This is a genomic window from Arthrobacter sp. 24S4-2 (assembly GCF_005280255.1).
Lineage (GTDB): Bacteria > Actinomycetota > Actinomycetes > Actinomycetales > Micrococcaceae > Arthrobacter.
The window spans coordinates 4236899-4292936 of the sequence record NZ_CP040018.1; the positions used below are offsets into that span (position 1 = coordinate 4236899).

General features: G+C 65.6%; 53 protein-coding genes and 1 pseudogene (2 of these 54 cut by a window edge). 19 read left to right on the forward strand and 35 right to left on the reverse strand.

Annotation, left to right across the window (positions count from 1 at the left end; all coding sequences use genetic code 11):
- The 6 genes from cobA to FCN77_RS19690 form a co-directional block, all read right to left on the reverse strand.
- On the reverse strand, positions 1 to 8 hold the 5' end (the start) of the coding sequence (cobA, locus tag FCN77_RS19665; RefSeq protein WP_137323616.1) for a uroporphyrinogen-III C-methyltransferase. Its footprint begins 1285 nt before the window's first position; the window shows 8 of its 1293 coding nt (coding positions 1-8); the start codon lies at positions 6 to 8; its stop codon lies off the left edge, out of view.
- Positions 9 to 163: 155 nt separating this feature from the next.
- The gene (locus tag FCN77_RS19670) at positions 164 to 460 is read right to left on the reverse strand and encodes a putative quinol monooxygenase (RefSeq protein ID WP_175417319.1); all 297 of its coding nucleotides are present in this window, start codon (positions 458 to 460) and stop codon (positions 164 to 166) included.
- Positions 461 to 513: 53 nt separating this feature from the next.
- Positions 514 to 978, reverse strand: a complete 465-nt coding sequence (locus FCN77_RS19675) for an SRPBCC family protein (RefSeq protein ID WP_137323617.1) — start codon at positions 976 to 978, stop codon at positions 514 to 516.
- A 110-nt stretch (positions 979 to 1088) separates the two neighbouring features.
- Positions 1089 to 2072 (reverse strand): ABC transporter permease, encoded by a 984-nt coding sequence (locus tag FCN77_RS19680; protein WP_137323618.1) that lies wholly within the window; start codon positions 2070 to 2072, stop codon positions 1089 to 1091.
- A complete protein-coding gene (locus FCN77_RS19685; protein WP_043483399.1) occupies positions 2062 to 2787 on the reverse strand; it encodes an ABC transporter ATP-binding protein in 726 nt (241 codons plus the stop codon). The genes FCN77_RS19680 and FCN77_RS19685 overlap by 11 nt, the downstream gene beginning before the upstream one ends.
- A gap of 55 nt (positions 2788 to 2842) precedes the next feature.
- Positions 2843 to 4000 (reverse strand): ABC transporter substrate-binding protein, encoded by a 1158-nt coding sequence (locus FCN77_RS19690; protein WP_254678648.1) that lies wholly within the window; start codon positions 3998 to 4000, stop codon positions 2843 to 2845.
- A gap of 201 nt (positions 4001 to 4201) precedes the next feature.
- On the opposite strand from FCN77_RS19690, the gene FCN77_RS19695 reads away from it, so the two are divergent.
- The gene (locus FCN77_RS19695; protein ID WP_137323619.1) at positions 4202 to 4528 is read left to right on the forward strand and encodes a GYD domain-containing protein; all 327 of its coding nucleotides are present in this window, start codon (positions 4202 to 4204) and stop codon (positions 4526 to 4528) included.
- 111 nt (positions 4529 to 4639) lie between these two features.
- On the opposite strand, the gene FCN77_RS19700 is transcribed toward FCN77_RS19695, so the two are convergent.
- The 7 genes and pseudogenes from FCN77_RS19700 to FCN77_RS19725 form a co-directional block, all read right to left on the reverse strand.
- Entirely contained in the window at positions 4640 to 5647 is a 1008-nt protein-coding gene (locus FCN77_RS19700; protein ID WP_175417320.1) for a GTP pyrophosphokinase family protein, read from the reverse strand.
- A gap of 165 nt (positions 5648 to 5812) precedes the next feature.
- Positions 5813 to 7244: pseudogene (locus tag FCN77_RS19705) on the reverse strand (sulfate adenylyltransferase subunit 1).
- Positions 7244 to 8266, reverse strand: a complete 1023-nt coding sequence (gene cysD, locus FCN77_RS19710; protein WP_254678649.1) for a sulfate adenylyltransferase subunit CysD — start codon at positions 8264 to 8266, stop codon at positions 7244 to 7246. Before cysD ends, FCN77_RS19705 begins: the two are co-directional and overlap by 1 nt.
- The gene (locus FCN77_RS19715; protein ID WP_137324872.1) at positions 8263 to 8991 is read right to left on the reverse strand and encodes a phosphoadenylyl-sulfate reductase; all 729 of its coding nucleotides are present in this window, start codon (positions 8989 to 8991) and stop codon (positions 8263 to 8265) included. Before FCN77_RS19715 ends, cysD begins: the two co-directional genes overlap by 4 nt.
- 38 nt (positions 8992 to 9029) lie before the next feature.
- Positions 9030 to 10775, reverse strand: a complete 1746-nt coding sequence (locus FCN77_RS19720) for a nitrite/sulfite reductase (RefSeq protein WP_137323621.1) — start codon at positions 10773 to 10775, stop codon at positions 9030 to 9032.
- A 144-nt stretch (positions 10776 to 10919) separates the two neighbouring features.
- Positions 10920 to 11096 carry a hypothetical protein gene (locus tag FCN77_RS27795; protein WP_368074291.1) on the reverse strand — a complete coding sequence of 59 codons (177 nt, stop codon included), beginning with the start codon at positions 11094 to 11096 and terminating at the stop codon, positions 10920 to 10922.
- The gene (locus FCN77_RS19725; RefSeq protein ID WP_368074292.1) at positions 11093 to 11644 is read right to left on the reverse strand and encodes a sirohydrochlorin chelatase; all 552 of its coding nucleotides are present in this window, start codon (positions 11642 to 11644) and stop codon (positions 11093 to 11095) included. The genes FCN77_RS27795 and FCN77_RS19725 overlap by 4 nt, the downstream gene beginning before the upstream one ends.
- Before the next feature lie 60 nt (positions 11645 to 11704).
- Between FCN77_RS19725 and FCN77_RS19730 the strand changes: the two genes are divergently transcribed.
- Positions 11705 to 12376: a trimeric intracellular cation channel family protein gene (locus tag FCN77_RS19730; RefSeq protein ID WP_137323622.1), complete on the forward strand. Its 672-nt coding sequence runs from the start codon at positions 11705 to 11707 to the stop codon at positions 12374 to 12376.
- Positions 12377 to 12390: 14 nt separating this feature from the next.
- Positions 12391 to 12816 carry a hypothetical protein gene (locus tag FCN77_RS19735; protein WP_137323623.1) on the forward strand — a complete coding sequence of 142 codons (426 nt, stop codon included), beginning with the start codon at positions 12391 to 12393 and terminating at the stop codon, positions 12814 to 12816.
- 129 nt (positions 12817 to 12945) lie between these two features.
- Here the strand turns inward: FCN77_RS19735 and FCN77_RS19740 are convergent, their stop codons facing one another.
- The 4 genes from FCN77_RS19740 to FCN77_RS19755 form a co-directional block, all read right to left on the reverse strand.
- Positions 12946 to 13785 (reverse strand): type IV toxin-antitoxin system AbiEi family antitoxin domain-containing protein, encoded by an 840-nt coding sequence (locus FCN77_RS19740; RefSeq protein ID WP_137323624.1) that lies wholly within the window; start codon positions 13783 to 13785, stop codon positions 12946 to 12948.
- A gap of 435 nt (positions 13786 to 14220) precedes the next feature.
- A complete protein-coding gene (locus FCN77_RS19745; protein ID WP_137323625.1) occupies positions 14221 to 15324 on the reverse strand; it encodes a polyprenyl synthetase family protein in 1104 nt (367 codons plus the stop codon).
- Between the two features lie 9 nt (positions 15325 to 15333).
- On the reverse strand, positions 15334 to 16668 hold the full coding sequence (locus tag FCN77_RS19750) for a geranylgeranyl reductase family protein (protein WP_137323626.1): 1335 nt from the start codon (positions 16666 to 16668) through the stop codon (positions 15334 to 15336).
- Between the two features lie 11 nt (positions 16669 to 16679).
- Entirely contained in the window at positions 16680 to 17465 is a 786-nt protein-coding gene (locus FCN77_RS19755) for a demethylmenaquinone methyltransferase (RefSeq protein ID WP_254679045.1), read from the reverse strand.
- A 148-nt stretch (positions 17466 to 17613) separates the two neighbouring features.
- On the opposite strand from FCN77_RS19755, the gene FCN77_RS19760 reads away from it, so the two are divergent.
- The 4 genes from FCN77_RS19760 (at position 17614) to FCN77_RS19775 (ending at position 21925) form a co-directional block, all read left to right on the forward strand.
- On the forward strand, positions 17614 to 19014 hold the full coding sequence (locus FCN77_RS19760; protein WP_137323628.1) for an isochorismate synthase MenF: 1401 nt from the start codon (positions 17614 to 17616) through the stop codon (positions 19012 to 19014).
- A 183-nt stretch (positions 19015 to 19197) separates the two neighbouring features.
- The gene (locus FCN77_RS19765; protein WP_137323629.1) at positions 19198 to 20145 is read left to right on the forward strand and encodes an ABC transporter substrate-binding protein; all 948 of its coding nucleotides are present in this window, start codon (positions 19198 to 19200) and stop codon (positions 20143 to 20145) included.
- Positions 20146 to 20180: 35 nt separating this feature from the next.
- Positions 20181 to 21152, forward strand: a complete 972-nt coding sequence (locus tag FCN77_RS19770; protein WP_137323630.1) for an amino acid ABC transporter permease — start codon at positions 20181 to 20183, stop codon at positions 21150 to 21152.
- Positions 21149 to 21925, forward strand: coding sequence for an amino acid ABC transporter ATP-binding protein (locus tag FCN77_RS19775; protein ID WP_137323631.1), 777 nt, complete (start codon positions 21149 to 21151; stop codon positions 21923 to 21925). Before FCN77_RS19770 ends, FCN77_RS19775 begins: the two co-directional genes overlap by 4 nt.
- Before the next feature lie 109 nt (positions 21926 to 22034).
- On the opposite strand, the gene menD is transcribed toward FCN77_RS19775, so the two are convergent.
- From menD to FCN77_RS26045, 6 genes are all read right to left on the reverse strand, one after another.
- Positions 22035 to 23744, reverse strand: a complete 1710-nt coding sequence (gene menD / locus FCN77_RS19780) for a 2-succinyl-5-enolpyruvyl-6-hydroxy-3-cyclohexene-1-carboxylic-acid synthase (protein WP_137324873.1) — start codon at positions 23742 to 23744, stop codon at positions 22035 to 22037.
- Positions 23745 to 24059: 315 nt separating this feature from the next.
- A complete protein-coding gene (gene argS / locus FCN77_RS19785) occupies positions 24060 to 25823 on the reverse strand; it encodes an arginine--tRNA ligase (protein ID WP_217496160.1) in 1764 nt (587 codons plus the stop codon).
- A gap of 242 nt (positions 25824 to 26065) precedes the next feature.
- A complete protein-coding gene (locus FCN77_RS19790; protein WP_137323633.1) occupies positions 26066 to 28141 on the reverse strand; it encodes a PhoX family phosphatase in 2076 nt (691 codons plus the stop codon).
- 245 nt (positions 28142 to 28386) lie between these two features.
- Positions 28387 to 29124, reverse strand: a complete 738-nt coding sequence (locus tag FCN77_RS19795; protein WP_137323634.1) for a VOC family protein — start codon at positions 29122 to 29124, stop codon at positions 28387 to 28389.
- A 9-nt stretch (positions 29125 to 29133) separates the two neighbouring features.
- Positions 29134 to 30198, reverse strand: a complete 1065-nt coding sequence (locus tag FCN77_RS19800) for an o-succinylbenzoate synthase (protein ID WP_137323635.1) — start codon at positions 30196 to 30198, stop codon at positions 29134 to 29136.
- Between the two features lie 464 nt (positions 30199 to 30662).
- The gene (locus tag FCN77_RS26045; protein WP_175417321.1) at positions 30663 to 30839 is read right to left on the reverse strand and encodes a hypothetical protein; all 177 of its coding nucleotides are present in this window, start codon (positions 30837 to 30839) and stop codon (positions 30663 to 30665) included.
- Between the two features lie 282 nt (positions 30840 to 31121).
- On the opposite strand from FCN77_RS26045, the gene FCN77_RS19805 reads away from it, so the two are divergent.
- The gene (locus FCN77_RS19805; RefSeq protein ID WP_137323636.1) at positions 31122 to 32036 is read left to right on the forward strand and encodes a phosphatase PAP2 family protein; all 915 of its coding nucleotides are present in this window, start codon (positions 31122 to 31124) and stop codon (positions 32034 to 32036) included.
- A gap of 147 nt (positions 32037 to 32183) precedes the next feature.
- On the opposite strand, the gene FCN77_RS19810 is transcribed toward FCN77_RS19805, so the two are convergent.
- From FCN77_RS19810 to FCN77_RS19820, 3 genes are read right to left on the reverse strand one after another with little or no spacing between them, the layout of a single operon-like run.
- A complete protein-coding gene (locus tag FCN77_RS19810) occupies positions 32184 to 32609 on the reverse strand; it encodes an RbsD/FucU domain-containing protein (RefSeq protein ID WP_137323637.1) in 426 nt (141 codons plus the stop codon).
- Positions 32606 to 33370 carry an SDR family NAD(P)-dependent oxidoreductase gene (locus FCN77_RS19815; RefSeq protein WP_137323638.1) on the reverse strand — a complete coding sequence of 255 codons (765 nt, stop codon included), beginning with the start codon at positions 33368 to 33370 and terminating at the stop codon, positions 32606 to 32608. The genes FCN77_RS19810 and FCN77_RS19815 overlap by 4 nt, the downstream gene beginning before the upstream one ends.
- Positions 33371 to 33409: 39 nt before the next feature.
- On the reverse strand, positions 33410 to 34783 hold the full coding sequence (locus FCN77_RS19820) for an MFS transporter (RefSeq protein ID WP_137323639.1): 1374 nt from the start codon (positions 34781 to 34783) through the stop codon (positions 33410 to 33412).
- A gap of 446 nt (positions 34784 to 35229) precedes the next feature.
- Here FCN77_RS19820 and FCN77_RS19825 point away from each other — a divergent pair, with 446 nt between their 5' ends.
- Positions 35230 to 36012, forward strand: coding sequence for an IclR family transcriptional regulator (locus FCN77_RS19825; protein ID WP_137323640.1), 783 nt, complete (start codon positions 35230 to 35232; stop codon positions 36010 to 36012).
- Positions 36013 to 36284: 272 nt separating this feature from the next.
- Here FCN77_RS19825 and FCN77_RS19830 read toward each other — a convergent pair whose 3' ends face one another.
- Positions 36285 to 37100: a hypothetical protein gene (locus tag FCN77_RS19830; RefSeq protein ID WP_137323641.1), complete on the reverse strand. Its 816-nt coding sequence runs from the start codon at positions 37098 to 37100 to the stop codon at positions 36285 to 36287.
- A 365-nt stretch (positions 37101 to 37465) separates the two neighbouring features.
- On the opposite strand from FCN77_RS19830, the gene FCN77_RS19835 reads away from it, so the two are divergent.
- Complete coding sequence (locus tag FCN77_RS19835; RefSeq protein WP_137324874.1) at positions 37466 to 38689, forward strand: aminotransferase class I/II-fold pyridoxal phosphate-dependent enzyme; 1224 nt, start codon at positions 37466 to 37468, stop codon at positions 38687 to 38689.
- Positions 38690 to 38845: 156 nt separating this feature from the next.
- Complete coding sequence (locus FCN77_RS19840; RefSeq protein WP_137323642.1) at positions 38846 to 39457, forward strand: carboxymuconolactone decarboxylase family protein; 612 nt, start codon at positions 38846 to 38848, stop codon at positions 39455 to 39457.
- A 203-nt stretch (positions 39458 to 39660) separates the two neighbouring features.
- Here the strand turns inward: FCN77_RS19840 and FCN77_RS19845 are convergent, their stop codons facing one another.
- Together FCN77_RS19845 and FCN77_RS19850 are read right to left on the reverse strand one after the other, a co-directional pair.
- Positions 39661 to 40218 (reverse strand): DUF1579 family protein, encoded by a 558-nt coding sequence (locus FCN77_RS19845; protein WP_137323643.1) that lies wholly within the window; start codon positions 40216 to 40218, stop codon positions 39661 to 39663.
- A 165-nt stretch (positions 40219 to 40383) separates the two neighbouring features.
- Positions 40384 to 41601, reverse strand: a complete 1218-nt coding sequence (locus FCN77_RS19850; protein ID WP_137323644.1) for an MFS transporter — start codon at positions 41599 to 41601, stop codon at positions 40384 to 40386.
- 228 nt (positions 41602 to 41829) lie between these two features.
- On the opposite strand from FCN77_RS19850, the gene FCN77_RS27800 reads away from it, so the two are divergent.
- The gene (locus FCN77_RS27800; protein WP_368074293.1) at positions 41830 to 43158 is read left to right on the forward strand and encodes a CAP domain-containing protein; all 1329 of its coding nucleotides are present in this window, start codon (positions 41830 to 41832) and stop codon (positions 43156 to 43158) included.
- A 177-nt stretch (positions 43159 to 43335) separates the two neighbouring features.
- The gene (locus FCN77_RS19860) at positions 43336 to 43722 is read left to right on the forward strand and encodes a hypothetical protein (protein ID WP_137323646.1); all 387 of its coding nucleotides are present in this window, start codon (positions 43336 to 43338) and stop codon (positions 43720 to 43722) included.
- On the opposite strand, the gene FCN77_RS19865 is transcribed toward FCN77_RS19860, so the two are convergent.
- The gene (locus tag FCN77_RS19865; RefSeq protein ID WP_137323647.1) at positions 43719 to 45878 is read right to left on the reverse strand and encodes a glycogen debranching N-terminal domain-containing protein; all 2160 of its coding nucleotides are present in this window, start codon (positions 45876 to 45878) and stop codon (positions 43719 to 43721) included. The genes FCN77_RS19860 and FCN77_RS19865 overlap by 4 nt on opposite strands.
- A gap of 335 nt (positions 45879 to 46213) precedes the next feature.
- Between FCN77_RS19865 and FCN77_RS19870 the strand changes: the two genes are divergently transcribed.
- Together FCN77_RS19870 and FCN77_RS19875 are read left to right on the forward strand one after the other, a co-directional pair.
- Positions 46214 to 46927, forward strand: a complete 714-nt coding sequence (locus FCN77_RS19870; protein ID WP_368074294.1) for an S-layer homology domain-containing protein — start codon at positions 46214 to 46216, stop codon at positions 46925 to 46927.
- A 348-nt stretch (positions 46928 to 47275) separates the two neighbouring features.
- Positions 47276 to 48004: a hypothetical protein gene (locus tag FCN77_RS19875; protein WP_137323648.1), complete on the forward strand. Its 729-nt coding sequence runs from the start codon at positions 47276 to 47278 to the stop codon at positions 48002 to 48004.
- 209 nt (positions 48005 to 48213) lie between these two features.
- Here FCN77_RS19875 and FCN77_RS26405 read toward each other — a convergent pair whose 3' ends face one another.
- Positions 48214 to 48435, reverse strand: a complete 222-nt coding sequence (locus tag FCN77_RS26405) for a hypothetical protein (RefSeq protein WP_217496161.1) — start codon at positions 48433 to 48435, stop codon at positions 48214 to 48216.
- Between the two features lie 529 nt (positions 48436 to 48964).
- Complete coding sequence (locus FCN77_RS19880; protein ID WP_137323649.1) at positions 48965 to 50365, reverse strand: MinD/ParA family protein; 1401 nt, start codon at positions 50363 to 50365, stop codon at positions 48965 to 48967.
- 155 nt (positions 50366 to 50520) lie between these two features.
- Between FCN77_RS19880 and FCN77_RS19885 the strand changes: the two genes are divergently transcribed.
- Positions 50521 to 51258, forward strand: a complete 738-nt coding sequence (locus tag FCN77_RS19885; RefSeq protein WP_137323650.1) for a GAF and ANTAR domain-containing protein — start codon at positions 50521 to 50523, stop codon at positions 51256 to 51258.
- 17 nt (positions 51259 to 51275) lie between these two features.
- Here the strand turns inward: FCN77_RS19885 and FCN77_RS19890 are convergent, their stop codons facing one another.
- A complete protein-coding gene (locus FCN77_RS19890) occupies positions 51276 to 51971 on the reverse strand; it encodes a TetR/AcrR family transcriptional regulator C-terminal domain-containing protein (protein WP_137323651.1) in 696 nt (231 codons plus the stop codon).
- Positions 51972 to 52229: 258 nt separating this feature from the next.
- On the opposite strand from FCN77_RS19890, the gene FCN77_RS19895 reads away from it, so the two are divergent.
- The 3 genes from FCN77_RS19895 (at position 52230) to FCN77_RS19905 (ending at position 54318) form a co-directional block, all read left to right on the forward strand.
- Positions 52230 to 52487: a hypothetical protein gene (locus FCN77_RS19895; RefSeq protein WP_137323652.1), complete on the forward strand. Its 258-nt coding sequence runs from the start codon at positions 52230 to 52232 to the stop codon at positions 52485 to 52487.
- 315 nt (positions 52488 to 52802) lie between these two features.
- Positions 52803 to 53279: a MarR family winged helix-turn-helix transcriptional regulator gene (locus tag FCN77_RS19900; RefSeq protein WP_137323653.1), complete on the forward strand. Its 477-nt coding sequence runs from the start codon at positions 52803 to 52805 to the stop codon at positions 53277 to 53279.
- A gap of 355 nt (positions 53280 to 53634) precedes the next feature.
- A complete protein-coding gene (locus FCN77_RS19905) occupies positions 53635 to 54318 on the forward strand; it encodes a M20/M25/M40 family metallo-hydrolase (protein ID WP_254678651.1) in 684 nt (227 codons plus the stop codon).
- Between the two features lie 535 nt (positions 54319 to 54853).
- Here FCN77_RS19905 and FCN77_RS19910 read toward each other — a convergent pair.
- Positions 54854 to 55384 (reverse strand): hypothetical protein, encoded by a 531-nt coding sequence (locus FCN77_RS19910; protein ID WP_137323654.1) that lies wholly within the window; start codon positions 55382 to 55384, stop codon positions 54854 to 54856.
- A gap of 7 nt (positions 55385 to 55391) precedes the next feature.
- Positions 55392 to 56038, reverse strand: partial view of an ABC transporter permease gene (locus FCN77_RS19915; protein WP_137323655.1) — the 3' portion only. 595 nt of this gene lie beyond the right edge of the window; 647 of the gene's 1242 nt are visible here — the last part of the coding sequence; its start codon lies beyond the right edge, outside the window — the gene reads right to left on this strand; the stop codon is at positions 55392 to 55394.

The following is a 56038-nucleotide window of genomic DNA, read 5'->3' on the forward strand; positions in this document are numbered from 1 at the left end:
ATTGCCATGAATCGACGATAGGGCCGCGTCATATACCGGAACAACGGCGCGGAAACACCAGTTCACGTAAGGTAACGCTGCGTCACATTAAAACGTGGCGGGCCTGTGGTGGGCCGGCGGTCCGCCGCGTGGGTGCACCCCTCTACCGGGCCTTCCTTCGGCCCTACTTCACGGCGATGAGTTCGATCAGCTTGATGTCGGGATCCTTGGCGAGCATGGCCGGGCCGTGTTCAGCGAGTGCGGCCGGAATGGCACCGTGGAGGTGGGCCTGCCTGTCCTCCTCGGTATCAAAGGTGTCGAAAATGCCGAACGTGTTTTCGCTGACCCGGAAGGCATACCAGGTCCGGGTGCCCGGCTCGTTGTCCACGATCTCCCGGCCTCCGTTGAGGAAGTCCCACACTTCCTGTTCCTTCCCGGGTTGGGCCTCGACCATTGCTAGCAGTCCAAACTTTGGTGCCACGGGGATCTCCTCAATCTTCGTTGACCGGGCCGAATGCCGGCCTATTCGCGAGTCTAGGCAGGTGGCACGGGGGGAACAAGGCCGGCGAGGTGCAGGCCGCGCACCGCGATCAGGCGTTCCAGGTACCGGCGCAGCACGAGCTTCTCCGCGATCCGGCCCAGCGCCCCGAACGGAGCCGTGAATTCCACCCGGTCGGTCATGATGCTGCCGCGGTCTGTCGCCTCGAACTCGTGAACGTGCCGGAAGGTCTGGAACGGCCCGCGGACCTGCTCGTCCACAAAGCGCTCGGGGAAGTCCAGCGACGTGATGCGGCTGGTCATCCGTATTGGCAACCCGAAGTGCCGCGCGCGCCACGTCACTTCCTGCCCGGTGCCGATCAGGCCGGACGTCACGCCCGCCACGGCCTGCTCCCCCGCGTCGGCCTGCGAGTCCAGGTGCGCGTCGATGCTGCGCGCGAGGTCGAACAGCTGTTCCCGGGGCAGGGCGGATTCGGTGCGGCACACAAAGCTGACGGTCATGGCGCCAGTCTGCCAGACTCTCCCGCCGTAAAAGCGAACAGCAGAGCCCGACGGCGGGACCCGCCGTCGGGCTCTGCTGTTGGGTCTTGCTGTGGCTGTAGTGGGGAGGGTTAGCGCGTGCTGCCGGCGAGGAGGCCGCGGCGCCGGAGAAGGCGCTTTTCGATCGGCGCGAATACGAGCAGTTCGATCAGGATGCCGACGGCCAGGATCAGCAGGATGGCTGACATCACGATTGTCATGTCAGAGAGGTCGCGGCCCTGGTTCAGCATGGAGCCGAGGCCGAAGCCGATGGTGCCGCCCACCGCGATGATTTCCGCGGCCATGAGGGAACGCCAGGAGAAGGCCCACCCCTGCTTGAGGCCGCTCAGGTAACCCGGCAATGCTGCGGGAAGGATGATTTGAATGGCCATTTGCAGCCGGTTGGCGCCCAGGACCGTGCCGACGCTGCGGTACTGCGGCGGGATCTGGTCCACGCCGGAGATCAGGCCGTTGATGATGGACGGGATGGCGCCCATGAACACCACGAAGTACACGGTGGCGTCAGTGATGCCGAACCAGAGGATGGCCGCGGGCACCCAGGCCACGGAGGGCAGCACCTGCAGGCCGGAGATGAGCGGACCGAAGGCGCGGCGCAGCGGGGCAACCTGTGCCAGCAGCAGTCCGATGGGCGTCGCGATGGCCACGCTGATCAGGAAGCCGATAAGGCCTCGCTGCAGCGACGTCCAGACGGCTTCCTGCAGCGAACCGTCGGCCCACAAGGTGCCGAACTGGCCCAGCACGTCCAGGGGCCCTGGCACCAGGTCGCGCCGCTTGAGGCCGAGCGAAACATAGACCTGCCACGCCACGACCAGCACCACGAGGGCAGCGACCGGGAGCAGGATGCGGCTCCAGTCGATGCGCGCCGCACGGTGTGCGTCCGACTGCAGGGAATCGAGCCCCGATTCGAGTTCGCGCAGGTCTTCGTTGCCGGTGGAGGACCGGGTCAGTGCCGCGTGGACCTTGCGGGTCTCAGGCTCGAGGACGGGCGCTGCGCCGGTGACGGGCGCTTCGCCGGTGACGGGGGCTTCAGCCACCGGGGTGGGGTTACTTGGCATGGCGGCGGATCTCCTCTCGCAGCCGGGCGGTGATGACCCCGGTCAGCTGTCCGGCAAGACCGGCGTCGGTTCGGTGTTCCTCGGTGACGTTCCACTCCTGCACCACGCGGCCGGGGCGGGAGGACAGCAGGAGCACCCGCTGGCCCAGCCGGACGGCTTCGCGGACGTTGTGCGTCACAAAAACGATGGTGCGGCCCGTTTCCTTCCAAATGCGTTCCAGCTCGTCGTGGAGGAGGTCGCGGGTGATGGCATCGAGCGCGGCGAACGGCTCGTCCATGAGGAGAAGCTGCCGGTCCTGGGCCAGGGAGCGGGCCAGGGAGACGCGCTGCCGCATGCCGCCGGAAAGCTCGTGGGGGCGCTTGTCGCCGGCACCGCCCAGATGGACCAGGTCCAGGAGTTCGTTGGCCTTGGTGCGACGCTCGGCCTTGCCCACGCCGCGCAGCTTCAGGGCGAGCTCGATGTTCTCCCGGGCCGTCAGCCACGGGAACAGTGCGGCGTCCTGGAACATGAAGGCCGCGCCGTCGCTGGGGACCTCAAGGGCGCCCGACGTCGGGAGTTCCAGTCCCGCCATGATGTTCAGCAAGGTGGACTTGCCGCAGCCGGAGGCACCCAGGAGGGCGACGAACTCGCCTTGGGCGATGCTGGCGTTGACGTCGTCCAGCACCGGGGCGCCGTCGCCGAAGCGCTTGCCCAGGTTTTCCAGTACGACTGGCATGATCCTGTCCTTACGTTGATGGGGCTGGAAGTGTTGCTTGGGGTGGTGCTCTTGTTTAGTCCTTGCCGAGCCCGGCTGCGGAGACCTGCTCGCCGCCGGTTTCGGCGGTGACGCTGTTCAGGGCGGTGAGGTCGAAGATGCCGTTGATGTCGGCCTGCTTGGTGGTGCCGGCCTTCACGCCGTCCTCGAGCAGCTTCTTGTAGCTTCCGGCCAGGGGATCCACGGTGAAGACGATGTTCTTTAGCGACCGGTCGATGACGTCGGGCTGCAGTTCGGCGCCCGAGGATTCCTTCAGGGCAGTATTCAGCACGCTCGCCTTTTCTGCGTCAGGGGTGTCGTTGAGCCATTTCACGGACTCGGCGTGGCCCTTCAGCAGTGCCTTGACGGTGTCCGGGTGCTCGGCGGCGAATTTCCTGTTCACGATCAGGATGGTGGTGGGGAACTCGCCCGGCTTGCCTGTGAGGGAGCCGACCCAGAGGTCCTTCTCGTCCACCAGGACCTTCGCGCCGGCCTGCAGCACCAGCCGGGACGCCCAGGGCTCGGGCAGCCACGCACCGTCGAGCTTGCCGTCCTGGAACAGCTTGAGCGTCTGCGCGTTCTCAGTCGGGTTGATCGCCACGTCGCCGCTGCCGTCGGTGTTGGTCTTGTAGCCCTGCCCGGCCAGCCAGGCCCGCAGCGCCACATCCTGGGTCCCGCCCAGCTGCGGCGAGGCGAGGGTCTTGCCCTTCAGATCCGCCGCGGAACCGATCTCCGGCTTGACCACCAGCTGCGCCCCGCCCGCGGCAGCACCGGCGATAATGCTGACGGACTCGCCCTGGCTCTTCACGAACGAGTTGATGGCCGGGCTCGGGCCGATGTACGTGGCGTCGATAGCGCCCGCGTTCAGCGCCTCGATCGCTGCCGGGCCGGCGTTGAACACCTGCGTGCTCAGCTTCGTCTCCCCGAGGTTCTTCGCGATGAAGCCCTCCTTCACCCCGACCAGGGCAGGGGCGTGGGTGACGTTGCCGAAGTAGCCAAGCTTCAGCTCCGCGGCAGGCGTGGGAGCGGCGGCCTGGGCTTCAGTGCTACGGGAAAGTGTTGACGCCACCACGGCACCGGCGGCAATGAGCAGCACCAGGCCGAGGGCAACCAGAACCTCGACGGCGCGCGTGCGCTTCGGTTTGTTGCGCTCTCCTGCCACGATGCGGGTCATTCCGGGCTGGGGACTTGTCATTGTTTCACCATAGGGAGTGTCACAAACGAGGTTCAATGACTCGGAAACGGGGGGTCACGCGCGTTCATGCAGCGTCATATTCGCGCAATACAGGGCAAGGCCATTCCCGGCGGAAAAGGTCCCGGGCATTGCTGCCCTGCCCGGAGACTGCCAGTCTTGCTGCATCGGCACCACCGGTGCAAGAAACGAAAGGACCCGACAATGCCGCTCTATCTGTCGAAGTTCAGCTACACACCGGAGACCTGGGCGAAACTGATCAGCAACCCCGAGGACCGCAGGAAAGCAGCCCAGACCTACATCGAATCAGTCGGCGGAAAGCTCCATGGCTTTTGGTACGCATTTGGCTCTCACGACGGCTACAACCTCTGGGAGGCACCCGACAATGTGTCCATGGCCGCGGTCGCACTGGCGATCAGCGGAGGCGGGGCGCTGAGTTCGTTCGACACCACCGTGCTCCTGACCGTCGACGAAACAATGGAGGCCCTGCGGAAAGCCGAGCAGATCAAGTACCGGCGTCCGGGCACCTGACATTCCCGGGCGCTGCCCCCGCGCTGCCCCCGCGCCGCCCGCGCCGCTCGCGCCGCTCCCGGCGCTCACCGGCGCTCACCGGCGCCCTCAGGCGCCGGCCTCCGCCGCATCTCAGTCCTGCATGCGCTCCAAACGGTACTTCAGCTTCGACTCCCGTTTGACGTCGTTGCCCACGGATTTGGTGCGGGCAATGTATTCGGAGCCCCAGTTCTTCAGCAGGAAGTCGTCCGCGATCCGCACTTGGCCGGCGGGAAATTTGTAGTCCATCTTCTTGGCCACGGCAGACCAGTCGGCGGCACCGAAGAGCTCCTCGGCGTCGGCCACTGTCCTGACGCTGTTGGCTGCCAGCAGGTCCCCCAGCCAGCCGTACTGCCGGGCCTGGCTTCTGGGGTGTTCCGGCAGCAGCCGCGCCAGCATGTCCTGGAGGATGTCCCCGGTGATCTCGGTGGCGGGGTTCGCGGCGAAGTCGGCGGTGCTCTCGGCCTTTCGGCGCTTGACGATGTCGTTGATCGCCGAGAACTGGGCGTCCGCCAGTTCGATCAGGGTTGACGCCATGGTGAACGCGCGGTCCACTTCCGCGTTGGCTTCGGCTCCGCCCTTGTAGCGGATGTCATGCTCGAAGGCCGCCCATGCGTGCTGCAGCACCGTGCGGATCTGGACCTCAAAGCGCTCCCCAACAAACGTCTGGCAGCCCACGGGTACGTTCTCGGCCGGCACTTCGAGGATGAGGTGCCTGCCCGCATAGCCGATCTGGCCGTTGCGCCGCTGGGAGCTGGTTTTGTCGTCGTCTTCCCGGCAGTGGAACTGGCCCTTTAAAGCGGTGGCAACATCGGCGATGTCGGGCTCCAGGAACATGATCACCCGGACCCCGATAAGGTCATCGAGCTGCACAATGCCGTTGCCGTATTTGGGTTTGCCGGCCACGGTCAACCGGCCCAGCTTCTCCCTGACAGAGCCGGGGTCCTTGACCCTGGCCTGAACGGTGTGATGGTTGAGTCCGTCGTCCCTGAGCCGGGCCCGGATGGCATCGCCGATGGCGTCCGAAGCCGCATTCAGCCGGGGCAGCAGCTCCGCGTACTGCACCAGGGAGCTGGCAACAACTGCCTCATGATCGTCCAACCATTCCCCCTCAGAACACAGCAGCCCGTAACCAGCAGAGTATCCAAGGCAGCCGGTTTCAGCTACTGCAAGCTCGACGCCGGAAGGCCCCGGTCCGGATAATTCCGGACCGGGGCCTTCCGCAGCCAAGCAATCAGAGCGTCAAGCGATCAGAGCGTCAAGCGATCAGATCGAGTAGCGCTCGTCTTCGTGGTCGCCGGGGTGGTCGTTGACCAGACCGGCAGCCAGCGTGTTGCCGTCCAGCGGGTCGATCACCAGGAAGGCGCCGGTGCGGCGGTGGTGCAGGTAGTTTTCCAGCGGCAGCGGGGCGGCGAGCCGGAGCTGCGCGTGGCCGATGTCGTTGAGTTCCAGGCTGGACGCTCCCTCAAGCTTGAAGGTGGCGAGGTCCAGCTTGCCGCTGACGCTGCGGACCAGCGCCTGCACGGTGCGGGTGCCGTGCTTGACCAGCACCTTGGCGCCTTCGCGGAGCGGCTTCGGGGACAGCCAGCACAGTGCCGCGTAGAGGTCGGCGGAGGCTTCGCGGACGGTGCCTGCGGCGGCGATCGTGTCGCCGCGTGCGACGTCGAACTCGTCTGCCAGGCGGATTGCCACGGACTGCGGCGCGACGGCTTCGGTGAGCTCGGCGCCCGCGAAGTCGATGCCCGTCACCGTGGTGGTGCGCGGGTCCTGGCCGGGGGTCAGCACGCTGACCTTGTCCCCGACTTTGACCGAACCTTCGGTGATCTGCCCGGCGTAAGCGCGGTAGTCACGGTACTTCTCGACGTCGAGTCCGCCGGCAACCGCATCGGGAGCCAGCGCGCCCTGGGGCCGGACCACCAGCTGCACCGGGAAGCGGAAGCTCTCCAGGTGGCTTTCCAGTTCGTCCGCGGCGGGCAGGGTCTCGAGCACCTCGAGCAGGGCCGGGCCGGTGTACCAGGGGGTGCGCTCCGAGCGCTCCACCACGTTGTCGCCGTCGAGCGCGGAAACCGGAACCACCAGCAGGTCGGTGATGCCGTCGGATCCGAGGCCGAGTTCGCGGCCCACCTGCTGCACGTCGGCTTCGATCTCGCGGAACACGGCCTCGCTGAAGTCCACCAGGTCGATCTTGTTCACGGCCACGATCACGTGGGCCACCCGCAGCAGCTGCAGCACGGAAAGGTGCCGGCGGGTCTGCTCCAGGACACCCTTGCGGGCGTCGATGAGTACGACGACGGCGTCCGCGGTGGACGCGCCGGTCACCGTGTTCTTGGTGTACTGCACGTGCCCGGGGCAGTCGGCCAGGATGAAGCTGCGGCGGTCCGTGGCGAAGTAGCGGTAGGCCACGTCGATGGTGATGCCCTGCTCGCGCTCGGCACGCAGGCCGTCGGTCAGGAGGGCCAGGTCAATCGCTTGTACACCGGCTGCGCCGGGCCCCCGAATCCGCGGTCCGCGGAGGTGCGGGCAACGGCGTCGAGCTGGTCGGCCAGGATCGCCTTGGAGTCGTGCAGGAGGCGGCCCACCAGGGTGGACTTGCCGTCGTCGACCGATCCGGCGGTGGCGAAACGGAACAGTGAGGCGTGGGCGAGGGGGCCTCGTCAAGAAGGGCAGCCGCGCGGGCTGTATCGATTTCGGTGCTCATTAGAAATAGCCATCCTTCTTGCGGTCTTCCATGGCGGCCTCGGAGATGCGGTCATCCGCACGGGTGGCGCCACGTTCGGTGATGGTGGAGGCGGCAACTTCGATAACGACGTCGCGCACCGTGGCGGCCGCCGACTCAACGGCGCCGGTGCAGGACATGTCGCCCACGGTCCGGTAGCGGACGGTCTTGGTGATGACTTCCTCATCGGGGCGGGGCTGGGAGACCTCGCCCACTGCGCGCCACATGCCGTCGCGGGCAAAGACCTCGCGGTCGTGGGCGTAGTACAGGCCCGGCAACTCGATGTTTTCGCGTTCGATGTAGCGCCACACGTCCAGCTCGGTCCAGTTGCTGATGGGGAACGCGCGGACGTGCTGGCCCACGGTGTGGCGGCCGTTGTACAGGTTCCATAGCTCGGGACGCTGGTTGCGCGGGTCCCACTGGCCGAACTCATCACGGAGGCTCAGGATGCGCTCCTTGGCGCGGGCCTTGTCCTCGTCACGGCGACCGCCGCCGAAGACGGCGTCGAACTTGTTGCGCTGGATCGCGTCCAGCAGCGGGACGGTCTGGAGCGGGTTGCGGGTGCCGTCGGCACGCTCGGCCAGTTCGCCGCTGTCGATGAACTCCTGGACGGAGCCGACCACGAGCTTGAGGCCCAGGCGCTCAACGGTGCGGTCGCGGAAGTCGAGGACCTCGGGGAAGTTGTGGCCGGTATCCACGTGCAGCACGGGGAACGGAACCTTGCCCGGCCAGAAGGCCTTGGTGGCCAGGTGCAGCATCACCACGGAGTCCTTGCCGCCGGAGAACAGCAGCGCAGGCTTCTCGAACTCGGCGACGACTTCGCGGATGATATGGATCGCTTCGGACTCGAGGGTGTCCAGGCTGGAGAGCCTTGCCACTGCTTCTCCACGCGGCTTAGACACACTCGCTCGTTCCTCGCTCGCGCGATGCGCCGCTTTCGGAGAATCAGCGTCAAGTTCCAGCACAGACAGCTCCAGGTCCTCGTTGGTGGTTTCGATGCTCATACGTGTAGTCCGCATTCTGTCTTGTCGGTTCCTGCCCAGCGGCCGGCGCGGGGGTCATCGCCCGGCGCTACCTTGCGGGTGCAGGGCTGGCAGCCAATGGACGGGTAGCCCTGTGAAAGCAGCGGGTTGACGGGAAGGAGGTTGTCGTCGGAGAACTGCACCAGCTGGTCGAAGCTCCAGGCCGCCACCGGGTTGACCTTGACCAGGCCGTTGGTTTCGTCCCAGGTGATCAGCGGGGTGTTGGTGCGGGTGGGGGCTTCGTCGCGGCGCACGCCGGTGAACCACAGTTCGTAGCCGGCCAGGGTGCGGCGCAGCGGGGCCACCTTGCGGAGGGCGCAGCACTGGGCGGCGTCGCGGGCGAAGAGGTCCTTGCCGAGCAGGCGGTCCTGCTGCTCCACGGTGTTCTCCGGGAGGACGTCCACCACGTTGACGCGGAGGTTTGCGGCCACTTCGTCGCGCGTGGCGTAGGTCTCCGGGAAGTGGTAGCCGGTCTCCAGGAACAGGACGTCGACGCCGGGAAGCTGGTCGGCAACCAGTGCCGGCAGGACGGCGTCGGCCATGGAGCAGGCCACAGCCACGGCGGGCAGCTCGAAGTTCCGGGCCACCCAGGCAATGACGTCCCGGGCCGGGGTGTCCCAGCCGAGTTCGGCGGCGCCGGCCTCGGCGATGGCCTTGAGTTCATCGTGGGTGCGGAGTACCGGGGCTGCCGGACTTTCGCTCCCCAACCGCTCAACCACCGGGTCTACTCCTAGGGCGTGCTTGCTCACTGAAGTGCCTCCTCATCTGCTGCGTGGGCCCACTCGGCGAAGGTCTGCCCTTCGGCGTGCTGGGCGACGAATGTCCGGACCACGCGTTCCACGTAATCGGGCAGGTCCTCGACGTAGACCTTGAGGCCGCGGACGGTACGTCCCAGGCCAGCTTCTTCGCGGGTGGAGGAAGCCAGCCCGCCGCCCAGGTGGACCTGGAAGCCGGGGGTGGGGTCGCCGTCGGGCGTTGGCAGCATCATTCCCTTGAGTCCGATGTCCGCAGTCTGGATGCGGGCGCAGGAGTTGGGGCAGCCGTTGATGTGCAGGGACAGGGCGTGCGGCAGTTCGCCACTCTCGGCGAGGTCCGCAAGGCGCCGTTCCAGCTCGGCAATGGCTGTGGCGGCGGTGACCTTGGTTTCCACGATGGCCAGCTTGCAGTATTCGATGCCGGTGCAGGCGATGGTGCCGCGGCGGAACACGGACGGCCGGGCGGAGAGGCCCAACCCGTCGAGCTCCGCCACCAGCGGCTCCACCTGGTCCTTGGCAACATCCAGGACAACCAGCTTCTGGTGCGGGGTGGTGCGCAGTCGGTAGGAGCCCCGGGACTCGAGGGTGTCAGCGAGCTTCACCAGCTGCGCGCCGGACAGGCGGCCGGCCAGCGGGGTGGCACCGATGAAGAACTTGCCGTCCTTCTGCTCGTGCACGCCGATGTGGTCACCGGGGGTCGTGGGCTTCGGGGCGGCGGGGCCGTCGGCCAGCTTGTAGCCCAGGTATTCGTCTTCCAGGATCTGGCGGAACTTCTCCGGACCCCAGTCGGCCAGCAGGAACTTCAGTCGCGCCTTGGTGCGCATGCGGCGGTAGCCATAGTCACGGAAGATGCTGGTGACGCCGAGCCAGACGTCGGCAGCTTCCCCGGGCTTCACGAAGGCGCCCAGGCGCTTGGCCAGCATGGGGTTGGTGGCCAACGCGCCGCCCACCCACAGGTCGTAGCCGGCGCCGAGTTCGGGGTGGACCATGCCCACCAGGCCGAAGTCGTTGATCTCGTGGACCACGTCCTGGCTGGGGTGGCCGGTGATGGCGGTCTTGTACTTGCGCGGGAGGTTGGACAGCAGCGGGTTGCCGATGAACCGCTCGCCCAGCTCCGCAATGAGCGGGGTGGGGTCGATGATTTCGTCCTTGGCGATGCCCGCCACCGGGGAACCGAGGATGACCCGGGGCACGTCGCCGCAGGCCTCGGTGGTGGACAGGCCAACACCCTCAAGCCGGTTCCAGATCTCGGGGATGTCCTCCACCCGGATCCAGTGCAGCTGGATGTTCTGGCGGTCGGTGAGGTCGGCGGAATCCCGCGCGAAGTCAACGGAAATCTGGCCGATGACGCGCAGCTGCTCGGTGGTGAGCGCGCCGCCGTCGATCCTGACCCGGAGCATGAAGTACTTGTCCTCCAGCTCGTGCGGCTCAAGGGTTGCGGTCTTGCCGCCGTCGATCCCGGGCTTGCGCTGCGTGTACAGGCCCCACCAGCGGAAGCGGCCATGGAGGTCCTGGCTGGGGATGGCGTCGAAGCCGTCCTTGGAGTAAATGGTCTCGATACGCTCGCGCACGTTGAGGCCGTCGTCTTCCTGTTTCCAGGTTTCGTTGGCGTTCAGCGGGGTTTTGCCGTCCACTTTCCACTGCCCGTGCGGCTTTGCAGCAGGGCGGGAGGCACGCGCGGGGCGCTTGGCGGCGGCGGAGTCCACGGACGCTCCGGCTAGAGCTGTATCAGTCATGCATCGACTGTAGGTCCCACCGGAAAGCCGTCACAAAGGACCAGAAACGGGAGGTCACCTAGGGAAACATTTCGTCATGAATCGCCGGGAAGCCTTGAAGAAGGATCGGGGCTGTGCATGGTTCGTGGCTGCCCGGAGGCGCCGTCAGGAGGTGGTTGCCGCGGCGTCTGCCGTGGCGGCGACGGCCGCGTCGTAGCGGTCCAGCGCAATCTCGGCCATGATCCTCGAGGGCAGCAGCGGTTCCGTGACGATGTCTGCGTCGGCCTTGGCCAGCTGGTCGTGGAAGAAGCCGTGCGCCAGCAGGTACGAGGCAACAATCACCCGCCCCGGCCCTCACCGCCGGGGTATTCAGCGCGGAGCGAGGCGACGGCGTCGGCCACTGACGGCTTGGCGGCCGCACCGTAGGCGGGAACAATCGTGTTGCCGCGCAGCGCCCTGAGGTGCCCAGCGAGCTCCTCGACACTCACTGAGGCTTTGCGGTTGGTGGATCCGGCCGCCGCGAGCACCACGGCGTCGTGCTCGGTGGCGCCGGCCTCGCGCAGCCGCTTGTCGAGGAGCTGCGCCAGCCTGGGATCCGGGCCCAACGGCTCCGATGCGACGCTGCCTTCGCGGCCCCGCGCCGCCCGTGCGATGTCCACCTTGGTGTGGAAGCCCACGCTGAGCAGCAACGGAACAATGACGGCCGGCTCACCTTCCGGCAGCCCGGCCATGACATCCACCAGGTCCGGGTCCTGAACATCCACGTAGGCCTCGCGGACATCCAGTCCGGGGCGTAGCCCGCCGATATCCGCACGGAGGCCGTCCACCTCGGAGGCGCCCAGCGGGCTGGACGTTCCGTGGGCACAGGCGATCATGATGGGGCTATTCATAGGGGCTAGCGTAACGTTGGAGCCGCCCTATCCGCCCCTCGAAATTGACCGGGACGCCCATTGACCTTCTCCTTCGACTCCGTTCTGGTATGGCTGGACCTGGCCGGCGTCTTCTTTTTTGCGGTCTCCGGATCCCTGCTTGCGGCGCGGAAACAGTTCGACATCATCGGCTCGCTGCTGCTCGCCTCCCTTGTTTCCCTGGGCGGCGGCGTAATCCGCGACATCATCCTCAACAGCGGCCCGCCCGCCGCGTTCACCAACCCTGCCTACCTGGCTCCCCCGGTGCTCGCCACCGTGCTGGTGTACTTCCTCTTTTCCAGCGTCCAGCGCTTCACCTCGCTGCTGATCCTGTTCGACGCCGGCGGCCTGGCTCTGTTCTGCATCACCGGCACGCTCAAGGCGCTGAGTTTCGGGATGAACCCGGTGTCAGCCGTGCTGCTTGGGGTCACGACGGCGGTGGGCGGCGGCCTGCTGCGGGACATCACCGCCAATGAGGTGCCGCAGCTCTTCGACCCGAAGGACCTCTACGCACTGCCCGCGTTCACGGGGGCAGCGCTGACCACGGTCCTGTGGGTGTCGGGTGCTTTCAACGCGTTCACGGCGGGGGCCGTGGCCGCTGTCGTGTTCGCCTTCCGTGTCACTGCCTGGCGCCGTTCCTGGTACGTTCCGCTGGCCGTCCGGGGGTGGCATCGGCTGGGGCTGGGCACGGCGGAAAACGGTGGCCGGGATTAGCTAGGATATGAACCATGACTGACATGTTCCTCGAGAAGTTCCGCGCGCTTGTTCCGAAGTATCTCGAAGACGAATGGCAGGAAGAGGACGGACTGCCCGAAGACGAACTCAAGGAAGCCCTTTCCGAGCACCAGTTCCAGGTCCCGCTGGTCCTGAAGGAGTTCTACCAGGCAGTGGGTGGCTGCGAGGACCTCATGGAGGCGTACCACTACTTCTGGGACCCCGAGGAGCTCGAAGTCGATGACGAAGGCTTCCTTATGTTCCTGGAGGACGAGGAAGAACAGTTCACCTGGGGTTTCCGCGTGGGCGACCTCGGCGTGCCGGACCCCATTGTGTACCGCCGCAACAACGCCCGCGGCCAGTGGAAGAGCGAAGAAGGCACCTTCTCCGAGTTCGTGTTCGACATGTTCGAGTGGGCGTTCAACGACGAAGAGGACTAGGTCCCCGCGGCTGTGGCTTCGGCTTCGCTTCAGCGGCTTGCCCGGCCCAAATGGGGCACTTCGACACGGACACGCCGCAGGCTGAGCCTGATTCCACGGTTTCGTCGACAAAGTGCCCCACGACGGGCCCTAACGCGCGCTGAAAGCTCCCTGCCGGCAGAGCTCCAGTACCCCCAGCACCTCGGCCACCATCCGCTGGGGGTGATTGACGACGTCGTCATAGCCGTACCGGAGGCCCAGGCGTCCGCCGATGACGGTGGTGTTGTTGCGCTTCCGATCCTTCTTCACTTGACGGGGCTCCAAATGCGAGCGGCCGTCGGTTTCCACCACAAGGCATTCCTCCACCAGGAAGTCCACCTCGCCCACGCCCGGAAGCTCCACATGCATACGAACGTGGAGGCCTGCCCGCCGGAAGTGGTAGTTGGCCAGCACCTCGAGGATCGAGTCCGCCCGAGGGATCACGCTGTCCAGGACGGCCCTTGCACGGGCATTGCGGTTTCCAGGCAGCTTGCGGCGCAGGAACTCCACGGTGATGTCTCCCCGCTGGGCTGCGCACTGGAGCATCACCAACGCCTCCACCTCCGGCAGGCAGCGCAGGGCGTGAATGAGCACGTCGGCCAATCCGGCGACGGGCAGCCACGGATGACGCGGATGGATGCATCTGCCATGTGTCAGCGTTCCGGGCGGCGTCACTTTGTGCGAGGGGCTCAGGTGAACGGTCCCCGCGTCATGCAGCGTCCATAGCCCGTAAGCAGGGGCAGCCGACAGGCACGTCAGCAGGGCGTTGTGGCCCAGCGCCTGCCCGCACACGCCGGCCTCGCCGGGCAGGCTGTAGATGCCCCGCCGGATTCGCACAATGCGCCCCGCGGCCAAAGCTTTGTCGCGGGCAGTGTGGGTAAATCCCGCCGCACGGAGTGCCGACGCCCTCGTTACCCCTGCCCGCGCGCGGAGGAAGGTCTCGATATCCATGATTCCAAGGTGCCCCTGAGCCCGCGGAAGGGGCAGATCCGGGCATCTCCATGTGGACAACCCGGCCGTGGCGGGGCACTTCGACACGGACACGCCGACTCCCAGCCCCGGAATGCCCATCCCGCGCCTCAATGTGCCCCACGACGGACGACAGCCACCAATCCGGCGGAGCGGCCAGGCAGCCCCAAGACGTGTGACACGCCTATTAACATCAAGATTCGCGTTTGTGACAAGGCTGTCATAGACTTATTCACGGATCCACTAAATGCCTCCGGTGGATCTGATGCGAACGGAGAAATGGCCCCGGTTCGATGCAGCGAATGACTCGTATTGCTGCAAAGAACCGGGGCCATTCCGTTTAAGCTTTTGGGTTACGCACGACGGCGACAGCCCGGCCAGGCGGTCGGCACGCCACTGCGAGGCCCGCAGTCCGCCTTAGCTGGCGCGGTCCACCACGGCCAGCGCGAAGCTGGTCAGCGAATCCTTCACCACGCCTTCGGGCAGCGGGGCCAGTGCGGCGATGGCTTCGTCGGCCCAGGCACGCGCCACAACCCACGATTCCGCGGTGACCCGGTGGTCGCGCAGGCCTGCCACGGCGGCGGCGAGTGCCTCGTCCGAGGAAAGGTCGCCGTCGATCAGCTTCAGGAGTTCAACGGCGGACTGGTCACCCTCGGCGGCGGCGTTGCGGAGCAGCAGCACCGGCAGCGTGGGCACGCCTTCGCGCAAATCCGTTCCGGGGGACTTGCCGGACTTGACCTTGACGCCGGTGACATCGATGACGTCGTCGGCCAGCTGGAAGGCCACGCCGATCTTCTCGCCGTACTCCACCAAGTGCGGTTCGTAGGCTTCATCGGCACCGGCAAAGATGGCACCGAGCTGGCCGGAGGCTGCCACCAGCGATCCGGTCTTGTCCGCGATGACGGACAGGTAGTGCTCCACGGGGTCCTCGTCGGGGCGGGGTCCCACGGTTTCGTGCAGCTGGCCCAGGCACAGCCGTTCGAAGGTGCGGGCCTGGATCCCCAGTGCACGCGAGCCGAGCTCGGACACCAGGATGGACGCGCGGGCAAAGATCAGGTCGCCGGTGAGGACGGCCACGGAGTTGCCCCAGACTTCGTGGGCCGTGGGGGCGCCGCGACGGAACGGGGCCGAGTCCATCACGTCGTCGTGGTACAGCGTGGCCAGGTGGGTCAGCTCAACCACCACGGCCGCCTGCACCACGGCCGGGCGCGAGGCGTCACCGAGGTGTGCGCAGAGCAGGGCCAGCAGCGGCCGGATGCGTTTTCCGCCGGCTTCCACCAGGTGACGCGACGTTGCATCAGCCAGGGGGTCGGAGTTGGCAATGGCCTCGCGGAGCTTCTTTTCCACGCGGGCCAGGTTGGTGGTGATGGCCGGACCCAGCTCGGGGTCCTCCGCGATGGCGGCGAAACCGGCGGGCAGCTGGAGTCCCGTGGCGATCGCGGTGGTGTTGGGCTCGGGCTCCCTGGCGTCCGGCAGGCCGTGTCCGGCGTGGGTCCAGCTGTGCTTGGCAGAGTTCGTCACGGGTTAACCCTAACTTTTTGTTGCGGAAACCGCGGATGTGTAGCTGGACGGGGACAGGGAGGTGTTGGACGTGGCAGGCACCAGCGCCTCCAGGAGTCTGATCACCCTGTCCTCGAAACCCTTGGCTGATTCATCCGTGACGTTGGCCATCAGCCGGACTACGAACTTCATGAGTGGGGGCACCGGCATGCCGGTCCGCAGGGCAAGCTTCATCACGGCAGGCTTGCCGATCACCGACGCGAAGGCCCGGCCCAAGGTGAAGTGGCTCCCCCACTGGCCGCGCACATAGTCGGCGTACCCCTTGTAGTGGAGGTCGGCGTCGTCGTTCGTCCATTTGGCGTAGCGGCTCTGCCAAGCGTTGTCATCGATGATGAATTCGGCCGCAAAGCGGGCGGATTCCATGGCGTAGGAGATGCCTTCGCCGTTGAACGGGGACACCATCCCGCCGGCGTCACCCAGGAGCAGCAGCCCAGGGTAGTAGTGCGGGGTGCGGTTGAAGCCCATGGGCAGCGCGGCGCCGCGGATTTCGCCCACCTGGTTTTCCGGCGTGAAACCCCATTCGGCGGGCATGCCGGCGGTCCATTCGCGGAGGACCTGCTTGTAATCGAGTTTGCCGAATTCCTTGGAGGAGTTCAGGATGCCCAGGCCCACGTTGGACGTGCCGTCGCCCACGCCGAACACCCAGCCGTAGCCGGGCAGCAGCTTGCCGTCCCGGCCGGGAAGTTCCAGCCAGCCTTCCATCCAGTCGTCGTCGTGGCGGGGGCTCTGGAAATAGGTGCGCACGGCAACGCCCAGCGGGCGGTCGTCGCGCTTCTGGATGCCCACGGATACGGCGGTTCGGGACGAGTTTCCGTCCGCGGCCAGTACGACGTCGGCGTGGAAGTCGTGCGTCTGCCCCGTCTTCCGTCCGGACTCGTCAAGCAGCGCGGCGCGGACGCCGATGACCCGGCCGTCCTCCGACCGCAGGGCCTCAGTGACGCTGTGCCCTTCCAGCAGGCGGGCGCCGGCGGACTCGGCGTGCCGGACGAGTTCCTCGTCGAAGCCCAGCCGGGTGCGGATCAGGCCGTACGTGGGGAAATCGGAGACTTCCGGCCACGGGAGCTCAATGGTGCGGCCGCCGGCGATCAGTCGCAGGCCCTTGTTGCGACGCCAGCCGTTTTCCTCGGAGTGGGGCAGGCCCAGCTTCTGGATCTCGCGGACGGCTCGCGGGGTGAGGCCGTCGCCGCAGACTTTTTCGCGCGGGAAGGTGGTCTTTTCCAGCACCGTGACCTGGATGCCGGCCTTGGCGAGGTAGTAGGCGGCAGTGGACCCTGCGGGCCCGGCGCCGACGATCAGTACTTTCACGGCAGGATCGGCTAGCTCGCCGGCCGGGTGATGTTGCGGCGCAGCTTCGCCACGGGGCCGGTGTGCTTGGCGATGGCGGCGGCCCCGCCGTCGGGCGATGAACCAGCGGGCTTGTGGGCACGGTGGACGGCGACGATACCGCCGCTGAGGTTGCGGTACGTGACCTTCTCCCAGCCTGATTCCTGCAGCCAGCCGGCCAGGTGGTCCTGGTCAGGCCACGCGCGGATGGACTCGGCGAGGTAAACGTAGGCGTCCGGGTTGGACGAGACCTTCACGGCGATGGCCGGCAGGGCGCGCATGAGGTATTCGGTGTACATGGTGCGCCACAGCGGGACCACGGGCTGGGAGAACTCGGCGATCACCAGCTTGCCGCCGGGCTTGGTGACGCGCAGCATCTCGGCCAGGGCCTTCTTGGGCTCGTTGACGTTGCGCAGGCCGAAGGAGATGGTGGTGGCGTCGAAGGTGTTGTCCGCGAACGGCAGCCGGGTGGCGTCGCCGGCAATGAAGTTGATGTCCGGGCGGCGGCGCTTGCCCACCTTGAGCATCCCGAGGGAGAAGTCGCAGGCGATGACGTCGATGCCCGCGTCTGCATAGGGCTCACTGGATGTGCCTGTTCCGGCTGCGAGGTCGAGCACGCGCTGGCCGGCCCTCACATCCATGGCTTCAACGACGACCCTGCGCCAGCGGCGCGTCTGTCCCATGGACAGGACATCGTTCACGACGTCGTATTTGGGGGCGACGTCGTCAAACATCGTGGCTACTTCGTCCGGACGCTTATCCAAGGATGCTCGGTTCACCATGCCATTGTCTCAAATGTTGGGCGGACCCACGAACCACGGCCCGCCCAGCGCGGCGGGCGGCCCGGCGAGGCCGTGGCGGTGCCTGTTACTTACCCTAGATCGCCCCCAATGCCGAGGTGATTCGGGGTAGTACTGTTATCCCATCATGACGAGTACGTTCCGCACCTTGACAGTCCCACTGGATGGAAGATCATTCTCCGGGGGGCTGCCGTCATTTCTGGTCCGGGACGATGTCCTCTGCTGGACCCGCCGCGAAGCTGGCCTGGTGGGCTTCGGCGAGATCGCCCGCTTCACCGCCACGGGCCCCGAGCGCTTCCTCGAGGCCGACATCTGGTGGCGGCACCTGGTCCTCGAAGCCGACATCACCGACTCCGTTGAGTGTCCCGGCACCGGCCCGGTGGCGTTCGGCTCCTTCGCCTTCTCCAAGGTGTCCACGCACCGTTCCCGGCTGATCGTCCCGGAGATTGTTGTGGGGGTCAGGGACGGCCGCGCCTGGCTCACCCAGTTAACGTTCGACGACGGCGAACTCACCGAGGCGGGCGCCCTCGCCGCCCTGGAACGCTGGGTGGACGGCGGCGCAGAGGACGACGGCGTTCTGGACGTCCTGGGCGACGGACCCGCAGCCTCAAGCGCCGACGTCGGGCTCCCCCCGGGCGGCCGTCCCGGCGGCGGGGTTGCCGCAGAGCCGGCTGCCGACGTCGTACCCAAACTCGAAACCGGATCGCTCAGCGAGCATGACTGGATGGCGGCAGTGGCCGCGGGCGTCGCCGAGATCCGCACCGGGAAGCTGGAGAAGCTGGTGCTGGCCCGGGACGTCGTGGCCACGATTCCGGAGGGCGTGAACGCGGCGGAAATCCTGCGCCAGCTGGCCATCCGGTACCGCGAATGCTGGACCTACGGCGTTGACGGACTGGTGGGGTCCACCCCGGAAATGCTGATCCAGGTGGAGGGGCGCACCGCACAGGCGCGGGTCCTGGCAGGCACCCTGGACCGGCGCGACGCCGAGGGTATGGACGGTCCGCCGCTGGAGTTCGCCGAGCGCGTACTGGCCGGGTCCGAGAAACAGCGGCATGAGCACGAGATCGCCATCCAGTCCCTGACCACCCAGCTGGCACCGTTCTCCGAGGCCATGAATGCGCACAGCGAACCGTTCATCCTGGAGCTACCCAACGTGTGGCACCTGGCATCGGATGTGAAGGCCGAGCTCACCGAGGTGGAGGGCCACGTGCCCACATGCCTCGCGCTCATCAACGCGCTGCACCCCACTGCCGCCGTCTGCGGAACTCCCACCACTGTGGCGGGCGCCCTCATCCGCAAACTCGAACACATGGACCGCGGACCCTATGCAGGGCCGGTGGGCTGGCTGGACGCGGCCGGGAACGGCGAATGGGGCATTGCGCTGCGCGGCGCGGTGATCGAGGCGCCGGATTCGGTGCGGCTGTATGCCGGCTGCGGCATCGTGGAGGGCTCACAGCCCGAGGCTGAACTCGCGGAGACCTGGGCGAAGTTCCGTCCGATGCTCGAGTCCCTGGGCATCAAGAGCTAGAGCCTCAGGGAATACGGCTGCAGAGTCCGGGATTCCAGACAATGACCGTTCGGCGAGGCTTGATTTCAGGGGTATTTTGGTTATCCAATAGTAAAACTAAGTTTCATGTGACGCACATCTCGTGTTCGGCGTTACACTATAAGCCGCTTTAATACCGCATACCCCTGCAACAAAAGGTAAGAAATGCAGACTTCCCGCACCCTCCTGGGCAGCTCCAAGCTGACGGCCGCAACCATCATCGCCATTGGCGCGCTGGCCCTTTCAGGCTGTACAAATGCCTCGGAAACTGGCCCGTCAAGTGCCCCCACTGCTTCCGGCAGCGCAAGTTTCGACCCCGCCAGCATCAAGAAAGACGATGCTTTGGCGGCCATGGTTCCCGCGGCGATCAAGTCCAAGGGCACCATCACGGTCGGGTCGGACACCAGCTACGCCCCCGCCGAGTTCCTGGGAACGGACGGCCAGACCCCCGTGGGCTACGACGTCGACATCGCCAAGGCGATCGGAGCAACGCTCGGCCTCAAGGTCCAGGTCCAGACCTCCGAGTTCACGGGCATCCTTCCGGCACTGGGTCCGAAGTACGATCTCGGCATCTCCTCGTTCACTATCAACCCCGAGCGGTTGAGCGCAGTGAACATGGTCAGCTACTTCAACGCCGGCACCGCCTGGGCCGTCCAGAAGGGCAACCCGAAGAAGTTCTCCCTCGACGACGTCTGCGGCAAGTCCGTTGGCGTCCAGACCGGGACCGTGCAGGAAGATCCCGACCTTGCCGAGCGCAACAAGAAGTGCGCTGCCGATGGCAAGCAGCCCATCAACATTGTCACGCTGAAGAACCAGACGGATGTGACCACGCGCCTGGTAAACGGCAGCATCGACGCCATGGCCGCCGACTCCCCCATCATCGGCTACGCCATGACCCAGACCAACGGCCAGCTGGAGAAGCTGGGTGACGTCTACGATTCCGCCCCACAGGGCATCGCCGTCGCCAAGTCGGATACAGCCTGGGCGGATGTCATCCAGAAGACCGTCACGAAGCTCATGGAAGACGGCTCCTACAAGAAGATCCTTGAGGGCTGGGGCAACGCCGAAGGCGCCATCACCAAGTCCGAGGTCAACCCGGCGGCCAAGTCTTGACTCTTCCCGTAACCGACAATAAGTCAGGTGCACACATGGACCGCCATCAGCAGCATGAGGGCGCACCGGTATTGAACAAGGCCGTACCGGTGCGGCATCCCGGCCGCTGGATCAGCGCCGTCGTCATTCTGGGCGTCGTGGCGCTGTTCCTTCAGAGCCTGGTCACCAACCCCAACTTCCGCTGGGACATCGTGGGGACTTACATCCTTGATGTCAAGGTGGTCCAGGGCGTTGGCTGGACCCTCCTGCTGACCGTTACGTCCATGGCCCTGGCCATCATCCTGGCCATCCTCCTGGCGTTCATGCGCCAGTCGGACAATCCGATCTTCCGCTGGTCCAGCTGGGTCTGGGTCTGGTTCTTCCGTGGAACCCCTGTGTACACCCAGCTGGTGTTCTGGGGCCTGATCTCCGTCCTGTACCCCAAGATCGCCGCGGGAGTCCCGTTCGGACCCGAACTGTTCAGCGTGGACACAAGTACGATCGTCACGGCCACCGCGGCCGCCATCCTGGGCCTGGGCCTCAACGAATCCGCTTACCTGGCGGAAATCTTCCGGGCAGGCCTCAAGTCCGTGGACCGCGGGCAGATGGAGGCGGCCGAGGCCCTGGGCATGGGCAAGACCAAGATCATGTGGCGGATCATCCTGCCGCAGGCAATGCGGATAATCGTGCCGCCCACGGGCAACGAGACGATTGGCATGCTGAAGACGACGTCCCTGGTCCTCGCCGTACCCTTCACGCTGGACCTGACGTTCGCCACTAATGCGCTGGCCAACCGCACATATCTTCCCGTTCCGCTGCTGATCGTCGCCGCCATCTGGTACCTCGTTATCACCAGCATCCTGATGGTTGGACAGCACTTCATCGAGGCCTACTACGGCAAGGGCGTGGACAACCTGGCCCCTGCCACGATCAACCCGGCCGCCGCCAAGGCTGCCGCGGCGGTGGCCCCGAGTGCCGTCTCCGAGCCGGCACTGAAGATGGACTTCCCCGAGGAGGAGGCAAATTGACGGTCACCGCAGAGAAACCGCTGGTTAAGATCGAAGGCCTTCACAAGTACTACGGGCAGCACCACGTGCTGCGCGGCATCGACATGACCGTCAACCAGGGTGAGGTGTCGGTGGTGATCGGGCCTTCCGGTTCCGGCAAGTCCACCATGTTGCGCTGCGTCAATCTGTTGGAGACCATCAGTGCCGGCCGCATTTCCGTTGGAGGCCAGCTCATCGGCTACCGCGAGATCAACGGCAAGCTGCACGATCTCAAGACCAAGGAAATCGCTGCCCAGCGCCGCGAGATCGGCATGGTCTTCCAGCGCTTCAACCTGTTCCCGCACAAGACAGCGCTGCAGAACATCATGGAAGCTCCGGTCCAGGTCAAAGGCCAGTCGAAGGCCGCTGCGCAGAAACGGGCCCTGGAACTGCTGGAGCGCGTGGGGCTCGGCGAGCGTGCCGGCCACTATCCGTCCCAGCTGTCCGGGGGCCAGCAGCAGCGTGTTGCAATTGCCCGGGCACTGGCCATGGATCCGGAACTCATGCTCTTCGATGAGCCCACGTCTGCGCTGGACCCGGAACTGGTGGGCGACGTCCTGAATGTCATGAAGGACCTCGCCAAGTCGGGCATGACCATGATCGTCGTGACCCACGAAATCGGCTTCGCCCGCGAGGTTGGTGACCGCCTTACTTTCATGGACGGCGGCATGGTGGTTGAGTCCGGCGATCCCCGGGAAATCATCGCCAACCCCCAGCACGCCCGTACCAAAGAGTTCCTGGGCCGCGTGCTCTAGACGGAATCGCTTGCCTGCAAAAAAAGGCGGCCGCCGCGTGTATACACGCGGCGGCCGCCTTTGTTTGTGCGGGGTTTGTGCTGTGCGGGTCGGCCTTATGACCTGACAGTCATTGCTGCGCCAGCACGCCCTGCGCAGCCGCGCCCACCGCGGCCTTGATCCGCCCGTGCAGGTCCCGCAGCCCCTGCCGGTCCGTGCGGACCTCAATGATGCTCCGCCCCGACGGCGGTGCGGACAGCGCCTCGGCGAGTCCCGCCGTCGTACTTACTGAGCAGTGTTCGACGCCGTACGCTGCAGCGAGCGCCGCGATGTCCACTCTGTGGGGGGTGCCGAAGAGGCGTTCGACGGCGTTCCCATAGGCTCCGGATTCCTGCACGGCACCGTGCTCGAGGAGGTTGAAGATCGCCCCGCCGGCGTCGTTCAGCACCACGATGCGGAGGTTCGGTTCGGTCTCGGCGAAGCCCAGGAGGAGGCCGCCGGCGTCGTGCAGGAACGTGACGTCGCCTACCAGGAGAGTGGTTTCCTGCCGGCCGCCCCAGGCGACGCCGGTGGCGGTGGAAATGGTGCCGTCGATCCCGGCGAGGCCGCGGTTGGCGAATACTGTGGCGTGCGGCCCGGGCGTGGGCTGGCCCGCCAGGTCCACGTCGCGGATTCCGTTGGAGGACCCCAGCATCAGCTGTCCCCGCGTGTGCTTCCACACTTCCGCGCCCACGGACGGTCCGGTCGCTGCTGCTTCGCCGGAGAGCACCTGGTCGAGCGCATGCTGGGCGGCGGCACCGGCCAGCAGCCAGGCATCCAGCCACGCCGGGGAACCGCGTCCGGAGAAATCCGCCAGGTCGGAGAGGTTGTCCAGCGGGAGCTCGGTCCGGCGTCCGGGCTCGTACCAGGCCACGGGGACCGGCTGGTAGAGGGCCGAGGGAACGTCCGCGCGGGCCAGCAGCGCGGAGACCGGACGGGACAGGGTGGGCCGGCCGAACAGGACCACGCGTTCGATGGGCTGCGCGGAATCGGGGCCGAAGTGCTCCAGCAGCAGGCGGTACGGGCCTACGGCATTCGAGCCGAAGCGCGAGTTGGAGGACGGCTCTGCCAGCAGCGGCAGGCCGTGGGCACGGGCGAAGGCTTCGGCGACCGGCCCGGCGTCGTGCCCGGCCAGCACTACGGTGCGGCGTTCCTCAAGCGTGGCCGGTGCGGGTGGGAGGGTCAGTGGTTCCGGGCCGCGTCCGATCCGCCAGATTCCGGGGCCGGCTGCTTCCGGCAGGTGGTCGCCGGCTGGCGGGACCAGCGGGTCGCGGAAGGCCAGGTTCAGCTGCACGGGACCGGGCGGGGTGTCCTCGAATGCGCCCGTGGCGGCGCTAAGGGCTGTCTCCACGGCGCGCTGCGGGTCCGTTCCGGCGGGGACGTCGACGGCGAAGCGCACGTGATCGCCGAAGAGGTCCAGTTGGTCCGTGGTCTGGTTGGCGCCGGTCCCGCGCAGCTCGTCCGGCCGGTCAGCGGACAGCACCACCAGCGGAACCGCGGCGTGGTTGGCTTCCATGACGGCCGGCATCAGGTTTCCGACGGCGGTGCCCGACGTCGTGAGCACGGCGGCAGGCGCTCCGGTGGACAGCGCCAGGCCAAGGGCCGTGAAGCCGGCGGAGCGCTCGTCGATCCGGACCAGGAGTTCCACGCGTCCGGCGGCGTCGGCCTCGGCGAGGGCATAGGCCATGGGGGCGGACCGCGACCCCGGCGAAACCACCACGTACCGGACGCCGCCGTCGAGCAGGGCGGACACGGCGATCCGGGCTGACTCGAGTGCGGTCAGGGTATCGGTGGGTTCCAGGTGGGTGGGGGCGCTCAAGGCCGTGTTCACGCCGGCGGAGCCGCCCTCGCGGGTGGGGTCGCCTGCGCCGGCGGAGCCGCCAGTGGGGTCGCCCTCGGAGAGGGGCGCATCATCGGCGGGGGCATAGGCGTTGAGCGGGTCCAGCGGGTTCTCAGAAGTCACCAATCCAGTCTCCCACCAACCCCGGACGCTCTCTCACTTCCCGCCGCCCAACCCCGGACGCTCTCTCACATCCTGCCGAAAAACCCCGGACGCTCTCTCACATCCCGCCGTCACGGCCGCGGAAGTGAGAGGGCGTTGCCGTCGAAGGGGCGGCTACATGTTCGCCGGGGTCTCGATGCCCAGCAGGTCCAGCCCCTCGGAAAGCCTGTGGAGGACAAGTGCGCACAGGGCCAGCCGCGACTCGCGAACGGAGTCCTCCGCCTTGAGCACGGGGCACTGGTCGTAGAAGGACGTGAAAAGCTGCGCCAACTCGAACAGGTAACCGCACAGCCGGTGCGGCTCCAGCAGCTCGCCAACACGCCGCAAGGTGGCGCCATACTCCAGCAGGTGCAGCGCCAGGGCACGCTCAGCAGGTTCGACGACGGCGATCACCGCGGCCGCTCTCGGCTCCCCTGCCGCCCCGGCGGCGGCGACCATGCCAGCTACCGCTGCCTCGCCCGCCTTGCGCACGATGGAGCGGATCCGCGCTGCAGCGTACTGCACGTACGGACCTGTGTTGCCGCTGAGCGCCAGCATGCGGTCGAAGTCAAATACATACTCGGTATCGTGCCCCACGGAGAGGTCGGCGTACTTGACGGCGCCGATGCCCACCTGGCGCGCGGTCGCGGCCCGCTCCTCCGCGGAGAGGTCCGGGCGGCTCGAGTCCACCACGGCGCGGGCCCGGTCCACGGCCTCCTCCAGCAGGGCCATCAGCTTCACCGGCGTCCCGGAGCGGGACTTCAGGATCTTGCCGTCGTCGCCCAGCACGTTGCCGATCTGCACGTGCGTGGCCTCGACCGCGTCCGGCAGCCAGCCAGCCTCGCGCGCCGATGCCATGACCATCCGCAGGTGCACGTTCTGCGGGGCGCCCACCACGTAGAGGATGCGGTCGGCATGGAGTTCATGGACGCGGTACCGGATGGTGGCAAGGTCCGTCGTGGCGTAGCCGTAGCCGCCGTCGGACTTGCGGATGATCAGCGGCAGCGGCTCGCCCTCCCTGCCGGTGAACCCCGCCGGGAAGGTACAGAGGGCGCCCTCGCTGATGCGCGCCAGGCCTCGCTCTTCCAGTTCCTGGCACAGCTGTGCCAGATGGGGATCGTACGAGCTTTCGCCGGCGATGTGGTCGTCCTCGAGGCTGACGCCCAGCTTGGCGTAAATGGCGTTGAAGTAGAGCTTCGAGTGGTCCACCAGCCGCTGCCAGACGTCCAGCGTCTCCTCGTCGGCCGACTGGAGTGACACCACGCGAAGGCGCGCCCGCGTCGCAAAGTCGGGGTCGCCGTCGAACTTTGCCCGCGCCGCCTGGTAGAACGCGCTGGGGTCCTCCACCAGCAGCGCGGCCTCGGGCGAATCCTCGCCGATCTCCAGCCAATGCTCAATCAGCATCCCGAAGGGGGTGCCCCAGTCGCCGATGTGGTTCTGCCGGATCACCGTGTGGCCCAGCGCCTCGAGGACGCGGACCAGGCTGTCGCCCACCACGGTGGTGCGGAGGTGCCCCACGTGCATTTCCTTCGCAACGTTTGGGGAGGAGTAGTCGACGACGACGCGCTGGGCTTGCGTCTCCGGCCCGCCCTGCGGCTGGGATGCCTGGGCGGATCCGGCCTGGACGTTGAGCAGCTCCTCGATCCAGGTGCCGTCGAAAGTCAGGTTGATGAAACCGGGGCCGGAGATTTCAACGGCCGTGCACATGCCGCCGAGCTCCAGCGCTTCGACGATCCTGGCGGCAGCGTCGCGCGGCGGCAGGCCGACCTTCTTGGCAAGCGCCATGGCGGCGTTGACCTGGATGTCGGCGAACTGCGACGGCCGCACCACCGGATCCGTTTCGCGGTACTCCTCGCCGAACGCTTGGGCAATAGCTTCCTGGACTCTGGGGACAACCATTTCGGCCGGATTATTCACAAGCTCAAATTATCAGTCCCGGCCGCCCTCCGACGCTCTCTCACTTCCTACAGTTAAAAGGGAAACGCTCTCTCACCCCTGTTGGCGCGGCCACGGGGGTGAGAGAGCGTCACCCAAAACCCGACAGGAAGTGAGAGAGCGTCACCCAAAACCCGACAGGAAGTGAGAGAGCGTCACCCAAAACCCGACAGGAAGTGAGAGAGCGTCGGAACTAGTGACGGGTGCTAGGCGTCCGTGCGGAAGACCTGTACCACCGACGGCCGCGGGGCGCGGACCTGGCCGGGCGCCGGCGTCGTGCCTGCCGCAACGTAGTCCGGGAAGTACGAGTGCGGCGCGTCGAAGCTGCCTTCCTCACCCGGGTGCTGCACGGAGACGAAAACGGTGCGTTCGTCGTCGTCCACGATCGGCCCGCACGTTTCGGCGTCGCGCGGCACGGCCAGGAACTGCTCCACCTTGCCGCGTTCGGTGCCGCCCAGAGTGACCTTGAACAGTCCGTCCGCGTAGCCGATCCCGGAGGGAGCACCGTCGGTGGAGATCCATAGGTTGCCCACGGAGTCGAAGGCCACGTTGTCCGGGCAGGATATGGGCGAGACCTTGTCACCGGGGAAGCCGGAGAAGTAGGTGACGTCGCCCTGCGCCGGATCGCCGCAGACCATCAGGAGGGTCCAGTTGAACTTGGTGGAAGTCTGGTCGCCGGTTTCGGTTATTTCCACGATGTGGCCGTCGCGGTTGGCGTTGCGCGGGTTGACCTCCGTCGCGCCTTCCTTGCCGGCCTTGCCGCGGTCCGAGTTGTTGGTGCAGACCACGTAGACCTTGCCCGTGTGCAGGCTGGGCTGGACGTCCTCGCAGCGGTCCATCTTGGTGGGGCCCACCTTGTCCGCGGCGAGGCGGGTGTAAACCAGGACTTCCTCAACGGACATGCCAGGCACCGCCGAGGCGCCGCCGACCACCAGGGGCAACCATTCGCCGGAGCCGTCAAACGCACCGTCAGCGGGAAGGGCCCCGGAGCCGTCGATCTCGCCAGCGGGTGAGTTGCCGGTGAACTTGGCCACGTAGAGGTCACCCTGGGCCAGCAGCCCCATGTTGTGCCGGCGGTCGCCCTCGCGGTACTTCTCGGCAGAGACAAACTTGTACAGGTAGTCGAAACGCTCGTCGTCGCCCATGTACGCCACCACGTGCCCTGATGCGGCAACGATCACGTTGGCGCCCTCGTGCTTGAAGCGGCCCATGGCTGAGTGCTTGCGCGGGGTGGACGTGGGGTCGAACGGGTCCACTTCAACAATCCAGCCGAAGCGGTTGGTTTCGTTTTCGTAGCCGGTGTTGCGGGCGTCGAAGCGCGGGTCGTCAAGCTCCCACTGGCGCGCGGTGGGCTTGTCTGTGAGGCCATAGCGCTTATCGGAAGCGGACGTTCCGGGCGTGACGAAGTAGCCGTTGAAGTTCTCTTCGCCGGACAGGATGGTGCCCCACGGCGTGGTGCCGCCGGAGCAGTTGCCGAACGTGCCCTTGATGGCCCGGCCCGAGGGGTCGGCCACGGTCTTGACCAGGTTTGAGCCGGCAACGGGACCGGTCAGCTCGTAGGAGGTGTCGGAGAGGAAGCGGCGGTTCAGCGGGGCTCCCTTGACGTAGCCCCAGGGCTTGGTGGTGTTTTTTCGCTCGAGTTCCACCACGGCCAGGCCATGGGCGGCGCGGCCGATGGCGCGGGTTTCCGCGGCGTCATACCCGGCCGGAACCATGATGTTTTCGTTGGTGTACTCGTGGTTGGTGAACAGGACGGCGCGGCGGCCCTTGCTGTCCGGGATCTGGACGATGTCTGTGTAGTCGTTGTTGTAGCCGAACTGCCGGGCCTGCGCCGCGGCGGTCTGGTGGGCCAGGTCGAAGTCCGGTGAGTCGTTGAACAGCGGGTCGCCCCAGCGGATGATCGGCTGCCAGGCGAAGCCTTCCGGAACGGTGAACGCGTCCACGGCCTTGTCAACCGGCGCGATGGCCGTGAATTGCAGCTTGGACTTGCCGAAGCCTTCCCTGGCGGCTTTGGACAGTCCCGCGGCGCTGGCGGGTTCAGCGGAGCTGACCGCACTGCCGAGTACGACGGCGAGCGCGCCGGCGGCGCCGAAGCCGAGGGCGGCGCGGCGGGACATGGTGGCGGAAGCGATGTCGCGGAAGTAGCTGTTTGAGCTGGTGTTGCACACCTCGCCCGAGCAGGCGTTGTCGCACTTCAGCGCGCAGGTGACGGGGCTGCGCTTGCCTTTGGTGTGGCCGAGCATGGGGAGTAGGGCAAACTTGCGTCCGGTCGTTTCAGACATGGGGGCCTTCCAGGGGAATTCGATGCGGTCCCGCCCACCCTGCCAGCCGCTCACAACCGGTAGCCGTCAGCCAGATGAAGATCCGGTGAACTCGGCGACCCTTGCGCGCGGGGTGAGAGAGGGTCGCGCGGAAACCGACAGGAAGCGAGAGAGGATCGCCCAAAAACCGACGGGAAGTGAGAGAGGGTCATGAAAACTCTGCGCCTGCATCGCCCGAACGCGCGGTTAGGAGCCGAGGCTCTGCGTCAGCCGGGGGTGAGGACGCAGAACTCGTTGCCCTCTGGGTCGGCAAGGCATGCCCATGGCACATCACCCTGGCCGACGTCGGCGTCGGTGGCGCCCAGAGCCCGCAGCCGGGCCACCTCTGCCGCTTGATCGTCACCGGGGTACGGCATCAGGTCGAGATGGACGCGGTTCCACACGGTCTCCACGCCGGACGTACGAAGTAGCTCCAGATATGGCCCGACACCTTGGGCCGAACGCAGCCTCGCATGATCGTCGGTCACCTCATGCAGGGTCCAGTCCGTAGCCTCGCTCCAGAACCGGGCCATGGCTCGCGGATCCGCGCAGTTGACCACCACCGTGGCGATCGGCCCGGTGTCCCGGTAGATCTCCCGAGGCTCCAGCACACAGAACACATTGCCCTCCGGGTCAGCCAGGACGGTCCACGGCACATCACCCTGACCGACGTCTGCGGGCGTCGCACCGAGCTCCAGCAGGCGCGCGACCAGCTCCACCTGATGGGCCGCAGAAGTGGTGGCGAGATCGAGGTGCGCACGGTACCTCACCGTCTCGGGGTCCGGGACGGTGACGACATCGACGCAGACGGCGGCGGGGTCCGGCCAGACGAAGCCCACGGGTTCAACATTGGTCACACCGGGTCCCTCGCTGGAAACACGCCAGCCGAGCGCCTCCGCCCAAAACCGGCCGAGTGCTGAGTCATCCCGAGCCTTGAAATTCACCTGAACAAGTCGCAGCGCCATACGGCCCGACTATACCCAGGTAGTACCCGATATGGGAGGCACACCCTGGCGGGAAGCCAGCACTGCGTGCACGCGGCGGAGCCGGTCCAGCCACCAGTCCCGGCGGTCGGTGGGCGCGGCGAACTCCTCGAGCAGCCCGGCGTCGGCGGTGACGTCGCGGAGGCGGATGGCGCCGTCGTCGGCCACCAACGGATCCCGGGTGACGTCGGCCGCGAGCAGGGACACGGTCCCCAGCCCGCAGGCGTACGGCAGTTCCGGCAAAGCGGCGGCGAGTGCCAGCCCGGCACGGATCCCCACTGAGGTGTCCAGTGCGGAACTCACGACGGCGGGCAGCCCGGCCTGCGCCACAATGTCCAGTGCGCGCCGCACTCCCCCGAGCGGCGCCACCTTCACCACGATGAGGTCGGCGGCACCAGCCCGCGCCACGCGAAGGGGGTCCTCTTCCTTGCGCACGCTTTCGTCGGCGGCGATGAGCACGGGAATGCCCGCGGCCCGCAGCTGCCGGCGCACCTCGGCCAGGCCGTCGATGTCCGGCACGGGCTGCTCGGCGTATTCAAGCCCGACGGCGGACAGCCGGGTCAGTGCCCCGACCGCGGTGGGCACGTCCCAGCCGCCGTTCGCGTCCACCCGGATGGCGGCGTCCGGGAGGGCGCTGCGGACGGCGGCAACCCGGGCGGCGTCGTCCTCGAGGGTCTGGCCGCGCTCAGCCACCTTGATCTTGACGGCATCCACCCGGCCGAACCGGGCCAACACCTCCGGAACACGGTCCGCGGAGACGGCCGGAACGGTGGCATTCACCGGAATCACGGATCGCAGCGGCTCGGGAAATCCCCGCCAGCCGGCCTCGACGGCGGAGGCGAGCCAGCGTGATGCTTCGGCGTCGCCGTATTCGGGGAACGGGCAGAATTCGCCCCAGCCCAGCGGGCCCTCCAGCAGCAGGGCCTCGCGCTGGGTGATGCCGCGGAACTTCACGCGCATGGGCAGGCTCACCACGCGGGCTGACGCCAGGAGCTGGTCAAGGGACGGGAGGTCTGCGTCCTTAAGTTCGGGCTGGCGTGATGCGTCGGCGGGCATGATTTCACTTTACCGGCCACCACCGACAGCCCAGCCCACACAAAAAAGGCCCGCTGCAGAATCACAGCGGGAACACTACCAAGGTGACACGGAAGCCAAGGCTCCCTTGGTAGGGCCGACGACGACTGGGGGCGAGCTTCACGTTTATGAGACTCGTCGCCGCCGGCCCAGCTCAAGGAGCCCCGGGCGCACATTCCCTGCGGTAAGCCGCCGGATCTGCTGCGGGGCGGCCGGTCTAAAACCGGACCGTTGATAAAATCCTAGGGATCCCGGGCCGCCGACGCATGAGTACCCGCTACTCGTTTTTGGCCGCCCCAATGTACTCAGGGAAGGGGCCATCACGCGCCGCAAAAGCGCATGATGGCCGTTAGTTAGAAGCCCGTGAGAAGCGAGTTGGTGGCCGCGAGGATAGGCTCAAGGCCCCCGCTCAGGCCCCGGCCAAGGCCCCAACAAGAAACCTGGATTCACCGGTGGTTGTGGCCGTCATCCTTGGCGCGGTCCAGCAGTTTGCAGATGTCCTTCGCGTGCCGGGTGCTGTTGTGCGTGACCTCGGCGGACACTACTTCCTTCTGGTCGGTCGAGGCATAAACCACGTCGCCTGCGAGCCGTCCGTGTTCAGTTAATCCGGCACGCTGCGGCATGCGAATACGGCACTGCAAAACGCTAAGGAATAGGTGCGTTGATTGCGGATGCCAATGCCCCGCGTGTCACCGTCGTTGTGGGCATTGGCATCCGCATCGGCCGACCGCTTAGTGCTGATCGGCAGGCGGCCGATACCCCTACATTAGGAAGCCGGACGGCCGCCAGCACGAGTATTTGCTACCTGTTTTGGAGCCGGTTTCGCGCCAGTGGTTTACGGCGGTACGGTGCCCCGCCGCCCGAACCGCAGGCGGCTCCCAGCATTCTGTGGCACGCTGAAGGTGATGAGTTCTCACCTTAAAGATTCCCGACGACGGCGGCCCGCCGGGCAGGTGCGCGGAGCTAGGGGCCTGGGTGCTTTGTGCATCCTCGCGACGCTGGCGTGCGTCGCCGGCCTGATCGCCACCTACTACTTCTTCGTCCGGACCACCACGGGCCAGTACATCGACGAATCCGCACTGGTGGAGGCCGTGGCCATCCACGGGCCCGCGGGCAAGGCGGCCACGAGCTTCCTGGACTGGCTGCCCACCATTTCGCTGGTGGTGGCCGCCGTCGTGGTTCTCTTTGTCACGGTGATCCGGAAGCGCTGGCGGGCTGCCGGCATTGCGGTTGCGGCGTGCATTGCCGCGAACATCGCCACGCAGGTCCTCAAGGAACTGCTGCCGGCCAGGCCCTTCCGCGGCGTGGAAACCCTCGAGCTCAATTCGCTGCCGTCAGGCCACACCACGCTGGCCGCGTCCGCTGCCGCCGCCGTGTTCCTGATGGCTTCCCCGCGGTGGCGGCCGTTTGCCGGGTTTGTGGGCGGCAGCTTCGCCATCGTGTCCGGGATCTCCACTGTAGTGAACCAGTGGCACCGCCCGGCCGACGTGGTGGCGGCCTTCCTGCTGGTGGGCGCATTCGTGATCCCGGCCGGATGGCTGATCATCCGCACCGGCAACACCTGGAACGTGTGGGACGGTTTTGGCGGGCATTGGGCGTCCTCGCGCTGGTGGCTGGGGCTACCGGCCCTGGCCGGGCTGGTGTTTGCGGCCGCGGCCCTGTTCCTGCTCACCCGGTATGTCCCCGGGCAGGGCGGCAGCACCACCAGCTACTTCTGGGGCGGCATTTCACTGATTGTGGTGGCCGGGTATCTGGCCACCCTGGCAACCACGGCGCTGTTCGCGTTTGCCGCACGACGGCGGGTGGCCGGCAGCCGCTGACGGGCCGCCGGCCGCGAAGCCCGCCTTACTTGAGGCGCTTGTGGCCCCCTTTGACCACTACAGGAAACACCGTGCCGGGCACAGCGGCCACTACCTGTGACCCGGCGCGGTTCCCCTGGCTATTGGCATCAGCGGTGCCCTCAGCCTTTAGCCTTTTTGGAGTACGCCCACCGTCAGCAGTGCGTTAGCGAACCGCCGTGAATCACCCGTCACGACGCACAAGGCAAGATTCAGTGACCTGGCGAGGTCATAGAATTCGAATCGGTCAACGAACTCCGTTTCGGCGCCTTCGGGCATTAGGCCATCGATTTCCGTATGAACGAGGCACGGAGTTGCGTCTTCGGAGGGAGTGATCCGCGTTAGTTTTTCGATGTGGACGGTTCCGAGGACGGCGGCCAATACCTGGGGCACCGTTGGAAAGTCGGCCTGCAGGTTCAGGTAGACGGTTTCTGCGTTTGGTCCTACTGCGGTCGCTGCTGAATAGTGTCCGTCCGTGATGAGGACGGTGGCACCGTGGCCGGCGGCTGCCAGCGCGGAAATGATTCGTGGATGCGTCAGCTGTCCGGTGATCATGCGAAGTACTGTCCGCCGTTGATGTCGACAACGGTGCCCGTGACGAAGCGCGCGTGCTCGGAAGCAAGCCACAACGCCGCGCCTGCTACGTCTTCGGGAACTCCTGCCCTTCCGAGCGGGATTGTCTCGACCGTGGCGGCTTTGGACTCCGCGGTGGTGAAGGTGTCATGGAAGGGCGTCGCTTCGATGAAGCCAGGGGCTAGCGCATTGACGGTGATACCGGAGGGTGCCAGTTCCTTTGAAAGCCCACGGGTGAAGCCAAAGATAGCGGCTTTGGATGTGGCGTAGGCTGTCGCCCCGGCGTGTCCGCCGTTGCGTCCTGCCAGTGAGGCGATATTGATGATGCGGCCGCCGCCGTTGATCAGTGGCAGGGCGAAATGGGTCATCAGGAAGGTGCTGTCCAGGTTGACGGCCAGAACCTGCTTCCAAAGGTTGAAATCCATATCGGCGATGGCAGAACGCTGGATGAGACCGCCGACATTGTTTACAAGAATGTCCAGCCGTCCAACGTCGCGGCCGAGGGCCTCGACTGTCCTCTGGACTTCCGTTTCGATGGTCGCGTCCAGCTGCAGGGAGGTAAGGGGGTGTCCCGTGTGGCGTTCCACGTCATCGGCGAAATCCTGATCGGGTTTGTGGTTGTTGTACGTGATGGCGATTCTGGCTCCGGACTTGGCAAGGGCGAGGGCGATGCCTTGACCGATGCCGGTGCCGCCACCTGTAACCAGAGCGGTCTTTCCACGCAGTGACTGTTCAAACACCATGATTTGTTCCTTTCATGCCAGCCGTTTCTCCGGCTGCGACTAAATGGTTTTTGCGAGTGCGGCTGCGGCGACGGCGCTCGGAGCGGCTGTGCCTTCGGGCCGGTTCCGGGCGTAGAGGAACGTGGCGATGGCCGTGATGACCAGGCAGCCAGCCAGGAAGAGCAGGCCGGCAAGGTTGCTGTGTGTGGCGTCATTGAGGAGCCCCACCGCGTAGGGAGCTACGAATCCTCCGACGTTTCCAATGGAGTTGACCAGCGCCAGTCCCGCAGCGGCGGCTGCGCCGCCCAAGGCGGCCGACGGCATGGAGAGTAGGGGTGCGGTCGCGGAGAATACGCCCATGGCGGCAATCGTGAGGAACACCAGGGCTGCGACAGGGTTGACCGGGAGGAGGAACGCGGCTCCCGTCAGCCCGAATGCTGCGATGAGCATGCTGATGCTGGCGTGGGCTGCGCGTTTGCCGGTCCGGTCCGACCGGCGGCTCCAGTAGAAGACGAAGAACGCTGCGGCTGCGTAGGGAATGACGACGATGAAGCCGACTTGTGCGGGATCGAGCTTGCCCAATCCGGCGACCACGGTGGGGAGCCACAATCCAAAGCCGTAGATGCCGCAAACCATGCCAAAGTTCAGGAACGCGTACACGAGGGCGCGCCGGTCCTTCAGCCCGTCCAGGAAGCTGTGTGAACCGCTGCGCTGCTTCTCCGCGAGTTCGTTGGCCATGGTCGTGCTCAGCCAGCTGCGTTCGTCCGGACGGAGCCAGTGGGCCTCCTCGGGGCGGTCGGTCAACAAACGGGGCGCCAGGATTCCCAAGATGACGGCGGGGATGCCTTCAATGATGTACAGCCACTGCCATCCGTGGAGGCCCAGCAGCCCGTTCAGGTTCAGCAGAAGTCCGGAGAGGGGGGCGCCGATGGCGTTGGAGACCGGCTGCGCGAGGATAAACAGCCCGAGTACGGTGACCCGCTGTGCCGCCGGGAACCAGAGGGTGAGGTAGAAGACAACGGCGGGAAAGAAGCCGGCTTCGGCGGCTCCGAGCAGAAATCGGATGACGTAGAACGTCGTCTCCCCGTTGACCAGAGCCATGGCTGCGGCGCAGATGCCCCAGCTGATGAGGATCCGGGCGATCCACTTCCTCGCCCCGAACCTGTACATGCCGCCGTTGCTCGGGACTTCGAACAGGGCATACCCAATAAAGAAAATACCGGCACCAAGGCCGTAGGCGGTGGCGGTCAGGCCGATGTCTTCGCTCATGGTCAGTTTGGCAAATCCGACGTTGTTCCGGTCCAAAAATGCGACGAAATATAGAAGGCAGATCACAGGGATGATCCGGCGCCGTACCTTTGCCAGGGTCCGGTCTCCAAGCTCCCCGAATGTGAGCTGGGCCGAGCGCTGCCTGGCTGAAATCAATGTCTTCATCAAGACTCCTTTGGCTTAATTCAAAGCCGCTCGGATCATCTGGCGATCCCACGACTAGTCGTACACAAGGAATAGTGTGCACCATGTGCACACGCTGTGCAAGGGACGCACGTAAATAACCTCGCCAAACACGAACGGCGCGATCCGCCTTGACTGCCCCGCTCGTGGAATCGTAGATTTATACACAACATGTGCACATGTTGCACACGACGCTGTGGAGGGGGTATTGCAGGATTTCTCGGCACAAACCTGGTGTTCGTCCTCTGCGCGCCACGCGAATGCTGCGAAAGGGGGCCCGATCTGGCTGGCTGGCCTGCTTAAGCCGCTGGCACCCGTGATACCGCCAACGCCAGGTTCAGGTGGCCTGCTGTCTAAACTGGGAAACCGGATTAGCAGATGAGCCGTAATCCCGACTGACCACCAAAACACAGGATCGAGCAGAAACCATGTCGCAGACGGTAGCCCGGGCAATCCAAATTCTGGAATATTGCAGTGAACATCCGCGGACGCTTAAAGACATCGCCGCAGACCTGGGTGTTCACAGAACAACAGCGTCAAGGATCCTGCAGACCTTGATCGAAGCGGGGTTTGTGCGGACAGATGAGCGCGGCTTCTTCGGCGTCGGGTTCCGGCTGGCCGGCCTGGCACAGTCGGCCTTGGAACAGTTCGATCTCAGGTCAGTCGTGCACCCCCACATTGTCCGGCTCAGTGAACACCTTGGCCACACTGTTCAGTTCGCTGTGCCGGAAGCCAGCCGCATTGTCTACGTCGATAAAGTCGAACCCGAACAATCCATCAGCCTGAACACAAGAATCGGCGGATTCGTGGTCATCCACACGGCTGGGGTCAGCAAGGCCATTCTCGCGTTCATTGATGACGCCCGCCGTGAATCCATCCTGGATACCGCCACGTTCGAACAACGAACGCCCAACTCCATCACTTCGAGGAGCGAATTTGTGAAGCGTCTTGAAACGGTACGCGCACGAGGATGGGCTGAGGACAACGGCGAGTTCGACATCGTCTCGAACTGCATAGCGGCACCCGTATGGGATCACGCCGACCGCGTAGCGGGCGCGATATCAATTACGACGTTTCGAGAGAAGACCGGCTTGGAGGAGCTTCGCCGCAGCGTTCCTGACCTTCTTGCGACGACTATGTCCATCTCCCTCGAGCTCGGCTGGAAGCCTAAAGGCCAGAGCGAACCGTCATTGGCAACGGCTACGGGATGACATTGCTTCAGTACCGGCTCGAACCAATCGAACAGCTCGATGCTGATGAAAAGGAACGGTCATTGCCATCTCAGAAACGCCGCCCACCATCGCCGCTGGCGCGGCTCGCTGGCTGATGGAAAGACCGGAATCTTCGCCATTTGAGACGCCTTAATAGCAACGTTGATCATCGTTTCAGGTCGAAATCGGCACCCACGAGTTCGGCCCGGACCAGCCTCAGCTACTGGTGTTCTTCGGTGCAGACGACTCCGGACGTTGACACCGCGCCCGCCTTACTTGAGGAACGAGGCGTTGAAGGAGTTCAGGTCCACGGGGACGCCGTTGAGGCTGTGCTCGAACTTCTGCTGGATGCCGATCCGCATGGTGCCGGCCGTGTTCCAGCCGCCGTACTGCACCGGGGACGGCGCGAGGTAATTGGCCGTCCAGGTGGAGTAGTTCAGGTTGCTGGTGTTCGTGTCCCAGAGCGGGACGTCGGAGAAGGCCATGCTGTTGCTCATGAGCTGGGGCCACATTCCGCTGCCGCTGTAGATGACCGGGCGTACGCCCATGCTGCGGACGCCGTCCACCATCGCGCGGGTTACCACCGGGCTGCCCGGCTCAACATCCAGGGCGAAGAACTGCAGCTGGGAAGCGTAGGGTCCTGCCGCGGTGATGCCGCCCTGCCAGCAGGAGGCGTCGCGGGTGTACACGGCGATCTTCAGGCCGGCGTCCAGGGCCATCTTGAGCTGGGCCTGGGTCCGGGACCAGGGGTCACAAGTACCCCACACGGTGGAGTGCATCACGTAAAGGCGGATGCCGGCGTCGTACGCCTTTTTGAACCAGGCGGGATCGGATATGGCCGCGGTGGTGTCCACAACCTTCACCGAGGAGCTGGAGGCGGGCGGAGTACGGACCTTCGTGGGCTGGATCGTCGCCTCCTGGGCTTTCGCGGGCTGAAGGGCCGCGGTCTGGACTGCCGGCGCAGACTCACCTGCCGGGGCCGGCTGACCCGCCGGGGCTGATGCGGACGGTGCGGCGGCCGGGGCCGCTCCGAGGCCCAGCAGCAGGGGCAGGGCAGCGAGGGCAGCAACAAGGTTGATCTGAAGCAAACGATACTCCTGGGTTTTGGCGGCCCCCGAGGGAAGGCGCGCGCAAGGCGCAGGGGGGCCGCATTGGGGTGCCGCGGTCGAGTGTCGCGTGCGGGGTGAAGTGCGAAGTTGATCGAGCCCAGTTCCCGGTCAACCGGCGGGATGCCGCACAAGTAGCGCAGCGGTCCGCCATCCACCTTACGGGTGTTCCTGCGAGTGGCCGAAACTGCGGCGACACGTAGTGTCTTCATAAAATGGCGCCGGGGCGCCGCCATGCCGGCGCCATTTACATCGACCCCGCCGAAGGCCAGAATGAGTCGCACCACAGCCTCCACTGGCTCAGCAGCGAGCTGAACTGCATGCTGCTCAAAACAGGGGATGGTCCTATGGCCGGTATATATGATTCCAAGCTCTCCACACGGGTGGATTTCCCCGCAAGGGCACGGGCCGTGGCCTCCATCCCGTCGTTGCTGTTGCTCAATTCATACCTCCGCAGCTCAACCTTTTCCCGTCGGCAGCACGAGCCGGGAATCTGCGATTTCACCCTCGGCAACCCCCATCAAATGCCGCAAGAGGCATATGTCGCGGCGCTGCGGGACCAGCTGGAGCCCAGGAATGAACTGTGGTTCGCATATAAATCCAACGGCATCGAGGCCCAGCAGGCCGCTGCCGCCTCGCTGGAGCGGCTGCTGGAGATGCCGTTCGAGCCGGAGGACATCCACCTGACCACGGGTGGCTTCACGGCGATTGCCATGGCGTTGAAGGCGGTGGCGGATCCGGGCGACGAGGTGATCTACAGCCTGCCGCCGTGGTTCCTGTACGAGCCGATCCTCACCGAGGCCGGCCTGGTTCCGGTCAAGGTGCGGATCAACACGGACACGTTCGACCTGGACCTCATGGCCATTGCCTCTGCCATTACGCCCCGCACCAGGGTGGTGATCGTCAATTCGCCCAACAACCCCACGGGCCGGATCTACCCGCCCGCGCTGCTGGTGAAGCTGGCCGCGATGCTGGACCTGGCCTCGGAGAAGAACGGCCGCCGGATCTACCTCCTGTCCGACGAGGCCTACAACCGGATCGTGTACGACGGCGCCCGCTTCCACAGCCCGGCCGAATACTATCCGTACACCCTGCTGGCCTACTCCTACGGCAAAACCCACCTCGCCCCCGGGCAGCGGATGGGCTACCTGGCCTTGCCGCCCACCATGCCGGACCGGGACGCCCTGCGGGAAATCCTCAGCGCGCTGCAGGTCGCCCTGGGCTGGATCTACCCCAATGCGCTGCTCCAGTACGCGCTCCCCGCGCTGGAGACGTTCTCCATCGACGTCGGCCAGCTGCAGCGCAAACGCGACCGCCTCTACGGGGAGCTGACCGGGATGGGCTACCAGCTCCACCGGCCGGAGGGCTCCTTCTACCTGTTCGTCCGTTCGCCGGTGCCGGACGACGAAGCCTTCACCGAGTCCCTAGCCACCCGCGACGTCTTTGTGCTGCCGGGCGTCCTGTTCGAGACGCCGGGCTTCTTCCGCATCTCCCTGACGGCCAATGAGGAGATGGTGGAACGCAGCCTGCCGGCCTTCGAGGAGACCATCCGCCACGCGGTGATTGGCTAGGCGGGGGCCGCATGCGTTGGCCCGCCTGGTGAACACGCCGGGCCGTGTGTTGACTCGCCGCGGGCCGCGGAGGAATATCGCATTTGTCCGCACCGGCGCTGCCAGGGCTCTCCACCGCCGTGCAGCGCGGTGGCCCCAGCCGGAAGAAGGATCCCCATGTCCATACTCGCCACCACTCCCGAAAGCCAGGCGTTCGGCCTGAAGGCGAAGATTTACGACGACGATCTCCAGTCCCACGGTTATGTCGCCAAGCACACCAAGGACCTGGCAGTGAACCCGGAGGCCTACCTGGCGTTCGAAGCGCTCATCAGCGCCATCACCCAGAACATGGACGTGCGCCGCTACGAGCTGATCACCCTGGCCGCCGCCCAGGCCCTCGGCTCGGCCCACTGCCGGCTGGCCCACGGTCTGAAGGCGCTGCGGGCCATAGATGAGGAAGAGCTGGTGCAGATCGCCCGGGACTACCACAACGCGGGGCTGTCACCGGCGGAGGTGGCCATGATGGAGTATGCCGAACGGCTCAGCACCGACGCCGTGGCCATGACTGACACGGACACCCTTGAGCTGCGGGACCACGGCTTCACCGACCGGGAAATCCTGGACATCACCCTGGCTGCGGCCGCGAGGAATTTCATGAGCCGAACGCTGCAGGCCATTGCGGCCGAGGTGGACGTTCCCACCAAGCTGTCCCCGCAGCTGCGGGCGGCACTGCTGACGCCCCTCGCCCAGTACGGGGCCGCAGCGAAACCCCGCCACCGCGACGCCTGACCCCCAGACCCTCTCTCACTTCCTGCCGAAATACCCAAACGCTGTCTCACTTCCTGCAGAAAGACCCAAACGCTGTCTCACCGTGTGCCGCACACGCCGGGAATGGTGAGATAGCGTCCGGGAAAGACGTGCAGGAAGTGAGAGAGCGTCACCACACTTACGCGGCCAGTTGGAACTTACGCCGATAGTTGGGAGCGGCCGCCCTATGCATGGCGGCGGTACACGGCCTCGACCACCTGGTACGGCTCATGGCCGGGCACCATGTTGTGCATGGTGATCCGTCCGCCGTTGCCGTCGCCGGGCTCGACGTGGATCTGCCAGCCCCAGTCCGGCCCGGACGGGGCGGCGTACCAGCCGGTCAGCCTGACCACGCCGTCGACGCCGATGTCCCCGGCAAAGTTCATCCATTCCGGCCCGGAGTGGAAGGAATCAACCCACACGCCCACCGCACCCGTTCCGGACGCAACGCCGGTTTCGCCGTCGCCGGTTTCGCCGTCGGTTTCGCTGTCGCCGGTTTCGCTGTCGCCGGAACCGGCGCCAGCGGCCGAGCCGGAGACCGGGCCGGAGCCCAACAGCAGCAGGCCGTTCTGCGGTTTGCCCTCGTGCTCCCAGGCGTACTCGATGGTCACGAACTCCCCCGCGGTCACTTTGACGGACGCGGTGGCCGCTGACTCCTGGTACTCGTCGGTGGGCATGAACCGCAGCCGGTTGTGGCCCTGCCAGCTGCCCACGAACGGGGCCATGGTCTCGATAATCGTCATACCGGCAGTCTGGCCGGGATGCACCCTCCACGCCAGTAGGCGTCCCACCAGAAGTCCGCGTGTCCTGCTTGCGCCGGCTAGCGATGGGCTTCAGCGGAGCGGCGTGAAAGGCTTCAGCCAGCCTGGTGCCATCGTTTCCGGCGCCGTCACCGGCAGCAAGCCCTGCTAGTAGTTCCGCCGGTGTTTGAGCCGTGGAATCGTGATGGCAAACACGACGGCGGCGGCGAACCCCAGCACGCCGGTGGCCCACACGCCGGCCCCGAGTGAGGCTGCGGCGGTGACGCCGGACAGCAGCACGGGGCCGCCGGTGGCGCCGGCGTCGGCAATAAAGCGCCAGAGCCCCAGGAACTGGCCGCGGCCGCGGTCCGGGGAGAAGTCCGCGCCGAGGGTCATGATGAGGCCGGAGCTGATGCCGTTGCCGAATCCGATCAGCAGTGCCGCCAGCAGCAGGCCTACAAAGCTGCCGGTCAGCGGGATGAGCATGAGGGCGGTGCCCATGATCGCCGTGGACGGAATGGCCACCCATTGCCGTCCCTTCCGGTCCATGAGCTTGCCGGCGGGGTAGAACACCAGCATGTCTATCGCCCCGGACAGGCCGTAGATCAGCGAGGCGTGGGTGGCGTCCATCCCCAGGTTGTCCGCCCACAGCGGGATGACCACCTGGCGTGAGGCGCGCAGTGCACTGAGCAGGAGGATCCCGGCGCCCACGGTGAGGAACACGCCTGCATGGGACACGGCGATGCCGCGCATGGTGGGCTCCGGCCCTCGCTGACCGTCAGCGGAGCCGGGCGCGGACACCAGATCAGGGATGGTCACCGACAGAATTGCCGCGGCCGCCATCCCCGCGACACCCACCCAGTACGCACCGCTGATGCCGGCGAACTGCATCACGCCGGCGCCCACGAACGGCCCGATGAAGATGCCGATCCTGCTCACGCCGCCCAGCGTGGACAGCGCCCGGGCTCGGAAGGCCACCGGCACCGCCTCGGTCAGGTACTTCTGCCGGGCCAGGCTGAAGACGCTCGCGGCCATCCCGACGACGACCATCGCCGCCGCGAGCAGCCACAGTCCGTCCGGTATCGCCGACGAAAGCGCTGCCGCCGTCAGCGCAAGGGCACCGGCTGCTGCCGCGCCGACGATGGACCAGCGTTCGCCGAACTTGAGCGTGATCAGGGAGGCCGGCAGGTTGAAGAACCAGCTGCCCAGGCCAATGAGCGTAACGATCAGCGCGGCCACCGCCACGGACGCCCCGAGGTCCCGGGCGGAGAGCGCCACCACCGGAAGGACGGCCCCTTCGCCGATGCAAAACAGCAGCGCCGGCCCGAACGCGGGAACGGCAATGCTGCGGAGGCTGAAGGCTTTGGTGGCTTGTGCGGCGGTCATCCCTTTCATCCTATGCAGGCCCGGCTGAAAACCGGTTTCCGTGGCGCGGCCCGGAATGTTTGGTGGGCGCCCAGGATTGTGCCATTCTTTTGCTTGTCGCTGTGCTTCCGGGGCCTGCGAATGCTGGGGGCTACCGGAAAGATAGTCACCGCATCCATCATTTTCCCCCAGGCTCACATGTCTAATTGGGGGAAACAATTGCAATTGTTTAGCGTCAATCCGCGTTCTGTGCGGAATAAATCTTCGGCCCGGCCGCATTCGCTATCCGCCATAGCGGCGTGCGCGGCCCTGCTTTCCGCGACGTTCGTGGTGGGCGGCCCGGCAGCCGTGGCGGCACCCGGCACCGAGAAGTCCGATACCGCGCAGGTGGAGCGGGTGGGGTCAGCCGCAATCGCACCTGCACCGGCCTCGGTCCAGCCGCCGGCCGCCGGGTCAGCGGCCTCGCCGAAGTTTCCGGCAGCTCCGCCGCTGAGGGCCGACGGCGGTCCCGTCACCGAAGGCGCGGCCGTTGCCGGCGGGACCATTGACCGGGCCAACAGCCAGCAGATCATCGATGTCTTCAACGCCATCAACGCTTTCCGGGCCTCGAAAAGCCTGCAGCCCGTGACCTTCAACGCCACGGTGTCGGAAATGGCCGAGGACTGGTCCGACCACATGGCCAGCACCGACACTTTCGAGCACAACCCCGGTTTCCACACTGACCCGCGGGTGGCCGACCGCTGGACCTACGCAGCGGAAATCATCGCCGGCCGTCCGGACTCCTCGGGAGCCGGGCTGGTGGACCAGTGGATCGCATCGCCCGGCCACAACGCGATCATGAGCGACCCCAACTACACCACCATCGGCGTCGGCATCGCCCGGATCGCCGACCCGGAGTACCTCCTGGGCACAGTCAACTTCTTCAACTTCGCAGTGCCGCCGGCCGGAACCTACGCCACGGCCCAGGACTTCCTTAACGGCGGATCCGAAATCGGCGTGCCGTTCGCGGATGTGCTCTCCACAACGCAGTTCGCGGACGAGATCCACTGGCTGGCCAGCCAGGGCATCAGCACCGGTTGGAAGGAAGCGAACGGCACCACCACCTACCGGCCCGTCACACCGGTCAACCGTGATGCCATGGCGGCGTTCATGTACCGGTTTAGGGGCCAACCCCCGTTCAGCCCGCCGCAATACTCCTGGTTCGCGGACATTCCTCCCGGAACGCAGTTCTACAAGGAGATCAACTGGCTGGCAACGTACGGCATTTCGGGCGGCTGGGACGAAGGCAACGGCCAGTTCACATACCGTCCGCTGACGCCGGTGAAGCGCGACGCCATGGCCGCGTTCCTGTACCGGCTGGCGGGCAAGCCCACGTTCACTCCCCCGGCCACCTCGCCGTTCATTGATGTGTCCACCAGCAACCAGTTCTACAAGGAGATCACCTGGCTCGCCTCCATGAATATCTCCACCGGCTGGGATGAAGGAAACGGCAAAGCAAGCTACCGTCCGCTGAACTCCGTCAACCGTGACGCCATGGCGGCGTTTATGTACCGCCTGGCCATGGCCTACAGCAGCTAACCGCGGCTCTGACACCTGGGAAGCCGGTCACGGGGAACCACCCGTGGCCGGCTTCCGCCGTTCGCTGGTCCGGACAAAGGCTGTGCTCGACCCGCCGCCTGTTGGGGAGCGGCGGCCCTCGCTAGACTTAGATTGCGCCATAGAAGACGCAGAGTTCGTTTCGGGAAAGGCACGGTCATGACCGACAACAGCGGCTTCGAAGATGTCCCGGATGAGGCAGGTTCGGAAAAGAAGCCAGAAGAACCAGATCTGCGGGGCCGGTACGTTGAAGGCAACTTTGGCAAGGCCGGTGCGCAGCCCGGCCGTCATGCCGACGATGAGGAAGGCCAATACAGCGAAGGGGACTATGGTGCGGCCGGCAGCGAAGGCGGACTGCCCGAACCCCTGGGTGACAAGGCCAGGGAATCGGGACGCTACGTGAAGGCCGACTATGGTGATGCCGGACCGACACCGGGCCGGACTGCTGAATCCGAAATCGGCCGGTATTCAGAGGGTGACTACGGAGCGGACGGCACCGTGGACCCCCTCCGTAAGCCCGGCACCGATACCGGGAAAAAGCCCTAGTCAGCAACTATCCCCGGCGGCCGCCGGCTCAGCTTGAGAAGTTCCAGAAGCGGCGGCCGTGCTTCATGGCGCAGCTCGATCTCTTTGGGCAGTCCCTGGACGGTGACGGATCCGCCGTCCACGTGGATGGATAGCCGGCCCTCCCCGGAGAAGGGCACATTCTCCAGGTGGAAGCGGGTGTTCTGAGCCGGCAGCGTAGGGGCAAGCCATATTTCATCCCATGGGAGTCCCGGGTCAAATCGGAGCAGCGTCCTGATCAGCTGCACCGGTGCTGCGGAGGCCCAGGCCTGCGGAGAACATGAGGCGGGGTACGGGACCGGCACCGGGTACCTGGCCCGGTCCAGACCGCAAAAAAGTTCGGGAAGCCGCCCGTTGAAGTGGTCGGCGGCTTCCAGCAGTGCATAGGAAAGCTTCTGGGCTTCGTTGACGAAGCCGTATCTCATGAGCCCTGCAGCAGCGAGGGCGTTATCGTGGGGCCACACGGATCCGTTGTGGTAGCTGGCGGGGTTGTAGGCTCCCATGTTCGTCGCCAGCGTCCGGATTCCCCACCCGGTGAACATTTCGGGGGACATCAGGTGCCCCGCCACTTGGGCCGCCTTGTCATCGTCGACGATTCCGGTCCACAGGCAGTGGGCCATGTTCGAGGCGAGAGCATCCACCGGTTTCTTGTCCCGGTCCAGGGCGACCGCGAAGTACCCGCGCTCCGGCAGCCAGAACCGGTCGTTGAACGCGTGCTTGAGGCGTGAGGCCTTGGCCACGCAGGCATCGGCAGTCCCGGTATCGCCGTGGGCGGTGGCGATCAGCGCCCGCCCGATGTAAGCCGCGTAGGCGTAGCCCTGGACCTCGCAGAGCGCTATCGGTGGTTCAGCGAGCGTTCCGTCAGCGAAATTTATCCCGTCCCCGGAGTCTTTCCACCCCTGATTGCGCAGACCCTGATCCGTTTTCCTCTGGTATTCGATGAAGCCGTCGCCATCGCGGTCACCGTATTCCTCCATCCATCGAAGCGCCCTGTCGGCTGCGGGAAGGAGCTCGCGCATAGCGGCATCCTCAAGTCCCCACCGGCTCAGCTCCGCCAGCACAGTAACAAAGAGCGGCGTTGCATCGACGGTGCCGTAGTACACATGGCTGCCGCCCAAGCCCAGGCCGGTTGTGGCACCGAGCCGGACTTCATGGAGGATCCGGCCCGGCTCTTCTTCCGATGATGCGTCAACTTTTGTTCCCTGATGTTCGGCCAGGGTCAAGAGCGTCCCTTTCGCGAGGGACGGGTCCAGGATCAGGGACATGAACGAGGCGAGCAGACTGTCCCTTCCGAACAGCGCCATGAACCAAGGCGCGCCGGCAGCCACGACAGCGCGGTCCGGGTGATCCGGGTTAAAGATCCGCAGTGACCCCAAGTCCTCCTGGCTGCGTCTGATGACATTCTCGACTGCCTCGTCCTGCAGATCGGCGGTAGGCATGGCCGCACGCCAGTGCATGACGCGCCGGTAGGAATCTGGACCGGCTGCGCCTGTTCCGGCGCCGTGCTGGCCATCTGTCCCCTCCAACACGGGGATGGCCGAGATGATAACGGACCGATCTCCATGGGCAGGGACCGTCATTTCAGCAGCCAGGCTTTCCCCATCCTCCCGCGAGCCGGGAAATGCGACCGTTATGCGGTGCCGGTGGCCTTGCCGCTCAGACTCCAGGGTTACGTGTTCCTGGCCTCCGTGGCGGGTCCGGCTCCTGCGCCGGTCCTGACGACCATCTTTTACTTCGAACAGGCCGGCAAAATCCGTGTCGGCAAACAATTCGATACGGCATAGCACAGGCGTCCGGGAGTAGTTGTGGACGGTAACAGTCTCCACCAGACCTGTCCCCAGCTTGCGGTCGCGCTCAATCAGCAACGAGGTGTCGGCATGGTCATGTCGAAGCGGCCTTCCGATGAAGACGCCGTGGAAAGGTTCGGGAGTCGTAGCAGAAAGCGCTTCGACATGTAGACCGTTCACCGTAAGGTTCCAGTCGCTGATAAACCGGGTGTCCTGGAAGAACACGCCCTGCGGCTTGCTCGCTGCCATGTCACCATTGGCAGCCGAAACGCAGAATGACGTCCCCTGGACCAACGTCACGGCTCCGGGACCAGCGGAGCCCGCAAAGTTGTCCACATTCCGTCCGGCCATCTTGGGCTTCTTCTTTCGCAGCTGAATACCGTGAAGATCACACCTATATCCAAAACTATGGAACAGCCGCACGACGCCCGGCAAGGGGCATCTGGACCCTCCCCTGTCCCGAGATAGCGGAAGCCTAACGGGGCCAATACGCCGCTCCTGCGGTCGGCGCCAAATGGCCGTCTGCTCGGTCAACCCAAAGGCCGGCGGAAATAGCCGTTGTTCGACTTGTTTATCGGACCCGAATAGACTTCGCTCACTTGCACTTTCGGGTGCCATTTGGATTTCAAAATGTGGGGGAACAATTGAAAATGCTGGTGCGGGCCAAAACGTTGGGGCCGGTAATCATGGCTGTGATATTGGCGCTGTTGGCCATGATGACGGTGCCGGCGGCCACCGCGGCAGGTGGCGCCAGCATGGGCGGCACAGTGTCCGGGCTGCAGAAAACCATTCAGCTCACCGCCCCGGCGTCACCGCTGGCGTTCGCCGACGTTCCGCCGGGCACCCCGTTCGAGACGGAGATCAACTGGATGGCCGGCCAGGGCATCAGCACGGGGTGGCTGGAGCCTGACGGCACCAAGACTTACCGGCCGCTGAATCCGGTGAACCGTGACGCGATGGCTGCGTTTATGCACCGGCTCGCGGGAAAACCGGATTTCTCGCCGCCGCCCGTCTCGCCGTTCGCGGACCTGGCGCCGGGTGACATGTTCTACAAGGAAATTGTCTGGCTGTCTGCCCGGTACATCTCCACCGGCTGGACGGAACCTGACGACAGCAAGACGTTCCGCCCCAGCCAGCCTGTCAGCCGCGACGCCATGGCAGCGTTCATGTACCGGCTGGCCGGCAGGCCAGCGTTCGATCCACCGGCAGTATCGCCGTTCGCCGACGTAACCAAAGACAACACCTACTATCACGAAATCACGTGGCTGGCGGCCCAGGACATCGCCACCGGCTGGCCGGAAGTGGACAGGACTAGGACGTTCCGCCCGCTGCAGCCAGTGAACCGGGACGCCATGGCGGCGTTCATGTTCCGCTTCAACTCAAAGTTCAGCGCCGTATAACCCCACCCAACTAGGTCGCAGTTAATGTCGTTATGAGCGCTCATAACGACATCTACTGCGACCTAGTTGGGCAACATGACCAACCGGTAGGCCGAAAGAGATTGAACAGCCTCGGACGTCGGATATGCGCAAGCTCTGACTTCCCACGATGTCCTTGAAAGGCCACATGTGACGACATACATTGTCCGACGCAAACGTATTTCCTGCTTCACATAGGCAATATCTTCGCCCCAGCAGGCTGCCAAGCCGTCATTCCTATGGTTTGTCTGCCACGCCTTGCAGAGTGGGTACAAAGATCGTGGCATTATTGGCTCAAATTACGCTCGGGTTAGAGTCGCGCGGCCAAGGGTGCTGCGTGAATTCGGGCGTCTGTCTATTGATTCTGAAGAAGTGGTGGGGAACTTGAAGAAACAGTCCATCGGCCTCGGCGCCATTTTGTTCGTCAGTACGCTTGCCGTGTCGTCATGCGCCGCGGTGGGAGCGCAGTCGGCTCCTGAGACTTCCACAGCCGCCGGCACTTCGGCATCCGCCGTTTCTCCAACTCCGTCCACAGAGCCTTCGATCTCAACGTCATCCAGGGCCTCCTCCAGCAGCTCGCCGTCTAGTGGGCAATCTTCGGCAGCAGCCGACAGCAAGACCCCTGAAACCGTGGCTACGGAAAAGGCGGGCTCCCCCCTCACACTGGCGGACTTCTTCCGGCCCTCAAGCGATTGGACGGAAAATCGCTTCGATGTCGCTGACAAGTCCGACGTCTCCGGGATCTCCACAGAAATATCTAATGCCTACGAAGACGGTGCCGACACGCTGGAGCTACGCCTCGCCAACAACTTCGATCAGCTCAGTTTTCGCGTAGGGCAGGCCAATAACTCAACATCGTCCGAGCAGACACTGATAGTCAAGGTTTTAGGCAATGGAAAGCAGCTAGACGTCTACCGTGTTCCGTTCAATACCGTTCAAGAGGTTTCGATTCCCATCAAGAACGTTAATGCTGTCAAGGTTCGTATCTATCTGGATAGCGAAAAACGCCGCGAAAATGGTTCTGCTGTGGCTGTGATTTCGAATGTGACCGTGGAGTGACCGAACCGATAGAAGGATCCAGTCCACGCGAGACACCGCGAGGTCTTTTCAGGTGGATCTCGGGGCCCTTTGCTGCAAAGGCCCTAACCACTATCACCGTCGTCGGGACCTTGGCTGGCGTGGGCAGCTTTTTCATCGACCTGTGGGGATCACCAGGTCAGCAGGCTCCGCCGTCGGCAACCTCACCCGCGCCCGCGCCGCGGAGCGTCTCAAACGGTGCCGCTGCCCTGCCTGAGACTCCACCACCTGGCGACGGCGCGATTCGAGCCGGTGATTGCCTCACGGCCGCAGGAATGACCATCGGGTGCCATGCGAGTCACGTTGCAGAAGTTTTCGCCACGGATGGCAACTGCACGCCGGAAGACTTGGTCAAGTTCACCGGCGGCATCTTCAAAGTGGACGTCCTCCGAAGTGATTTGGAAATCAAGCATGTGGCCTCAGTAGAAGCCTGCGCTGTTATCGTACCGCCGGAGCTGGCCGCGTCCGGTTCCATCCGGAATCTGCTTAGCACGGAGGACCACCCCGCCTTGCGTCAATGCAGCAACAGACTCACTGGCAGGGTACTTGCATGCGACCAGGTTCATACAGCGGAGGTTGTTTTTGCCGACCCAGACCCGGGCGTTAGCGCCGTGAGCTGCATAGACAAGGCCAACGAGTACATGGGAGGGTCCTGGTCCAGGCACGCCCAGAAGCTTGACATCGTGACCGCCACCTCAGGACCATCGGTGACGTGCTCTGTGCAGGCAAAGGGCGCAAACGCGTTGGTGGGGTCCCTGCGAAACCTGGGTACAACGGCTCTCCCGCTCGGCCCCTTAGACTGACCACCTTCCCGACAGACGGTTGCGTGCACCTCCAGCGCCGTCTAACCCACCCAACTAGGTCGCAGTTAATGTCGTTATGAGCGCTCATAACGACATCTACTGCGACCTAGTTGGGCACGCGAAGCAGGAGGGGACGCGCTTAGACGTACCCGTCCACAATCGCGGCCGCGATCTCCTTGTACGCGCGGCGGGTCTCCGGCTTCAGCACGTCCAGGGTGACCAGGTCGCCGTCGGCCACTCCGCGGTCGTGCGGGACGGCGATGAGCTGCCGGCAGATGCCGGAGAGGTGTTCCTCGATGGCGTCCTTGTCCACGCGGGAGGAGACCTCGTCCTTGTCCGTGATCACCACGATGGCATTGCGTGCCAGGTCCTCGTAACCATGGTGGGCCAGCCACTGCAAGGTGCTGCGGGCACGCTTGGCGCCGCTCACCGCGTAGCCGGCGGCGATCACCAGGTTGTCCGCGGACTGCAGGATGCCGCTCATGGCGTTGTGGGTCACGCCGGTGCCGCAGTCGGTCAGGGCCACGGAGTAGTAGCCGGAAATGAGCTTGCGGATGCGCAGGTATTCCTCGGCCGTGAGCGAGTCCGAGACCTCCGGGTCCTGCTCCCCGGCGATCAGGTGCAGCCGCCCGGCGTGGTGCATGTAGCGGGCCAGGGCCGTCAGGGAATCGACGGAGTCGATGTTCTTGAGCAGGTCCGTGATGGTGCGCGGGCTGGCCTGCTGGTAAATGCCCTCGCCCAGGGCCCGCTCCACGAGGTCGCCCGAGTCGGGGTTGGCGTCGATGGCGCAGGGGGCGTCGCCGCGGTATTCGGCGAGGGTCAGGCCCACGCCCACGGTGGTGGAGGTCTTGCCGATGCCGCCCTTGAGGCTCAGCACCGCGGTGTTGTAGCTGCCCTGGAGCTGGCGGGAGATCCGCCGGCCCAGCTCATCCTCTTCGCGCTGCCGGGGGCCGGGGCCCAGGTTGATGGCCCCGCCGGTCATGGCGAAGAGCGCGCCGCGGAAGCCGCCCCGGGGTCGCGGCTTCTGTTGGCGGACGAAGGAACCAGGCGAGGTGATGAAGTCGGGCACGGGAGCGTCCGCTGCCGCCAGCTTCGCGGCCTGGCGGGTGGCCCCCCGCGGAGCGGGTACAGCGGCGGGAACGGTGTCAGGAGCACTGTCGGCTGCGGGAACGTACGACGGCGGCGCGCTGGGTTCCGCGGGGACGGAACGGCGCGAGGTGGCGGGCTGGGAGGTGCCGGGCTGGGAGGCGGGCGGGGCAGGAACCGGAGCCGGGACTGCGGCGGGAGCCGCCGAGGGGGCTGCCGGTCCGCCGGACTCTTCGGCCTGCGCGTCGGCGACGGCCGCGGCTTCGGCCCAGGAGCTGCGCCGGGTGGGCGCGGCGGTGCGGCTGTTGTTCGGAGTGGCGGCGGAGGGCATGGTTCCTGTCCGGGCATCCGCAGATGCACCGGCCGGGCGACGGAGGTCGCGGCGGCGGCGCGTATGCGACTGCCCTGCGTTGGATGCAGTGGCTCGGTCGTTCTTGTCGGCCGATTCAGGCATGTTTGTCCCCCAGGACTGTCGGCAAAGCTTGCAGCGGCGCTTAGGGCTTCGGTCAAACAGTAATTCTAGGCGCTGACGGACCAAAGTCTGCCACATGGACAGGGAGAGACACCGCACACAGTTGCCGGGCAAGGGTGGGAGCTTTACATTGAGGCATGGCCAACTCCCCCGAACACGAGCGCGTCCTGGAACTTCAGGACCACATCATCGGCACCGAGAATGTTGCCGAGTTCCTCCAGCGCCTGTCCATCATGGCGGCCGCCGCGCTGAGCCGGGCAACGTCCAGCAAGGTGGAGTGCGGAGTGACGCTGAAGCGCCGGCGGCGGACCTCCACCGTGGCCGGGAGCAGCCCCAAAGCCGTCCTTCTGGATGAGATTGAACAACGCATCGGAGACGGCCCGTGCATCGAGGCGCTCCGCATCAAGGCACCCGTGCTGCTGGGCAACGTCAACACGGATCCTCGCTGGCCTGCCTACCGCGAGGCGCTGGTGGCCGAGGGATGCCAAGGGACCCTGGGCGTGCCGCTGGAACTTGGCGAGGATTCGGCCGCCGCACTGAACTTCTTCGCTTTCTCGTCCGGCGTCTTCACGGACGACGTCATCCAGGAGGCGGCGGACTTCGCCGGTCTCGCAGGCGGCGCCGTGAGGCTGGCGGTCCGTCTCGGTACAGCGCAGTCACTGGCGCATGACCTGGCCGCCGCGATGGAAAGCCGCACCTCCATTGACCTCGCCTGCGGGGTGATCATGGGCCAGAACCGCTGCACCCAGGCCGAGGCGATGGCCATCCTCACGAAGGTGTCCAGCAACCGCAACCAGAAGCTGCGCATCGTGGCGGAGGAGATGCTCGGCAACCTCGCTGGCGGCGAGGTCCACACACACTTCGACCCCGCCTGACCCCCAGCGCCTCGGGCCTAGTCTCCCGCCTTCACCTGCGGTCCGGCCAGCCGCTCGGCGAGGCCGGCCAGAAGTATGCTGATCCCCTGGTCCAGCTCCGCCGCGCCGTCGTAGTCCGCCAGCACGGGCGCCAGCTTGCGGAGGTGGCGGAATTCGCGCGACGGGAGCCTATGAAGGCCTAGCCGGAGCAACGCCACGTTTTCCTCCGGGTCCACGATGAACTCCTGGAGTTCATTCAGGATGTGGCCATACAGGAATCCGTAGTAGGCGCGGTAGACGTGCAAAGCGTCGTTGGGCGCAAAGCCTGCCTCGATCAGCAGGCCAAGAATCTGCTCCAGCGGGCGCAGCGTGCCCAGCGGCCGCAGGCCAAGCGGCGTTGACAGCGGGCGCGTCACCAACAGTGGCACAACATTGGGATGCCGGAGGGCCAGGAGCCGCAGGTCGTGGGCGATCCTGCGCAGCTGGGCCTGCCAGTCCGGGTCCTGCGGAAAGATTTCCAGCTCGTTCAGAACCAGCTCGGTAATCCCGTCCAGCAGATCCGCGCGGTTGGTCGCATAGCGGTAGAGACCCATGGGATCCCTGTCCAAGGCTTGGCCCAGCCTCCGCATGCTGAGGGCCTCCAGGCCCTCGTCATCCACCAGTTTGAGTGCCGCCTGGAGCACCACCTCACGGTTAAGGCGCTTTCTGGAGACTGCGTCCTGCGGGGCTGTCATGGTGGTGATCCAGTTCTCTTTGAATGGCCGCCAAATGGCCGAGTTCGGCCAGCCAGCTATTGCTTAACCCGTAGTCTACGCCTAGAGTCTACGGTGTAGATACATACGGAGGAACCTTAATCAGGGCCACGGGATGCATCGCACCACTGCCGCTACGATCAGGGCGTGGACCCGCTTCAGGCCCTGTGCGCGGCTCTGAAGTGCAGCCGCTGTAGCCACATGGCGGCACATGATGCACGGTACGGAAAAGAGCCAGGCATGGCCGTTTCACATTTTGACCGCTTCCTGAGTGAAGCCACCGCCCCGGACCAAGACGGCGACTTGTCACTGCGGAAGGACCAGCTTTACGGCTTGTACACCAGCTGGTGCGTGCTCAACCACTCCACCCCGGCACCCGCGGCGGACTTCTGGTCCGCGATGAGGGACCACAGAATACGGTCTTCAGACAGCGGCCTGCGCATGACCGGGCCCGCTGCCGCGGACTACATCCTGGCCACCTACCCGGTCTTGGTCTAGCCGGCGTCCGGGGCAGGAAAGCAGCCTCCCCGGAGCAACGGACCCTAAAGGGCCGGTTCGGGAGTCAGCCTTGGGGGCTGACTCAGGAACCGGCCTTTTCCATGCCCAAAGAGCAGCAGCCCGGCGCGTCCTTCCGGCAGCCCACGCCCCTTCAGGAAGTGACGCCCTTCAGGGGTTCGACCGAGCGCCACCAACACGGTCAACCTCGCGGGGCCTTCAGATCCAATAGTAATCATGCTTAGTATTAGGTGAGGATTGCACATATCCCTCCACCGTGCCCCCAGCCGCGGTCTCCCGGAAGGCAGGCAACTAGACATGATTTCGGCCCATCAGAACAGACCGGCAGGCTGGTCAACCCACCGCTTGTTGTCGACGGCGGCACGGCTGGATGAACGCAGGATCAACCGGCAGCTGGCCGGCCTGCGCCTCACAAAGTCCTCTTTCGATGCCCTGGACTGCGTGGAGGAGCTGGGCCCGGCCACCCAGAACTGCCTTGCCGACGAGCTCGGAATCACGGCACAAAGCCTCGGCAAGATCCTGGACCGGCTGAAGGAGCTGGGCCTCCTGACCAAGGAGCGCGGTGCCGGCGACGGAAGAAGCCGGAGCATCCGGCTGACGCAGCGCGGACGGTCGGTCCTGCGCACGGCCGAGGAACTGGTGCGCGGACTCCCCCGCCCCGAACGGGAGGCAGAGCAGAGCCTGCGGCACCATCTGGAACAGCACATAGGCCATCTCACGGAACCCCGGCACGCGACCGGGCAACACCTAGCGGGTCGCGATCGGCCCGCGTAGGTTGGGACCGGAGCGTCAGGGCAGGACGCTCGAGCCGGATGAAAGTGGACCCCGTGGACGCGACCGAACAGATACTGCAGCACTACGAGTCAATCCGCTCAGAACAGGAGGACTTCTACAAGGACCTCCACCAAAACCCCGAACTCTCACACCAGGAACACCGCACCGCCGCCAACGTGACGCGGAGCATGGGTTCCTACGGCTTCCAAACGGAGACTGGGATCGGGGGAACAGGAGTCGCGGCAGTGCTGCAAAACGGCGACGGGCCAACCGTTTTGCTTCGTGCAGACATGGACGCGCTCCCCCTGCAGGAACGGACCGGCGCAGATTACGCAAGCAGTGGCGCGGAACGCTCGTGGCCCTGTTCCAGCCGGCCGAGGAAACGGGCGACGGAGCACGCGGCATGCTCGCCGACGCCCTCTTGGACCGCATCCCCCCGCCCCATGTCGCCCTCGCTCAGCACGTTCTGCCTGGCGTCGCGGGCCATGTCGCCACCCGCTCCGGCCCGGTGCTTTCCAGCGCCGACAGCATCTGCATTACAGTCCACGGCCGAGGCGGCCACGGCTCGATGCCACAGAACACCATTGATCCTGTTGTGCTGGCCGCCATGATCGTGGTGCGCCTTCAGGCAATCATTTCCCGCGAAACCGCGCCCACCGAACCTGCCGTCCTCACCGTGGGGAGCCTCCACGCCGGAACCAAAAGCAACATCATCCCCGACCAGGCAGTGATGGAACTGAACCTGCGCACCTACACCGACGCCACCAGGCAGCGGATTATCGACTCGGTCCGGCGCACCGTCCAGGCCGAGTGCGCCGCCAGCTGCTCCCCCAAAGAACCGGAATTCGAGATCTTCGACAGCTTCCCGCTCACCGTCAACGACGAGGCACCGACCAGGCGCGTCGCCGAGGCATTCAGCACTTATTTCGGCGATCGTGCCGGCAGCCTGGGGCTCCAGACCGCCAGCCCTCCAACCGACCCTACGGACCGGAACCGAAGCGCTCGTAACTGCAGCCCTGGCCTGGTTGGGCCCGGATAATTCACCGGGGTCTGGTGGGGCAGGATAATGCCCGGTATGAAAGGTACCGGCAGGACGATCACCTGGCTGACGGCCGCCGTCGTCGTCTCGATCATTTTTGGAAGAGTCTACGTGACCTTTCAGCAGCTCGGGCGCCGAAGCAAACGACGCGCCCGCGGCGACCGCCGCCCAGGTGGAGTTGCTCGTGGCGGAGACGGTTCCGCCCCCGCGCTTGGAGCTAACTCCGGAGAGCGGGATTTTCGTCATCATTTACGGTCCCGACGATCAGCCGGTGTCGGGAACTGCCACCCTCCACGGATCCCTACCCGTGCTGCCCGCCGGAGTGCTCCAAACTGCCAGAACCGCCGGCACGGACGCGGTCACGTGGCAGCCCGAGCCGGGACTTCGGATGGCGGTGGTCGCACGCCCAGCGGGAGGAAAGGTCATCGTAGCGGGCCAATCACTGACACCCTATGAGAATAGGGACCAGATGGTCTTGGTGTTCCTGGCATCCGGATGGCTGCTCAGCATGGTTGCCCTGTCCGCGGGGTACGCCTCAACAGGGCTCCTCATGAGGCGGCGCCCGCCGCCGCCGTGACACCCTCACCCCATGCTCGGAGACGGCACGATCACGCACGAAAAAACTCCAAGAGGGAAAGGCTATTGGCCGGTTCCGGCGGTGAGCTGTAGTGTTCGAGTTGCCGCCGCGCCGTCCCTGACCGGGCGTCTGGGTGCCCGAGCCGTCGTTTGTTCCAGCGCCGCCTCCTGTCCGGGCATTGGTCCCTTGGAAGTTGCCGACGTTGGTCCGGGCGGCCCGGTTGCCCAGATCGATCTGCTTCTGAAGGGCTGAGCCGCCGAAGAACCCGGACACCACCAGCAGCACACACACCAGCACTTTCGTGGAGCGCCCCGGCGAGTAGCGCTTTTTCGGGATAAACGGCTCGTCGTCCGGTGGGGACATCGTCAGATCTTCCGTAAACGACGCCGGGGCCTCCTCATCAGGGACCCCCAGGGGGACCGGGGCAGGCAGTGCCTCGGTGACAGCGGCGTCGTCGTTGTAGTGGCTGCCGGTCTTGGAACTGTTCATGGATTTCCTATTCGTACCGAAGGGCATCGATGGGCCGCAGCTTAGCGGCTTTGTTGGCTGGGTATACCCCGAACACCAGCCCGATGACGGCCGACACAGCCAACGAGAGCCAGACCGTCCATGCCTGTACCTCCGGCTGAACGCCCAGCACCGGAAACGCGCTGCCGGCGAAACCGACCGCAATCCCGGCCACGCCGCCGATCACGGAGATAATCAGCGACTCGATCAGGAACTGCGCCACGATGCTGCCACGTGATGCGCCGATGGCCTTGCGGATTCCGATTTCGCGGGTCCGCTCGGTCACTGTCACGAGCATGATGTTCATGACGCCGATTCCGCCCACCAGGAGGCTGATGGCCGCGACGGCACCCAGCAGGATGGTCAGTGTCTGGGTGGTGTTGGTGGACGTCGTGAGGATCTGCGCCTGGTTCCGGACCTGGTAATCCCGGTTGGTGGAATCCACATGATGGCGGGCGTCCAGGATCATCTGGACCTCGTTCTGCGCCTGGTTCATCACATCCGCGGACGCAGCCTGCACGATGACCGACGCCAGTGTCGGCGCGTAACCGGTGAACTTGTTCTGCGCAGCGGACAGCGGGACCACCACAATGTCATCCGGATCGTTAAGCCCCGAGGAACCTTTGACCGCCAGCA

What these genes read in the sequence shown, in the direction of transcription:
- FCN77_RS19860 (WP_137323646.1), top strand. Translation starts at nt 43,336, where the DNA reads ATGACCGACAACAGCGGCTTCGAAGATGTCCCGGATGAGGCAGGTTCG.
- FCN77_RS19675 (WP_137323617.1), bottom strand. Translation starts at nt 978, where the DNA reads ATGACCGTCAGCTTTGTGTGCCGCACCGAATCCGCCCTGCCCCGGGAA.
- FCN77_RS19870 (WP_368074294.1), top strand. Translation starts at nt 46,214, where the DNA reads ATGGCTGTGATATTGGCGCTGTTGGCCATGATGACGGTGCCGGCGGCC.
- FCN77_RS19685 (WP_043483399.1), bottom strand. Translation starts at nt 2,787, where the DNA reads ATGCCAGTCGTACTGGAAAACCTGGGCAAGCGCTTCGGCGACGGCGCC.
- FCN77_RS19790 (WP_137323633.1), bottom strand. Translation starts at nt 28,141, where the DNA reads ATGTCTGAAACGACCGGACGCAAGTTTGCCCTACTCCCCATGCTCGGC.
- FCN77_RS19720 (WP_137323621.1), bottom strand. Translation starts at nt 10,775, where the DNA reads ATGACTGATACAGCTCTAGCCGGAGCGTCCGTGGACTCCGCCGCCGCC.
- FCN77_RS19880 (WP_137323649.1), bottom strand. Translation starts at nt 50,365, where the DNA reads ATGCCTGAATCGGCCGACAAGAACGACCGAGCCACTGCATCCAACGCA.
- FCN77_RS19795 (WP_137323634.1), bottom strand. Translation starts at nt 29,124, where the DNA reads ATGGCGCTGCGACTTGTTCAGGTGAATTTCAAGGCTCGGGATGACTCA.
- FCN77_RS19805 (WP_137323636.1), top strand. Translation starts at nt 31,122, where the DNA reads ATGAGTTCTCACCTTAAAGATTCCCGACGACGGCGGCCCGCCGGGCAG.
- argS (WP_217496160.1), bottom strand. Translation starts at nt 25,823, where the DNA reads ATGGTTGTCCCCAGAGTCCAGGAAGCTATTGCCCAAGCGTTCGGCGAG.
- FCN77_RS19845 (WP_137323643.1), bottom strand. Translation starts at nt 40,218, where the DNA reads ATGACGATTATCGAGACCATGGCCCCGTTCGTGGGCAGCTGGCAGGGC.
- FCN77_RS19850 (WP_137323644.1), bottom strand. Translation starts at nt 41,601, where the DNA reads ATGACCGCCGCACAAGCCACCAAAGCCTTCAGCCTCCGCAGCATTGCC.
- FCN77_RS19760 (WP_137323628.1), top strand. Translation starts at nt 17,614, where the DNA reads ATGACGAGTACGTTCCGCACCTTGACAGTCCCACTGGATGGAAGATCA.
- cysD (WP_254678649.1), bottom strand. Translation starts at nt 8,266, where the DNA reads ATGAGCATCGAAACCACCAACGAGGACCTGGAGCTGTCTGTGCTGGAA.
- FCN77_RS19810 (WP_137323637.1), bottom strand. Translation starts at nt 32,609, where the DNA reads ATGATCACCGGACAGCTGACGCATCCACGAATCATTTCCGCGCTGGCA.
- FCN77_RS19835 (WP_137324874.1), top strand. Translation starts at nt 37,466, where the DNA reads ATGGCCGGTATATATGATTCCAAGCTCTCCACACGGGTGGATTTCCCC.
- FCN77_RS26045 (WP_175417321.1), bottom strand. Translation starts at nt 30,839, where the DNA reads ATGCCGCAGCGTGCCGGATTAACTGAACACGGACGGCTCGCAGGCGAC.
- FCN77_RS19765 (WP_137323629.1), top strand. Translation starts at nt 19,198, where the DNA reads ATGCAGACTTCCCGCACCCTCCTGGGCAGCTCCAAGCTGACGGCCGCA.
- FCN77_RS19680 (WP_137323618.1), bottom strand. Translation starts at nt 2,072, where the DNA reads ATGCCAAGTAACCCCACCCCGGTGGCTGAAGCCCCCGTCACCGGCGAA.
- FCN77_RS19725 (WP_368074292.1), bottom strand. Translation starts at nt 11,644, where the DNA reads ATGAATAGCCCCATCATGATCGCCTGTGCCCACGGAACGTCCAGCCCG.
- FCN77_RS19690 (WP_254678648.1), bottom strand. Translation starts at nt 4,000, where the DNA reads ATGACAAGTCCCCAGCCCGGAATGACCCGCATCGTGGCAGGAGAGCGC.
- FCN77_RS19885 (WP_137323650.1), top strand. Translation starts at nt 50,521, where the DNA reads ATGGCCAACTCCCCCGAACACGAGCGCGTCCTGGAACTTCAGGACCAC.
- FCN77_RS19770 (WP_137323630.1), top strand. Translation starts at nt 20,181, where the DNA reads ATGGACCGCCATCAGCAGCATGAGGGCGCACCGGTATTGAACAAGGCC.
- FCN77_RS19740 (WP_137323624.1), bottom strand. Translation starts at nt 13,785, where the DNA reads ATGGATATCGAGACCTTCCTCCGCGCGCGGGCAGGGGTAACGAGGGCG.
- FCN77_RS26405 (WP_217496161.1), bottom strand. Translation starts at nt 48,435, where the DNA reads ATGCTTGATTTCCAAATCACTTCGGAGGACGTCCACTTTGAAGATGCC.
- FCN77_RS19695 (WP_137323619.1), top strand. Translation starts at nt 4,202, where the DNA reads ATGCCGCTCTATCTGTCGAAGTTCAGCTACACACCGGAGACCTGGGCG.
- FCN77_RS19735 (WP_137323623.1), top strand. Translation starts at nt 12,391, where the DNA reads ATGACTGACATGTTCCTCGAGAAGTTCCGCGCGCTTGTTCCGAAGTAT.
- FCN77_RS19815 (WP_137323638.1), bottom strand. Translation starts at nt 33,370, where the DNA reads ATGGTGTTTGAACAGTCACTGCGTGGAAAGACCGCTCTGGTTACAGGT.
- FCN77_RS19900 (WP_137323653.1), top strand. Translation starts at nt 52,803, where the DNA reads ATGATTTCGGCCCATCAGAACAGACCGGCAGGCTGGTCAACCCACCGC.
- FCN77_RS19910 (WP_137323654.1), bottom strand. Translation starts at nt 55,384, where the DNA reads ATGAACAGTTCCAAGACCGGCAGCCACTACAACGACGACGCCGCTGTC.
- FCN77_RS19840 (WP_137323642.1), top strand. Translation starts at nt 38,846, where the DNA reads ATGTCCATACTCGCCACCACTCCCGAAAGCCAGGCGTTCGGCCTGAAG.
- FCN77_RS19865 (WP_137323647.1), bottom strand. Translation starts at nt 45,878, where the DNA reads ATGGCCGGACGGAATGTGGACAACTTTGCGGGCTCCGCTGGTCCCGGA.
- FCN77_RS19895 (WP_137323652.1), top strand. Translation starts at nt 52,230, where the DNA reads ATGGCCGTTTCACATTTTGACCGCTTCCTGAGTGAAGCCACCGCCCCG.
- FCN77_RS19890 (WP_137323651.1), bottom strand. Translation starts at nt 51,971, where the DNA reads ATGACAGCCCCGCAGGACGCAGTCTCCAGAAAGCGCCTTAACCGTGAG.
- FCN77_RS19825 (WP_137323640.1), top strand. Translation starts at nt 35,230, where the DNA reads ATGTCGCAGACGGTAGCCCGGGCAATCCAAATTCTGGAATATTGCAGT.
- FCN77_RS19800 (WP_137323635.1), bottom strand. Translation starts at nt 30,198, where the DNA reads ATGCCCGCCGACGCATCACGCCAGCCCGAACTTAAGGACGCAGACCTC.
- FCN77_RS19820 (WP_137323639.1), bottom strand. Translation starts at nt 34,783, where the DNA reads ATGAAGACATTGATTTCAGCCAGGCAGCGCTCGGCCCAGCTCACATTC.